The sequence below is a fragment of the Chitinimonas koreensis genome, assembly GCF_014353015.1.
GTDB classification, from domain to species: Bacteria; Pseudomonadota; Gammaproteobacteria; order Burkholderiales; family Chitinimonadaceae; genus Chitinimonas; species Chitinimonas koreensis.
On the sequence record NZ_CP060704.1, the window covers coordinates 3,998,751 to 4,055,720 of the forward strand.

A 56,970-nucleotide genomic window follows, 5' to 3' on the forward strand; every position below is an offset into this window, starting at 1 on the left:
GCCGTGCCGCCAGGAACGCCATCCACAGCACGTCCCACAGCCGACCGGCCTCGTCCTGCACGGTCTGGGCCCGATCATCGTCATCCGTCCAGCTGACGCAGTCGTCCCATACTTCGCACGTCATCGCCACCGGCACCTTGAAGCCCGCTTCGCGGCCGGTTGCGCTGACGTCGACGAGGGTACCGTCTTCGATCAGCTGAGCACGGGTAATACCGTAGACCACTTCACCGAACAGGTCGTCCTGGCCAGGGCCTGGCTGCGCCGGCATCGATGCCGGGGCCGCGACCAGCTGCTTGGCCAGCGCGACCTCCACGCTGTCGCCGGCGTCGTTGAGGATGTCCAGGCCGGAGTCCGGCATATCGCCCGACGTCGACATGGCCACGGCGATTTTTTTCGCCATCAGCTCGAGGCACGCCATCTGGGCCGTGCCCTGGTAGCCCAGGAACTCGACCTTGCAGGCCTGCTTCTGCCCGATCCGCCACGCCCGCTTGGCTGCCTGCATCAGCGTGTACACGTTGTAGCCGGACTGCAGAAAGACGATGGTCGGAAACTCCAGCAGATCCAGGCCGGTTTTGACGAGCTCGGGATTGGTCAGCAGCACGTCGACGTCGCGGTCGACCTGCTCGGCCAACCAGTCCTCGCGCTGTTCCGCCGGCACGGTCGCCTTCAATACCGCCACCTTCAGGCCGGCCCGCTCCAGCAGCCGCTGCAGGCGTACCGTCGTGTCGCGTGTCCCCGTGTAGACCGTGTAGGCCAGCACCCGCCGCCCCAACCGCTTCTCCGCCTGGCAGCGCCGAATCAGCTCGGCCTCCTTGGGCAGCGGCGTCAAATCGTCGGCGATCGCCGGGAGCGAAACCAACACCGACCTGGTGCGGGGATGGCGCACGACCTCCGGACGGAACGCGCAGTCCGGCCAGGCCAGCAGCGCGTTGAGCACGACACCCAACAGCGACTTGTCACCGCGGCGGAGCGCCTGGCGCAGCTCGCCCTGCAGCTTGCCGGCGAGCTCCCGATAGCACCTCGCCTGCGCATCCGACATCGTCACGGGGTCGAACGCTTCGCTATAGGGCGGAAGCACATCACCGACCTGTTTCAGCTTGAGGAAGACGGTGATCGGCAGCACGAAGCGCATGACGCCTTTCGGGCCGAAGCCCGGCGCCTTGGTCGTCCGGTGCTGGATCTTGTTGCCCTTGGCCGTACGGTGCGACTGCTCGCTGCGCTCTCGATAGATGTCCTTGAGCACGCCGTGCTGACGCAGGAAGGCCATGCAGGCCGGCGTCAGCGAACGACGGGCATTATGGCGGAAGCCGTCTTCGATCATCATCCGAGGGTTCAGCCGGTGTAGCAGATAGAACAAGTCGTCCGCGTAGCCCCCCATCAGCGTGCCGGTCAGCAGGAGGGTCTTGCGACACTTCCTGGCCAGCACACCCATGGCCTGCCCCTGCGCCGAACCCTCGTTCTTGTACTCGTGTCCCTCGTCGACGACCAGGCACCCGAAGTAGCCGTGCGGCAGGTAGCGCTTCACGAACTCGGTCGGCTGGTAGCCCCTTGGCCGAAGCAGATCTCGGTGTGGGCGAAGGCGCGTTCCATGCGCGCGGCCTGGCGGTCGCTGAACAACAGGTCGCCGTCGCGATCGAGCATGTTGATGAACTCGAACACGTTGTCTTCCAGCATCGCGGACAACGACTCGGCACCGACCTGTTCGATCAAGCGGCTGGCCGTCTTCTCTCCGATCGTGGGCAGTCGGCGCAAGGCCTTGTCCACCATCGTACGCAGGCGATCGCCGCCGAGCTTTTCATTCACCAGCGACCACAGCGCCTCCTTACAGCCGGGGCACGTACGCCGGTGCTCACCCAGCCAGTCCGTCGCCCGCAGCGGAGACAGCCAGCGCCCCTCCTCGTCCTGCAAGAGGTCGCCGCAACGCGGGCAGGCCGCATATCGGCCAGATACGCGCTCGAGGCCTTCACCGATCGCCAGCGCACGTACCGCGAAAGCCGGCCGCCAGTTGAATCCCATGCGCATGCGGACCCGCCCGAGGATAAAGTATTCGGGCGCCTGCGGCGCGGCGTTGAACTGCCTGAGCTGCAGCAGCTTACGCAGCGTATCCGGACCGTTGAGGATCCAGACCCTGGCATCAGGTACGGTCATGCGGATCTCGCGGCGCCACTTGTACACCAGGTGCGGCGGCGCGATGACCAAGGTGCGCTTGAAGCCGGCATAGTGGAGCAGCACGGCCGTGGCGATACCCATCAGCGTCTTGCCGGTGCCCATTTCGGCGTTGATCACTCCGGCGGGCTGATCGTGCACCGCCAGCAGCTGGTACATCGCCTGAATGACCTTGCGCTGGGCCGGGAACGGTAGGCGGCTCAGGGTATCCAGCGTCGCGTCGACCAAGGGATCCTCGTCGACGAACAACGGCGGGTTCTGGCGCCGTACCGCGTCCAGCAGGGTCGGCTTGAAGTCCTGGATGAATTCGGCCAGGCCCAAGGTACGTTCGTGAGTGGTGTGCATGTTGTGCCTTCGAAAGTGAAGGCGGGCCTCCCCCGACGGGCAGGCCCGCGAGGGTGGATGAAAGGGAATGAAGCCGCGTCAGGTGACCAGGTGTTCGATCAAGCAGTGATCAGTCGGCACGGGTGTGCTGTCGAGTCCGATCACGCCCTGCTTGATCAGCCTCGAGACGCGCTCGGCGAAGTCTTCGGGCAATACCAGGTGCAACGCGGCCAAGCGGCCGAGTGGCGGATAGCTGGTGCGCTTCATCCAGGTCAGGTTGGCAGCCCCGACGGCCTCGAGCACCGGCTGACGCCATTCATCCAGCAATGGCAGCGGAGACAGCTGTTTGATGGTGGCCCACACCGCCGAGGCGACGTCGCGGGCCGTTGGCGCCGGCGCCGGCCAAAGCAGCCAGGCCGAGCGATTGGCCCGATCGAGCTGGGCCAAGCGCGTGTCGTAGAGCCACATGTGGTTCAACTGGCCGAACAACGTCGCCGGCAGCCTGCCCATGTGCTTGTCCTGCCGCTCGGGATTGCCGATCGGCACCTTGACGACCCGGCCGCCGGTCTCCGGCATGGCCGGATCCAGGGTGAGTTCGCCGACACCGCCCTGCGTCGCGGGAAGCGTGAACGCCGCCAGCATCTGCTGCAGCGCGCCGTCGCGGCCGTAGCAGCTCAGGAGCAGCAGCTCGCCGGTCGGAGCGCGCAGACACGCGTCGCAGAACACCTCAGGAAATTCGCGGATCTGGTACGTCATGGCGCCTCCGCGACACTGGCCGCGAGCGGCACGGCGCAACATGCCGCAAGATCGGCAAAGTGAGCAGGCACCTCGGACGGATCGCCCGCCCGATAGTTGTCCCAGTCGAACATCACCACGTCCACTGCTTCATCCACCACATAGTCGCCGACCCCGTCCGCCACCACGATCAGTACCCGCGGTTTAGCCAGCGGCAGCCGGGCGAACCGGCCACTCAGCCAATCGACCAGGTCCGCCCCGTTGACCTCGCTTCCATCGACCAGGCCGGGAAACGCGGCGGCCAACTCGTGCTGCAATGCATCCATATCGCTCTCTCCAAGGATGCGGGCGGCCCGCGGGCCGAAACCCCGCGGGTTGAAAATCAATGCCGCTCAGGCAGCACGTCGTTGCCGCGCCGCCTGCAGCACTTCTACTTTTGCAAGCAGCCAGCTGCCGTCGTCGATCAGGCTGGCGATCACGACCGCCAGTTCGTTGAAGTACACCCCGGTACGGGCCTGTACCTCGTCCAGGCTGCCCGCTTCGATCAGGTACAGGTCGTACCAGTCGGCACCCCGGTTGTAGCGGATGTCGAGATGGCCTCGGTGCTTGGTCGTCTGCACCGAAAAGCGCAGTGCAGGCGCGATCCGACCGAGATCCTTGTCGTCGACGTCGCGATAGTCGACACGAGGGGAATCGCCGCCGGCGTCGAGCAGGAGCTGCGCCAGCGTGCGGTAGCGGTCGGGCGCCGATAGCTGTTCGACTTGCTCGATCAGCGCGAGCAAATGCGGGGACCGCAACGCCGACTTGTCGATCGGCAGCGGTGAAACCCGCTCACCGAGCTTGAAGACATCGAAGACGACGTCGCCGTAACGCTCCTGGATAGGTGCGTCCAGGCGCGTGCCATCAAAGCGCCGGCGCGCATAGGGCGTGATCCGGACCTGATCGCCCAAAGCGGGCTGGAACGCCAGCAACGACCTCGCCGCGACGAAGAACGAGGCGCGGCCGGTCTTCAGCAGCAGCCAATCTTCGCTGAGCTCGACCACCTTGCCCTCTTCCGGCTTGAGATCTACGTGGATACCCAAGGCGTTGCACTGACGGCCCAGGTCGGGGGTATAGCAGGACCGGTCATAGCGTCGTGCGTTGCTCGCCAGATGTTGCCGCACAACGCTGTGCAGCCAGGCCTGAGCGGATTCACGATTGAGGGTCTGAATTTGCATGGGGGCTTCCTTTCGGGTTGAAAGGGATCCCACTTCCCCTGGGAAATGGAATCCCGAGGGGGTAGATGAAAACTGAACTACGAAGCTAGCGAATGGTGACGACGTCGCCGTAGCCAGGGCCTGGCGTGAAATCGAGCGCCACGATGACCGGAACGAACTTGTCGGTCAGCGTGCGGACCTCGACCAGGTCACCGTCGTCGTTCTCCTCGAAGGCCACCTGACTTGTGCGCTCCTTGTAGGTGTCGCCGGTGATGAGGAAGCGACGTCCATCCGGCGCGCTGACCTCTCCGGAGAGCTGGCCAGCGGCAAGCGCGTATGCCAGGTGCCAGTCAGATGGCTCGCAGAGCGGCCGTCGATGAGGAAGCGTCCGCGCGCCGAAGTAGTGGTCGAATTGCGGCCACAGCGTGTGCTGCGCGGTACGGCCGAGCTCGTCGGCGAGTTGACGACCATCGATCCGGATCGCCTGGAAGCGCAAGGCCTCCGCCGGCGCCGGCGGCACCCGATACGGCTGCAGGTGCCAGTTCGTCGGCAGGATCTCGGGCAACTCGCCGCGGCCGATCGCTTCCAGCCGGGCGGCCAGCTTCGTGTCCGGCGAGTCGGATCGGCGCTTGACACCGAACAGCACGATCTGCCGAAAACGCTGCTCTGGCGCGAGGAAGACCTGGACCTGGTGCAGGTGCCGGGCCAACATCGCGGACAGCTCCGCATCGAGCACGTAGTGCGGCACGATGAAGACCAGCACGCCGCCGAAGGCCAGCCACGGCATGGCCATCCGGTAGAACTGCTTCTCGAGCCGCTCCTTCCGGCCACTATGGCCGGTCGACAGCATTGCCCGATCGCTCAGCGCGTCGCCGTAGGGCGGATTGAGAAATAGCAGGCCCACGCTTCGCTGCCCGATCACCACGTCGTTGACGTCGGCGTGGATGACCTGGTCGAGCCAGCCCTTGGCGTGCCACGCGCGCTCGGCATCGTATTCGACGCCCAGCGACATGGGCTCCGCACCGATCGCCTGCAGGTGATGCTTCACCTCGGCCAGCGCGCTACCCTCACCGCAACACGGGTCGAGCAGGCGGACCGGGCCGTCGGCCTCGAGCGCGCCGAGGATGCCGGCGAGCGTCAGGTCATCGGTGGGGAAGTAGCCGTTCTTGATGAAATTGCGCGCGAGGCGCGGAAACATGAGGGCCATGATGCCTCCATAGGAGGCGGGCCCCGAGCGGAGAGCCCGCACGGGTTGAGAGAAGAGACTGAGATGGGTTGGTGAGACGGGTGCTACAGATCGACTACCACGCTGCTGCAGGCGGAGTGGCCTGCGTCTCCGCGCGCCAGCGACTCAAATATGGCACGAGCTCATCCGGCAATTCCGCAGCAAAGGCCTCGTCCAGCGGATAGTGAGGCATCCGCGCGAACACGGCGTCCAAGACGCGCAGCCCTTGGGCATGGTCTTTCGTCCGCTTGAGAACATTGCGCTTGGGCTGCTCCGCCATCCAAAGCTTGTGCAAAGCGAACCACCGCGGGTCCGGGGCAACGATGCGCGCCGGCGATCCGTCCCGACCGCAGACGACCCGGTCGACGAATCTACCGTTGAGCAACCATTCCTGTTCGGGCAACGAAATCGGAACAGGCTTGTCGCCAACGACCAACGAATCCGCCTGGCTGGGCGCGACGAGCAATTCCACCTCGTATGCATTGGCGTTCCGTACCTGAAAGCCTCGCTCTGTATTCACGGTGTAGGTCGAGTCCACAGCGCGCAGCATTTCCCAGATCGGGCTGCCCGACTGGGGCAGCGCAGCCTTGGTCGAGAGGTGAAGCCCGGCGACCCAGGCGACGTCGAAATCTTCGGTCGCATCCAGGCCACGGCCAATCCGGCTTTGCGCCTCGATCTCGTAGGCGGGCATCGCGTTGGTCCCGACCACGATGAGCAGGGTACCGAGCATTCCGCGAGCATCCGACTCCCGCAGGATCGCGGCCGCCGATGAGGAGATCTGACCAAGCCGCAAGGCGCCGTACTGGCGGCCAAGTTCCACCAGCCGCTGCTTGGCGCCGTCACGCCGATCGCGCGCGCCATGCCATGCCTGGTGCCGCTGCTCTGTTTCGGCGTCGCGTGCGCCGAGGCTCTTAGCATTGCCCCGGCTGTCGATGATCTGGTACAGGTAGTCCCGGCCGCTCACCGTCTTCCAATGCAGCGGATAGAGACTGATCGCACGCATCTCGCGCTCGGCTGTGATGAGCGCGTCGTAGAATTGATCCAGGTTGGCAAGCAACCGCCGCTGTTCATCCGTAAAGTCTTGAAACATAAATATTTATCCTGAATTTATCAAATTTGAGGATTTCAGGATAAACCATTTGTTTTCAATGATCTATGAAGTTCGGCAACGGCACCACCAGGTGTTTCTCGTGTCGAATGAAGGCGCCCGGGTTGACCGGGCGCCAGGTTGGAACAACGACCATGGGGCCCACCTACCGTCGGCGGTGTACACCACCTCAATGCGCACCGGATTCGCACTCATCATGATGCACTCCTGTTGCCAAGGCGCCCCAGCAAGCTGGGGCACGGTTGCATCATTGAACGGACAGCGGTGGCCACGTGGTGGCCTTGGCGCGCCCGCCCATCTTCCGGACCCGGTGGGCGATTCTGCCGCCCACGTCGCATAAGTCCCGGTAGAGCTGGCCCGCAAAGCGGCCCAGCCGGTACCAGTCCTGATTACGGCTGATTCGACCACGGGCCTCGAGATAAAGGCCCGGCAGCCGGGATTGCAGCGCCGGGTTCTCCTCGAGGAGCTTCACCACGGAATACGCCGTGCTGAGGTCGCCCAACCGCTGCTGGATACGTTGCAGGCTGGTCGCATCGATCTCCTCGACAGTGATCAGCCGACGGGGTTGCGACTGTTGTTGCGGTTGCTTGGACATGCTTCTCTCCTTCGTTGATGAACTTGAACGTGGAGGAAGCCCTTTGGGGACATTCCCCCAAAGGGTTAGAAAACTCATACAAACATGAAGCCCGCCGTACGACGTTCGTGCTGCCGGCGACGCTCCAGCTCACGCTGAACCAGGGCGATCTCGCACTCGATCCAATGCGGTAGCGCGCCATGGTTTGGAGCACAGGCAATCGTGTCCGCTCGCGCGAATCGCAATTGCATCTCGAGCGCATGGACGGTGATGTCCGAATAGAACGGCAGATCCAGCACATTCACCACGCCAGTGGCCAAGTTCGCCGGCAGGTAGTGGCAATCAAGGCTCGACAGCTCGTAGACCATCGACTGCAGCTGCGCGAACTGCGCAGCCGTCGCTTTGACGTAGAACGTTGTTCCGATGTCTACCCGCGCGAAGCCGCTTCCTCGGCAGACAACTCGAACATCGGGAGCCCGACTTGAACCAGGCTCGATCTGCTGCCGGTGACCCGGCCGTAGTAGTGACCCTCTTCCACATGCATGACTTCGTCCTCCTGATTGTTGATCGACCTACTCCCAGGCCTTGCGGCCCATCCGTTACAGGGACTGACGGATATTCGGCGCCGCGGTGGCGGCCTGTGCGCGGGTACTGCTACGTGCGCGCACCTCACGGTTGGAACCCTTGCCGAAACGAGCCCTCGGGGCTCGCTTGGGCAAGGCCACCAGGGCCTTGCATATCGATCGCTGACGCAAACGGCGCGGCACTTACGGGGCGGCCGCAACCCGGTGGAACGCCGAGCACGACGGCTCGCCACAGCACCCCGACGCGAGGCGCTGTGGCGAACCCGATGCCGGGTCCGAGCAGGTGGATCAGGATTTGGGCTGCCAGGTCTGGTCGACCGGCTGCCAGCGATAGCCGAGATCCTTGAGGAACTGGATCTGGCTGCGGAACAGCGCACGATCGACTGCGGGATCGAGCTTGATCGGATGCCGATCGGTGACCGACTTCGCCTGTTCGGCGCCGAACAACGTGATCAGTCGAGCATCGATGGACACCTCTGTATCCGTCGAATCCGCCGCGATCTCTGCGGTGGGAACAGTCGGCTGCTCGATAGTCGATTTGGACGACGCGGGCGCGGGTGATGGCGACGGAGTGGACTTGGCCGAGTCTTCGATGGGATCGGGTTCCGAGGCCGGCGGCGGTGTTTCCACCTTGCCCTCCTGGACACCGTCGACGTCGATGACCAACTCGTCCAACGTGGCGACGATGTCGATGAACAGCCGGTTCTGAAACGTGTACGTCTTGGGATAGATGCGCGCGATCACAAAGCGACCGGCATAGGTGCCCTGACCGTATTGATCGAGCGTCGAATCCTTGACGACGAACTCGCCGAGTTCCGTGACGAGGTTGCCGACGCAGAATCGGCCGTTCCGGCCACTGCGCTCGATGATGGTCAGGCGACCAGGTAGTGTGACTGGCATTGGGGTCTCCGAAAGATGCGGGAGACCCCAGCGGGGAATCCCGCTGTGGGTGATGACCATCCGCTGACATGGATGGCGAACGACTGGGCGCGTGGCCTATGAGGTAGGCGACAGCGGGATCTCATCCCTCCATCGCGATCTGGCCCGGCCTGGCGGCCTGCTCGTTTCAGGGCTGACGAGCGATTGGTGCCGGAGGATTTCCAGCGGGGTGATACGAACGATCTTGCCTGAACCGACCTAGGCCGCTTCAGGCAAGACCGCTAGGGTCTTGCGGGTTAAACCAAAGGCGTTGACACACTACCGAGCGGTCCCTTGCTCTTTGCTGTCAGCCGGACGATGGCGCGCGTCGTAACGCTTGGCCCAGAACAGGCCACCGATCGCAAGAAGGCCCAATAGAACCGGCGGGCCCGCGAACAGCAGCACAACTTGTACGACTTGGCTCATGGCTTTCTTCCTTCTCCGACCACTACGTCAACCAGTACCGCAACCGCCATGCAAAGCGACCACACGGAAATCGCGGCAATAACCGCAGTGAGGACATCGTCGCCCGACAGCTTCTGGAAGGTCGCGTAAGCACCCGCGGCACCCGCCAAGCTTGCCATTCGAAAGTGCTCCGCCAGCTTACGTCCGGCGTACTTGAAGTTCTCTACCATCTTACTCCCCCGTCAGATTCTTGCGGTGCGGAGCAGTTCGACAAAGGCCCGAACCCACTCTCCGTTCGAGGTCCATCGCACGTGATCGTCTGCGCACCGATAAACGAGTAGCCGTCGACCGGACAACAGATCCCGGACCAGCACCTCGTCGTCGTCGGCAAGAGCGTCTCTCAACTGCGGTGTGACCAGGATCGCCTCGTCGCCAGTGGCACCTCGAACCAGGATGTGGATCTCCGGTTCAACCGCGGCGCGCAAGTTCACGCGGGTCAGTTCCACGGCCAGTTCGAGCTCCGCTTTCTGGTACTCGAGCTCCTTCGCCGACACGTAGCCCAACCGTGCAGCAAGGCGATCTACCCAATACTTCCAATCCATGATGACCTCCCCAAGATGGGCAAAGCCCGACCTGGTAAACCAGGACGGGCTCAGGGTTTGACGGTGCTTAGCGCGTGGCGGCCAATGCGATGGTCTGCGACACGGCGATGCACAGCATGACCAGCTTGAGGTCGGTTACGACGTTGACGAGCGCCTTCATGACTTTCTCCACGTAAGACGTGGGGGCGCCCGCGTGGGGACGTTGCCCCACTGGGTTGATACGGAATTCGACAGGAGCGGGCTCTCAACCGCCCCGATCGGGATGTGCTACGACTTGCACTGCCATTACGCAGCGTTGGCTTTGCTCATTTCAGGCTGCTCGAGCTCGACACGTACGCTGTCCACCTTGGCCCAGCTGATCTTGCACAGCTGACCCTTGATGACCAGTCCCGTCTCGCCCGCATGCTGGCCGCGGGTATACACGAAGCTGCCGGGGTAGACGTTGCTGATCTCGAAGCCGACCATCACGCCCTTGTTGGCCGAAACTGCCGGCCGCAACTGACCGATCTGCGAAGCGACGCAGTCCGCGTTGATCAGATCGAATGCGACGTACTGACGCTCTTCCTCGTCGATCCGGCCGCACAGCGCCGAAATCGAACTCACCTGGATCTTGTTGCCTTCGCGATTCAGATCCGTGACACGGTTGAGATAGCCCAGGCCGCGAACGAGCATGTTTACGTCGTACTTCTCGCGCAGTTCATCCGTCTGGAGGCTGTCGTGCACCTCGTGCGCTAGGACTTTCAGCGCACGAGCCTTGAGGCACAAACGCTCCTCGGTGTTGCCGGACTTGTCGGTGGCGTCGTACTTGTGCACGAACAGGTCACCGATCCGGAGCTGGACGAAGACCTTCTTGTTGCCTTCGCTGACGTCCTTCTCGAATCCAGCGATGAGCTGGACCGCGTCGGCGCCGACGACTTTCAGGTCGATGTAGGTGTAGCTCAACTTGTCGCCATCCGGCCGGAAGGCCAGGATTGCGCACGCGAGGAACCGGTCACCACGCTTGGGCTTGACCCAGCGAACGCGCGAAAGATAGCCGCAGACGACGGCGTGGAGATCGAAATGGGTTTGATCGTTTTGGGACTGTTGCATGGTGCTCTCCTTTGAAAAGACAAAAGGGGAAGCACCTGCCCCGACGGGGAAGGAAACTTCCCCGGATGGGATACGGCTACGAGAGCCGAACGTAGACAGATGACGTAGAACAGTTTGCCAGCCAGGAGGCCGCACGTTTCAGGCAATGACGCGCTTTAGGGCACCGCGCAAGCGGTAAAGGGCACTCCGTACGTGGAGCAGTCGGGCCAAGGGCCAGTGAAGCTGGCTCATGTATAACGCCAGGATTCCGGCGCTGTCAAGACTCTGCCACCTAGCGGACACTGGCGCACCACCGCGCCGGTACTCTAGATCAACCACCTTTGCTACGATGAAAAAAGCCCGGTGATTGCTCACCGGGCTCTGTGTAACTAGGGGCGTAGTGCCGAAGGAATCGGGTGCAAGCACCGTCAACACATCAGGACGTGCCCCTTTAGAACGTGGAAGTTACCTTCCTCACTGATCATCCTACCTCAAAAATGAGCAACGTCAAAGACATAGGTGAGCATATCGTAGCGCGGGTACAAGAGCTCGTCGGTATGCCGACGCCCTGGCACCGCGCACTCTGGAACGTTGGCCTCTGCCTACGCCTGGATGAGCTCCTGGAGGCCTCCGAGTGTCTAGCGCAGGGCATGCTGAGCGAACAGACATTGGAGAGGATGGTCAGCGCATGCAAGCGCGTTGTCGGCGAAGACTTGGCCGTTACTCCTAGCGAAAGATCCGTCATATGCGGGGCACTCAAGTCCATTCCGAGGCATCGTGGTGTAGATTTTCAATGCCTGCGGGATATGCAACGTCGGCTGTCCGATCAGTATCTTTTACGTTTGGCCACAACCTTCAAGGATCGTCCGGCCGTCGATCTCGAGCAGGCGGCATCAGCCATTGCATCGTTCTTGCTCGATGCCTCGCATTCTGAAGAAGCCTTGCATAGCTGGTTCAAGGCTCGTCGCACCGACGTAAGAAATGGGATGTCGCTGTCCGACCTCTGTGAGGCAGCTCACCATGAGCTGGCGGCCACGGGAAATCGCACCTTCCTTGTTCTCGTGGCGTTCGGCCGCGCACCCAAAATGGCAGATGGGTATCCGGCTGAATGGCTCGGTAAAAGTGAAGTTGCGTCGTGGCTGCATGGTAATAAATCCAGTACCACAGGCTTACGAATAGAAGGTGGTCTAGTTCTTACTCTTCAAGCCAAGGACAGCCATGCTGCCGCGAGGCAGGCAATCGCACTTACCGATGGATATGAATCGCGTCACGTTATTGCTACTGGTCACTCGATCGCACCACTGAAGTCGGTCTGGGTAGAAGGCATAGCCGAACCCTTTAGCCATACGTCCCATCAGCGCGGGGTTCGCGTCAAGGTATTGTACCGACACAATCAAATCTTCCAGAGCTCGCAGATGGGCAGCGTTGACGCTGCCATGGAATTGCTTGCACACCTCGAAGGCCAATCACCAGCAGCAGCCGTTGCAGGAGGCTGGGCTGCTATTGAGGCATTACTAGGCGAACCTAATAACCGCTCATCAGCAGCGGAAAATCTCGCATACTTGGTCGCTTGCTCTTTACCCAGAAGCGAACTGACGGCACTTTCTTATACTATCGAGAAATGCTGGAAAGACCAGGCTGAACGGTTCAAAGGCTTGGATGCAAACAAAGACAGAGCGCAAGTCGTTATTTCTTGCCTAATAAATGATCAGGCGCGAGGCTTGCCAAGCCTTAGCGATAATGCCGCCATCTCACGAATGAGAGCGCTGCTAGCTAATCCTAACAAGCGGCTGCATCAGCTACACTCAGATATTTGCGACGCTTTCCTTCGACTTTATCGTCAGCGCAATTTGGTCTTACATGGAGGCATGACCACCAGCGTGAGCCTCGCATCGACGCTACGAACGGTTTCAAAGCTTGCTGGTGCCGGCATTGATCGAGTAGCTCACGCCCACTACGTTCAAGGAATCAAGCCGTTGGAATTGGTCGGTAGAGCCAAAGTTTCGATGTCTTTGGTAGATGGTAGCGATCCGTATGCTTGCATTAGCCTTTTGGAGCGATAAGGCACCGTACTTTCAGAAGCTCCACAAGTATGATGGTAGAGGCGGGCTCAGCATGATATGGCATCTAATTACCTCACCTTGGGTTCCGCATGGCGTCAACCGCCAGCACTATACCTTGCATCCACCAGCGCAATGCACAGATGCGACGCATGGTCTGGGATGATCTGTACGCCGTTAGCGGCGATTGCAGCCTCGTAGGTACAGAAGTGAACGGGTGCGAGTGCAGCGTTGACTGTCATTGATGTCCCCCTTAAATGCGCTAGATTATGGTTGCTAGCTGCGGGTCTTTGTTGGCGCGAGCCTCCCCTCGCGGACATACGAAGTCTTGGAAAAGCCCACTCATTTGAGTGGGCTTTTCTTTATAACTCTATTTTTTTGGGTCACCGCGGTTGCAAGACGAATAGCCTCGACCTTGTAACCCTGATCGGCGAGCAGCGCAGGCAAGCCAGATGGCCCCGCCAAGTGGGCCGCACCAACATTCACCACTGATGGTGCCTCATCAAGGTAGCGTTTAAGCCGTGGTAACCAAGCTACGTTACGGCCAAAAATCATCACATTCGCAAATAGTTCAGCATCATCGCTTGATTCCGAGAGTTCAAACAATGCCTCGAGTATTTCCTCATATTCGCCAGCATTGATTGCGTCAACGGTCTTGCGCCGCGCAATCTCGGCATCGGCCTGAAGTGCGCGCCACACCGTATAGCGATGGATTCGCTCTGGAATCTGGCGACGATGAGCATCAGCCTCCGGCTGCGTCTCCAACGCCAGCACGGGCAACTGGCGCGCCACCGCTGCTTGCGCCAAGACATCATCGCGCGATAGCAAATTGGCTTGCGCGCATGGCCGAGTCGCGATTCCGCTAGCCAATTGGGCGGATTCCATCTTTAGAGCTTCCACAGCCCAACCAACCCCGATGTCCTGACATGCCCCCTTTCGAGGAGCAGCACAATCTCCTCTTTGCTGAGCGCTCTAGCCCACACGGCTAGCGGTAAGCCACTTGCAACCAAATCCAAGCGGACTTTTCCTGGGAAATTGATGGGCGTTATCTTGCGCAGCAGCGCCGTGGCTGGTGCCTCAAGTGTCTCGGGCGTTGCTTGCAAGAAGCTGAATCCTTCGACAATGTATCGTTTCGCGCCATCCATGACCGAAGCTGCGGGTTCGCAGAGACCTCCGAATGGCGAATGCATACCTCCAATTAGCACACTCGCGGTCCCATTGGGTGCAGTCACACGATAGGCTGGTACGCCGGTCCTCTCACAATCGGACGTCGCGGCCGCCGCGGTGCAGCACACGCCGAAGGTCAATACCGCCAAACTCGCCAAACATGAAATCTTCATCTGCCATGCCATCCTGGTCTCGACGCACTCATTGCAATCACTTCATGCGGCATCGCCTCTCACCGCCGTCACTATTCAGGTTCATATCGTGACGGCTTCAGAACTACCAAAGCAATTAATCATTACACTGCAAATGCTCATACTGCGCCCGAAGGTGTGCCACATCGAAATGAAATGCATCCAGTATCGCAATAGCTCTCCTGACCTCGCGCATCTCCATCTCACTCTCTGGCGGCTTACGCCTTAATGATGTGCCATGGCGAACCAACCAGTCCTGTGCCTCAGCTACCGCAACCGGAGTTTGATCCTCGCCCAGCAATTGCGACGCCGTGATATTCGACAAATAAACCGGAGTTAGCTCACCAACCCCTTTCAGCCTCAAAGCTGAGGCAAGATTCACTGCGACCTTTGAATTAAGCTCATCGACAGGGTTGCGCTCAGGCTCACCCAACTTCTCCAAATACTCATCCTTCCGGTCTCTGATCGTTCGTATCTCGCTGGGCAGCCCTATTTCCCGGCACGCCTGGCTTAATAGTCGACCGGCCCAGCCAGCGCTTTTCCCTATCAATTGACCTGCATCCGCCAGCGTCTGGCCTTCCGCGACAGCGCGGAGCACGGTTTTTGCCTCAAAGCTTGATCGCAATTTCTTCCCCTATCTTTTGAATCCGTTATTTGAATCACGCCACGGCCAAGCACCGCCGCTTCTGGAGCAGCAGCCAGTAACGAAGTACATGGCCAATAACTCTTTTTCATGCGCTCCTCCTGATTATTCTAAACGACGAAGGGGGCCTCCTCCTTAGACTCTTCTTGGCCGAATGTGAAAATTTCCCTCTTGCAAAGTTCGAAGCCTCGGGAGTAGGCTTCAGCCGTGTCGATGACGAGCGACACCTCAAGTCGGGTAGTGAAGGCGCTCTCCCCTCACCGCCCCCACGGCTCTCTCACCGTGGCTGACTTTCTCCTCTCGCGCCGCCGGACGCGTCCGGCATTTATCCTCCTCACAAGGCACGCTGTTCGACCTTGTGGCATCCTCCGCGCCAGGCAACCAGAGGCACGGAAATCTCGCGATAGCGGTCGCGTCCGCCCCTGGTCATAAACCTGACGGCGGCCGCGCGTATCCCATGCATGGCTGACGACAACAACGATGCCTGTGGCACGCCCTAAGTGCGGCCGAGGCGCGAGGAGCCATCATGATGAAGCATCTCAAGACCTTTGCCGGTCTGGCCCTGATCCTGACGCTCGGCGCTTGCGGCGGTGGAGGTGGCGGCTCGAGCGGTCCGTCCAACGGCGGAACCCCTCAACCGACCCCGGTCCCCACGCCGACGCCCACACCGGTTCCCAGCTGCAGCAACAATTCCACCAATCCGCCGGCCTGCGACAACTTCCAGGCGACGGTACCGGCTGCGAGCTACACAGCCGGATCCTATGAAGCCAAGGCGTTCGAACAGTTGAATGCGGTACGGAAAGCGATGGGGATCGGGCTTCTGGCGCAGAGCGCCGCACTGGACACCGCAGCGGCCAGTCACCGCGCCTACGGCGTGCAAAACGATGTCTGCAACAACGATCCCGGCGCGATCGACCCCGCAACGGGCTTGATGAAGCACCATTCCGAACAGCCGGGGTTACCCGGCTACACCGGTAGCACACCGATACTGCGTGCCAACGCTGCAGGCTATGGAGGAACAGTGGCCACTGAGGTCGCGACTTGTGCCTCAACTACAGATCCGCGCGCCGACTTGGCATGGTATCTGAGCTCTGTCTACCACCGTTTGCCTTTGCTTGACCCGGGTCTGCGGGACCTCGGGATGAAGATCGTAGTGCCTGCCAGCAACGAGGGAATCGTGACTGGAAACGTCGTGAACTTCGGATATAAGACAACGCAGCAGCCGACTCCAGCTAGCTATCTGGGTACCTATCCGACGGCAGGTCAAAGTGATGTGTCGCTCATATTCGAATATGCGTCCGAAAATCCGAACCCTCTTCCCGACCTGAGTCCTGCGACACAGCGTTTTGTCGGCAATCCCGTCAGCATTCATGCCGAAGTGGGCAAGTTATTGATCGTCGATAGTTTCACCCTTTCGGTAGCGAACAATCCGGTCCCCGTCCGCTTGCTCACGAAGCAATCAGATGTCAATGGACTAGGTGGTCATGTAGCATTTATCGTTCCGCTGGCTCCGCTTATGCCAGGAACGACCTACACGGCGAAATTCACTGGAACGATAGATGGTGCTTCGCGAAGCAAGGAATGGTCGTTCACTACGGTTGCAGCGAGCATGCAGCTGTCCCCGGCTGGCGACCAAACAATAACCTCGATCGAAACGTTGCCGATTCAAATCAAGACGCCAAGTGGCCTCTACACGGCACGCGTCATGGATATTCAACAATCTGCCGACGAACCAATTCCGGCATCAATCGACCGCGAGGCAAGTCGGTTGGTCATCCGCGGTAAAGGCGGCGCGGTCGGCACGACGGTGTTTACCATTCAAGTTAACGACACGGTATATCCCGAGTTCGTGACGACATTCCGAGTGACCGTTACCCCGTAAAGCAGTTGGGCCGGCCTCTAAGGCCGGCCCAAAGTTGACTAACTGCAGCTGCTACTTAGAACCACCCACGACCAATTTCCCTGACCACCCGGTCCTACCGCATAACAGCGTTGAGTCGAACAACGGTCCACATTGGAAAAGGTTTCCGTCCCGGCTGGATACGTACCAGCTCGACCACATGCGTAGCTCGGAAAATTCCCGCACCGATTTGGATAGTCCCGCAGCATCTGGCCTGACATCGGATCGATGGGATAGTCCGCCGTCGTTATACAACCAGGAACCGGAGTTGGTAGCGGGGTTGGAATCGGCGTCGGCGTCGGCGTGGGCACCGGCTGGTTGTTGTTGCAAAGTGGTGGGTTAGTCGCACCGTTTGAGCAGGTTGAGCCCCCTGGAGTGCCGCCAGATGTCGAAATGTTGCACAGGTCCTGATTCGAGCCGATGACTTGCGAGCAATTCACCGTACCCGTCAACCGTGACGCGGAGCCGGCGACCGTGGCCATGTCCGCGCTCGCCGCACTGGCGGCCCGGTTGGCATTGGATGCGGTCCCAGTCAAGTTGCCGGTGACGTTGCCCGTGACGCCCGCGGTGGCCGTCACGCTCGACGCGTTGAGGTCAGTCAACTGCCCGTTGACGTAGGCCATGCGCTGCCCCTGCAGCTGCGTCACCGTGCCCGTAGCGGCCGTCAGGTTGTTGACCGAGCAATCCCCACCCTGTGCGCAATACGCCCCCCAGGTAGACGCGTTGAACGAGGTCTTGGCCAAGACCATCCCCGCCCGCCCAGAGGCGTTCGGGCGCGTCCATGCACCACGTGGACCCGAGATCAGCGCCGGCGTGGCTAACTGCGACACGCCGACGTTACCGGCAAGCCGCGAGTCCACCTCCTCAGCCGCATCGGCCACCTGGACGGCGCGATTGATGTCCGCGGCCGCAGCGCCGTCCGTGGTGACCGCGACCGTCCGCCACACCCTAGACTCCACATCACCCAAGGTGTCGGTCGAGACCTCGAGGCTATAAGACCCTCCGAGGCGCGCGTCGGCAGCAACCTGGTAGCCGGCGCTTCGAAGCTCGGCCAGCGTCGGATGCAGCGGATCGGCGCAGGCCGCCGACCCGCACATCACCATGGCCGTGCCGTCGCCGGCGAGCCGCTTCCGGAGCGGGACGATATTCTTCGCGACGTAGTTCGCGAGCGCCGCTGCCACAGCGCCCTGCTCCTGGCCGGCGAGCTTTGCCTCCCTCGCGCGCTGGTACTGGTTCGCTGCACCAATGGCCATCGGGACGACGACCCCGACCACCACCAGGACCATAATCAGCTCGAACGTCAGTGCGAACCCGAGCATTTTCCTCACGGCTTTCATATCGCCCCTTTCCTGGATGATGAACTCGCGCGTCGATCAGGCGCCGCGGGCGCGGGTCACCAGGATCGTGTTGGTTTTGGTATCGACGCATGCCGTGTTCAGCGCCGTGTTGGTGATCTGCGAGGACACGTCCGCCTTCAGCGCGGTGCCGTTCACCGAGACCAGCAGCGGCGCCTTTCCGAGTGCCGTGGCGAACTGCTGGCAGGCGATACGCGGCAGCGCCGTGGTGCTGAAATCCGTGGTGGTGTTCGTACCGCTCGGCGCGATCGTCACCGCACCACCGAACGCATTCCGGAGGGTCGTGGTGTTGACCTTGTAGGTCGTCGGGACAGCGACGTTGGCGATCGCATCGGCCGCCGAGGCCTGCGCCGTCGACGGGTTGCGGTCGAGCACGGCGCCGTAGGACGTGATCAGCGACTGGAAGTCCTGCAGGTCACTGTTGGCCGTCAGCTTGCTGGGGATGTCGGCGAGCTTCGGGAAGATGAGTGCGATGAGGACGCCGAAGACGACCAGGAAGAAGACCATCTCGATCATGGTCAGGCCGGCCTGCCGGCGCAGCAGCTGGCCGGCGCGGCCCCGAGCGACGACGGTGGCGCGGCGCCGAGCGGTCGGGCGATCGTGGAGGGAAACGTGGTGTTGTTGGACTTGCATGGCAATTCTCCTAGGAGGTTTGGACTACAGCTCAACGCAGGCCGGAACTGGCGGCCAGCAGCTTGTCGAGATCGATGAGCGACACCATCGACCCGAAAATCACAGCGAACAGCACATAGGTGAGAAGGCGGATGACGAGCTCGACGCGACGCGTCGCGGCGTCGACCAGCGCGTAGGTGGTTTCGAAGGTGCCCACCCCGACTTCCCGCAAGAAGGCGTCGAAGCGACCGGCGGCCTCGTGGACGTACATCCGGTCGACCAGCTGATCGGGGATGAAGCCGGTGTCGAACGCGCTGGCCGATTCCTTGCCGTCCTGCACGTCGGCGGCCATGCGCAAGATGTGCTCGCGCTCGTAGTTGCCGGCGGCGCCGGCGGCGATCGCGCGCAGCACCTTCGAGGTCTGGACCTTGTTGGCCAACATCGGCGACAGCAGCAGGAAGAATTCGCCTGCTCGGAACAGCCGGTAGATCGACCACGGGAAGATCCGGTCCATCCTGGCCCGCAGCGGGCCGCGCGCCTCGGCGAAGCTGGCCAGGAAGAGCCTCACCGCTAGCGCGGTCGCGGCGATCGTCAGCAGCGGGTGCGCCCGAAATAGCTGGGCCAGGTGCTGCGCCGTGCTCAGGACGATGTTGGGGTCCAGCGGCATCGCGCTGCTGGTCATCATCGGCACGACATAGCCGCCGAACAGCACGACATAGACGATGAGGAGCGCGACCAGCATGACCGAGGCACCGAGCAGTCGGCTGACGAACAGGGCGCGCAGGCGCTTGGCCTGGCGCATGGCGAAGCGGGCGTTCTCGAGCCCCTTCGCCAGCGCAGCGGCGCTTTCGCCGGTCTCGATATGCAGCAAGTGCGAGGCCGGTACGTAAGGCGCCAGCATCTCGGCGACGCGATCGCCGGCTTTGGAGCGGCGCTCGAGCTCGCGATAGATGCGCGCGATCGCCGCACCGCGGATCTCCGCGCGGTCCGCCCGTGTCCTGAAGTACGCGGCGTCCTGGGTCGACGTGTTGCGCAGCTGCTCGATCCAGTCGGAATAGAAGTCGTCCAGCTGCCCCTGGAACGCGCGCCGGCTCTGCCACATCCGCATCGTGTCGACAGGATCACGCCGGAATACTGTCCAGGCACGGCGCAGCGCACGCAGGCCCAGCCAATCGGTGGGAAGTAGCGCCTGGTTCATGTGCGCACCCCCAGCCGGCGAAGGTAGATGCCGAAATCCTTCATCGTGGACTGGATGGCGCGGACGTCGATCTCGCCGAGTGCCAGACACTTGTAGAGCGCGGCCTCCATCGCCGTCTTGCCGTTCATGTCCGGCGACAGCAGCCCATCCCGCAGGTCGCCGGTCAGCCAGCGGCTCCGCTGGAGCAGGCCGGCGCCGGCGAAGTCGCCCGCCCGCAGCAACTCGAGCAGCTCGTCATCGGGTACCAGCACCTCGGCACAGGCGGTACGTCCGTCGATGCCCCGTGTCCGCCCCCGGCAGTGTTCACATCCATCGAGGTTGCGCACGTAGACGCGGTCGACGTCACCCAGGCGATCGATGAGCGCGAGTTCGTCCTGGTCGAGCGCGAACTTGGCGGGTTGCTTGCAGTGGCGGCACAGCCGCGGCAGCAGCATCTGGTGCGCGAGCACGTTGAATACGTCGGGCGCAGCCAGGTTTTCGATCGGGATGGCGATCGGGTCGAACGACAGCCGGTAGATGCCGTTGATCACGTTGTTTGCGTGGGTCGTGCTCAACGCCAGGTGGCCGGTGATGCAGGCCTGCACGAAGGCATTGGCGGTCGCGCGCGAGCGGATCTCGCCGATCAGCAAATGGTCGGGGTCGCGGCGCATGGCCGACCGAAAGTGCATCTCGAAGGCTTCGTCCTCGCTGACGCCTTCGGGCGGCGTGACCGAGATCTGCCTGACCTTGAACAGGTCGGCTTCTTTCGGGTCTTCGAGACTGATCGACTTTTCGACGTCGACCGCGATGAACGCCATGCACGTGTATGCGGTACGCGTCTTGCCCTGGCCGGTCGGGCCCACCACCAGCACGCCGCCCTCGCCCTGCAGGCAGCCGCGCTCCATCCACTTCGCCTGCTCAGGCAGGTAGCCGAGTTGCTCCAGCTCACCCGCCAGGCTCGGCCCCATGGTGCGCGGGTCGAGCGCGGCCTGCGCGGCGATGCGGATCACCGTGTCGCTGCCCAGCGGCGCAGGATCGGCTGTCGAGCACTCGAAGCGAAGCCGGACCGGGCTCACGGTGCGATCGGCGTGCTCGACGTTGACGCTGATCTGGCAGCTGGCGGTCCGTGCCGAGGCGATTTCCTGGCCCAGCGGCAGGCTGGAATCGCTGGTCGTGCCTGGAACGGCATGCTGATACGCCGAGGCCAGGATGGTGTGCATCTCGCGCGGGGTCCATGTCCCGCGCATCACGCTGAGGTAACCGTCGATCCGCAACAGCACGACCGTGGAGTCGTTGGTGGTCTCGAAATGAATGTCGGAGGCGCCGGATGCATGGGCGGCGCGCACAATGCCTTCGAACTCGCGCCACGCTGCCGCAGTGCGCTCGTTGTCGACGCTGCCCTGATCACCGAGCTCGCGCGGTACCACCCGCCGGATTTCGGACAGCACGTTGCCCGTTGCCGCCCGCCAGGTCACCTCATGGTGTGCCGCTTCGTCGGCATGCAGTGCCGTGAGCGCGGCGATCGACGGGGCATCGCCCAATGCGCTGGCCAAGACCACCAGCAGACGCTGGTTGGACTCCAGGTGGCGCAACATCACCCAGGTGTCGCCCGATCGCTGGGGCAGCCACTCGTAGTGCGTGGCCAGGCGGTCGCCGCCGAGCGCATCGAGATCAGTGACCGCCGCCTCGGCTCGGAAGGCCGTCTTGCCCGTCGCGCGAGGAGGTGCAGCCGGAGACGGCGCAACTGGCAGCCGCTGCGTCAGGCGCGAAATGATCTGTCCGATCCGGCTCATGGCGCGGTCCTGGCGGCCATGGCCTCGGTCTGCGGCGGCGCGTAATGCGCCGCCGGCGAGAAATCGGCCTCCGCATTGCCGTTCTCGGCGCAGATCTGCGGCTCGCGCACGTACTCGACGGCGGGCTTGGTCGGCTTGCTGCCCTTGCGCCCCTTGCCGGCCTTTGCCATGACGGCGCGGTCCAGATCGACACAGAGCCGGTCGAGCAGGATTCGGCTCACCCGGAAATTCCGGAAATAGCGCCCTTCCGTCAGCCGCTTGTAGAGCACGCCGTCGTAATAGAGGCTGACCGCCGCCGATTCGCCCGCGACGCCGACCAGGTAGGTGATCCGCGGCGGCTCGATCGCCAGCGGCGTGGCGCGAGGCGCCTGGCTGCCGGTGGCCGTCTGCACTCCTGCCGGCAACGGCTTGCCGTCGAGCGACAGCAGGCCGCGGCGCGGTACCGGGTCGATGGCTTCGCCGACGCCACTGGGCACCGTCCCGCGTGAGATCTCGGCGGTCTTGGCGCGTTCTTCCGCCACCTCGCGCTCTAGGCGTGCCTTCTTGAGGTCGGCGATGGTGATCGGCTCGGGCGAGGCAGCCCAGGCGGCGGAAGGACCGGGCAAGGAAATGAGGGCAAGCACCAGCATGCTGGCGCGACGCGTCCGGATCATGATTGAGCTCCAGAGGGGATGGGATTGGGTTGAGGCAGCGCAGGCGCGGGCGCCGCCGGCGGCGGTACCAGGATCAAGGCGCCGTCGACCTTGAAGGTTTCCGCACCGCGAACGCCGCTACCGAGACCGATGGACATCGCGCGCACCAGCGCGCCCGGCGGAAGCCCGTCACGCACCAGGTCGACCAGGTGCAGGCCGCCCTCGACGGTCCAGTCGCTGCGCAGCGCTACCGTCGTCGGCGACGCGGGCACGCTGGCGAGCTGCGTCGGCGTGGCCGGCGCACCGGCCGACAGGCCGCCGTCGAGCAGCGAATCGAACGCCGCCACCAGCTGTGGCAGCCGGTCCGCCGGAAAGGCCTTTGCGACAGCGGACCAGGTGGTGCCTGCGGGCAGCCCGGTCGGCCGAGTCGCCAGCGGCTGGCGAAATTGGCGATCGCCGACCGTGCGCAGCTCGAGCAGCTCGCTGATCCCCGGGCCGAGCTGCGGCTCGGCGTCGGCATAGCTGAGCCGCCGGTAGCGGTAGCGACATTCGGCCGGCGCGGCCGTACAGGCGACGTCGGTCAGACGCCAGCCGCCGCTCTGCACCGGAACCACGTCGGTCATGCCCACCACGGTGTCGATGAAAGCGCGGGCGCCCTGGTAGTCCTGCAGCACTTGGGTCAGGCCATCCAGCGCCGCGCGCTCTGGCGAGGCCTGGGCAGCCTGCGCCTGGGCCTGAGCAGCCAGTTCGGCCCGCTGGCGCTCTAGCTCGAGCTCCGCTTGGTGATCGCTCCACCGGATCCAGCCGGCGACACCGAGAACGCCGAGCGCAATGAGCATCGGCGGCTTCAGCAGGCCGCGGCTGACCGCGGGCGCCGTCACCGAATGGAGCGTGGCCGCGCGGATGCGTCGCGGAGTCAGCAGTTGCGCCAGGCGCAGCGAACGCACGGCCGCCGTCGCCGGCAGGCCCAACTGGTCGACGTCGAGCTGACCGTCGAGCCAGATCACCGGCGGCTGCAGCACGCTGACCGGTTGACGCAGCGCAGCGGCCAGGTCATCGATCGCGACGATCTGGTCTGCGTCAAACGCCGGCAGACCGTGGGCCAGTACAGCCAGCCAGGCCTCGCCGCCGTCCAGCACGCGGATCACCACGACCGCGCCGCTATTGAAGGCGTTGGCCACCACAGCCAGTGCCGACACCGCCGCCGTTCCATTTCGCTCCAGTGCCGGCGCGACAGCCTCGAGCTGTGCACCCTTGGCGCCGATACGCACCGCCGGCGCCGAGCTGCTCGCGGCCCCGGTTGCTGGCCGCCGCCACCTGAGCCCATATACCAACCTGACCCGATCGACCTGTTCGACTCGCATCGCCGTGTCCTCAATCGGTCAAGGTGATCGAGGCCAGCACGACGATGGTGTCCTCTTCCTGGACGCGGCTGCTGCTGCCGCCCAAGGCGAGGTGGGTCGAGCTGTTGCCGGTGTTGCGCGACAAGAAGGCGATCGGCACCACCTCGCCGATACGCAGGTTGATCTGCTGGTCGAACGAGGTGCGCGGCACCCGCGGCGACTTGATCTGGACGCCGCTGATCGTGCCCGCGACGGTGAACTGCTTCCCCGAGGAATCGAGCAGGAAGTCCAGGTCCGCCTCGTTGTTGTCACCGATCGACACCACCGACGACAGGCTCAGGCCGGTGGTGATGTCGGCCTGGGTGATGGTGGTCTGGCTGCTCGTGTTGCCCTGCGTGGTGCCGCCCGACTCGACGTAACGCTCGGTCTCGCCCTCGAGCAGATTGACCGGCACGGTATTGCGGAAGCGGGTGCGGTAGGTGACGCGCTCGGCGGTCTTGGCCCAGCCCATCAGCGCGTTGATCCGTGCGGTGCTGCCCATCATGTTGCGGATGCCGTCACCGATCTGGCCAGGCACGGTGGGGGTGGGCACGACGCCGCCGGGCGTCAGCGCGCTGCCGGCCAGCGAGCCGACCTCTTCGCTCAGCACGGAGCTCGGGCTGCTGGTGAACCAGCGCTGCTTGCCGCCGTCCGCCGTGATGATGGTGTCGAGCGCTAGGCCGATCTCGTCCGCCGACCTGCCGGTGATCTTGATGAAGTCGAGCCGGATGACGCCGCGTCGGCCGAGGCGACGCCGAGCCTCGTCGACCACAGTCGCCATCTTGGCCAGCACCGACGGGGTGTCGGTCAGCGTGATGGTGCCCAGCGTCTCGTTGACCACCGCCGGCGGCGCGCCGGCCGAACGCAGCGCGTTGAGGTCGGCCTCGATCGAGCGGTAGTAGTTGACGTTGTCCAGCGCGACCTTGCTGGTGACACCGACCGAGGAGCGAGTCGAGCCACTGCCGCCCTGGCCGGCACCGCTGGACAGCTGGCCGTCGACGGCGAATCCACGGCTCTGGCTCCGGCTGCCGCGCGGTGCATTGAACCCGATGGTGACGGTCTTGAAGCGATAGAAGATCAGCACACCGTCCTGGTACTCCCAGTCGATGCCCAGCCGGCTGGCGACGCGGTCGAGCAGCGGCGGCAGCTTGCCTGACCAACGCACGGTGACATTGCGCTCGTAGTCGTTGGCCAGGTTCGCCACCTGGCCCGGCTGGCTGTTGGCGGCCGCGCCGGCGGCGCCGCCGGATCCGGTACCGGTGTTGCTGTTGAGCGTCGTGCTGCGGATGTAGACCGACGGGTCGATCCGGACCGGCACGTTGATTTCGGCTTGGATGAGGTCGGCCAGCTCCGACAGGTTGATCCGCTCGTCCTGGTACAGCGCGACCAATTTCGCCGCGCCGGCACCGACCTCGCGATCGAACAGCGGCGGCAGCTGCCGGTTGCGGCTCACGGTTTCGACGCGGCGGCCGAAGTAGCTGTCGTCGACCACGACCACGCGCCGGCGATTGGTGCTTTGCTCCGGCGTCGGGAATTGCGCATGGGCGTGGTCCGCGGTCTCGCGCGCGCCTTCCTGGAACTTGGCCAGCTCCGGCGTGGCACAGGCGGACAGCAGGGTCAGCAGGCAGAGGCCGGCGATGCCGCGGCCAATGAGGACTGGGGTGGCTTGCACGGGAGTCATCCTTTACTCGCCCGGAACTGGGCGGGGTTGGCGGCGGTGGTCCCGATCCGCGTGGCGCGGACCTTGGCGACGTAGCCGTTGCTGAGCCCGCGGGTGAGCGAGCCGGTGTTGTAAGCGCTGAAGGCGCCCAGCACGGCGCGATCGTGGTTGCCGTATTGCCGCAGCGCGCGCCGGTAGTCCTGCAGCAGGTGGCGTTCCGCCGCGCGCAGGTTGTCGCAGGGGGTGAACACCTGTTCCCAGCTCAGGCCCATGCGGCGCACGGTGTGGTTGTTGAGCTGGCCGAGGCCGGCGTCGAAGCTGAAGCCGCGCGCATCGAGGCGGCGCGCGGTGGCCACCGCGGCGGCGAGCGATCGAGGCTGGCGCGGCAAGCGCCAGCTGCGATCGTTGATCCCGATCCGGTACACGTAGCGACCGGATTCGTGCGTGACCTGGCGCACCAGCGTGGCCGACTCGATCGACGGCGCGCAGGCCTGGCCCAGGGTGATCAGCGCGGCGACAGTGAGCGATTCCATGGCGGCCTCACTCGTTGCCGGCGACCAGTTGGATGGTCTTGTTGCCGGTGTGGAAAACCGCCTGGATGGTCGAGCGGGGGCCGAGTGCCGCAAGCAGCTGCTCGGTGGCCTCGGTCAGGCTGCCGCAGAATTCGCCCGTCGCCTCGATCAACGGATCGTCCGCGAGCTCGACGAAGACCCGCTGGTAGCCGCCCTGCCCTGCCCAGCGCTCCAACACCGCGCTCAGGTAGCGATCGTCCTGCGCGACCTTCCAGGTGCAGTTCGATGCCGCAGCGGCCGGCCGGCTCTGCCGCTGCGCCTCGCGTGCCAGGCGTTCCTGGTCGAGGCGGGCCAGCTCGCGCCGCAGCGCGTCGGCTTTCAATGCGCTCGCCCGCTCCTCGTCGATGACGCCGGCCGCCGCCAGCGCCTGGATGGCCGCATCGGGCGACACCGCCGGCGCCGGTGCGGCCGGCGAACGGCGGTAGCCGGTGGCGACCTCGATGGTGTCGTCCGGCGACGAGGCGGTCCGTGAAGGCGAACCGGCATCGCGCGGTACCGCCTGCTGGCTCGCGGCCGCCGGTGGCGCGGTGACGGTGCCTGTCACGCGAGTGGCGCCGCGCGCCCTTTCGCCCGTGTAGGCCACATCGGCCCGCCCCGTGCCCACGACGACGGTGAAGCGCTGGGCGAGGCGGGGCAGCACCCAGTACTGGCCGCGCCGCGACGGCTCCACCATCGCGGATCCGGCGGTCTGGTCGACCACGGTCGGCACAGCGTCACCGCGCAGCTGCAGGAAGGTTTGGTTGCCGTCGTCGAACACCTGCGAGACGAGGCGATCGCCGCCGATGCGGTAACGGAAGTCGAATTGGCCGACCTGCTCGAGCGCATGCGCAGCCAGGGTGCAAAGGACGAGGGCGCCGCCGGCGATCGCGCGGTGAATCGGGGTCATAGGGAGTCTCCTGGAGCAACGGGCGCGGGACCGCGCGTGATCTGGGGCGGCAGCTCGAGGTCGCGGGCGACGACGATGACGATGCGATCGCCCTTGCGGCCGGTGAGCGTCGGCTTGATGGATTGATTGCGGCTGAGGATCTGATTGGTGACCGACACCAGGACCTGGCCGGCCGCGGTCTGCAGCGCATTGCCGGAGCCGCCGGTCTGCACCACCACCTGGCCGCCGCTGCCGCTGTCGGAACTGCGCACCAGGCCGGCGATGCCGGCGACCAGGAAGCCGGCGCCGAACTGGCTCCAGAAGTGGTTGTCGACATCGGCCGGCAAGCCGCTGGCGCCGGAGCGGTCGGCCGCCTGCATGGCGCCGAGGTCGATGTGGGCGCCGGACGGGAAATCCATGCGCGAGAAGGCGGCCAGGATGCGTTGCTGGCCGAACACGACTTCGCTGTTGTACGGCCCCTTGGCGAAGGTGCCGCGCGGGATCAGAAGATGGCGCTGGCCGATGCTGTCGTAGACGTCGCGCGAGACCATGCACTCGACGATGCCGGCGAGATCGGAGATCACGTTGCGGGTGAGCTCGCACGGAATGGTCGCGCCCTCGCGAAGCATGTAGGGCGATCGGGCGGCGACCGGCCGCAGCGGCGCCTTGGCGCCGACGCCGTCCTGCTCTTTCAGCCAGGCGCTGTCCCGGTTACCCACCGGCGCCGGCGCCGCACCGCCTCCAGCTTGGTCGCGCAGCGCGGCCTGCATCAGCGTCTGACGCAACTGCGCCATGTCGTCGTTACGGCCCGGCGCGGCGGCACCGGCCGCCGAGGCCTCCGGCGGGAATCGGTCGGACTGCCGCGTCGGCTGCAGGCTACCGCCGGCCGTGTCGTCGTCCCATTCGGTCGCGCCGATGCGATCACGGCGAGCACGGCGGCGCGCTTGGCCAGCGTCGAGCTTGCGGGCCTGATAGCCGTCGATGTCAGTGCCACCTGCAGACGCGCCGGCGCCGGCGCTGCCACCCAGGTCCAGCAGCGCGCGGCGCTGCACCGGATCGATGGCACCGCTGTCGCCGCCGGCCAGATCCGGTGCCGCGGCGGCGCCGCGGTCGCGGCGGGTCATCGCCAGCTTGCGCTCGGCTTCGTCCCGGGCGGCCTGCTGCGCCTGCGCAAGCCGTGCTTCTTCGGCCTGCTTGCGCAACATCGAGGCGATCTGTGCGGGGTCCCCGCTCGCGGCCTTGGCCGCTTCGATGCGCCGCTCCTGCGCGACCGCGACCTGCGGATCCTCGCCATCGCCGAGGCTGCCGTAGATCAGTGCCAGGCCGGCGACCGCGACGGTACCGATCAGCACCAATGTGCGGAGCTTGGCGCGCGACAGCGTCGTCGTCCCGGCCATCAGTTGCCCCTCCGGGTCAGCCGGATCTCGTCGTCGCCGAGCTTGAGCAACAGCTGCTTACGCACGCCGGCGAACCGGTAGTACGGCCCCTCGACGACGTACATGATTAGCTCGCCGCTCCGATCCTTGCCGTCGAGCGACAGCAGGATCGGCGCTTCATCCAGGCCTGCCGGAAACTTGATGCGCGTCGATTGACCGTCGTCGAACACCGCTTCGGGGCGGAACGGCGCATCGCCCTCGATGCGGTAGGCGAAGTGCAGCTTGTCGACGACGACGCGCGCGGTATCCAGCGGCGGGAAGGTCTCGGCCGGCGCCACCGGCACCTGTGCCAGACGTGGCAAAGCGAACCGCTCGGGCTGAGCAGCGACGCGGTGCTGGCTGACCACGTCGCCCGCATCGAGCTCGACCAGGCTGGCGTCCCGGGTCTGCCAGGTCACGCGCTTGAACCATTGCTCCTGGTCGGTCGCGTACAGCGAGATCTCGTACACGCGCCGGTTCGTGCGGATCTTGCCCTCGTTGTCGATGCCGTTTGCCGTGGGCTTGAAGATCAGCATGTCCCGCTCGCGGGTGAGCCGGATCCGCCAGCTGGCGTCGCACTGGCCGAGCGGATCGCCCTCACCTGCCGTATCGGTCTCGCCACCCTTCTCGACGGTCACGCAGCCATCCGAGAAATAGACGCCGGTCACCCGCTCGTCCGGCGCGAACTGCAGGGTCGTCAGCAGGCCGGCGCGGCCGACGATGCGGTAGGTCACGTCGGGGTCGTAGGGGAAGGACACGAGGCGCGGATCGCGGAAGCGGGCTGCCGCGACACCTGGCGTCGCGCCGCCCACCAGGATGGGCGCGGCGGTCTCGGCCGGCGCCGGCGCGGCAGCGACGATCGGCGCGATCGGACGACGGACGACCGGGCGACGGGCCGGGAGCGGCCGGTTGGCCGACGCGGATGGCCGGGCCACGCTGCTCGGCGCGACGGTTGGTCGAGCGATCGGCGCGGCTGCCGCGACGGGCTGGCCGGGCGCAGCCACTTGGGCGAGCCGTGTCGCGCCTGGCGGCGTCATGGATGCCTGTGGCAGGCGTTGCGCCGGGGCGGCACTCGCCGCAGCTTGCGGCGCACGCGGCAGCGGCACAGGCGTGATGGCAGCCGGTCGCGGTGTCGCCGCGGCTGTAGGCCGCGCTGCGGGAATGGCGGCCAGGAGCGCCTGCTCGTCGGGCGTCGCGCACCACGCCGACGGAAGTAGTGCGAGCAGCATGAGCAGCCGCCCCCGATAGATGGTGGTGGCGGCGCTCATTTGGCCTCGTCCGTGAAGGTGAAATGGGTGACCCGCAGGCCGATCGGGTTGACGCGGTCGGCCTCCTCGGCCGACTTCGGTGGGATCAGCACGTATTGGACGGTGACGATGATCACGCGCGTGCCCGCCTTGCTGTCCGTCAGCTTGGCGCGGACGAGCACCATGTCGGTGCCTTTGTCCGAGATCGGGTTGGACGACAGGATCTCGACGTCGCGCGTCCACGTCGGATCGGTGACCCAGCGCGCCGCAGGCTGCTCCGCGAGCAGGAAGCGGGTGAGCTCGCCGACGGCGGCACCGCTGGTCATCGCTGCGGCGGCCCGCAGATCGGCCTCGGTGGTCGCGGCATTGCCAGTCCACACCAGGCGGACCCACCGCCTCGCTTCGTAGGTCTTGTTGATCAGCGCGGGATTGAACTCGCGGGCGGCACGTCGGCTGAGGTAGGTTTCGCCGGTCTCGGGATTGGCTTCAATGAGGAACGGCACGGCCACCGTCGGCTGGGCCATGCGGTACAGCACGACGAGCAGAACGAGCGTGACCAGCCAGTGCAGCAGGTCGGCGAGCTCTCGGCGCTGCAGCTTGAGCAGCGGCCGGCCGAAGGCCTCGAAGTAGCGCACCTGGCTGGAGGCCGGCGCCACGGTCGACGGCAGTTCGACCGCATCGGGTGGTGATTTGCGTTTGAACATGGCGACGCCTTACTTTCGCAGCGATGACATGGGGGAACGGAACCGGAGGGTGGCGGCATTGCCGCTGATCAAGCCTTGGGCGACGCCAGGCGCCTGCCACAACATCACGGCGATCAATCCGAGCAGGAGCAGCAAGGGGCCGCCGCCATCAGGTCGGCTGCGGGACCGAACGCAGACGCCTGCTGGCTGACCTCGAGCGAGAACTTGGCGGCGACGGCCTGCGCGCCCTCGACCATGCCGGCGGCGAGTTGGATCAAGACGGTGGCCACCAGCTTGAGCAGCGCGGCGCCGACGCTGAACCGGATCCAGCCGTCACAGAGGAAGGAGAAGCGCTCGACCAGGACCCAGGGCATCAACAGCGGTCCGAAGATGAGCGCCAGGATCAGGAAGACGTCGGACAGCGTGTAGAGCGCGAGGTAGATCAGCGCGCACACCAGGATCGACAGCGTGATGGCGCCGATGATGAGGATGCGCACCATCATCTGGGTGAGCAGCGTCTGCAGCGCGAAGGGATTGAACGCACTCAGCGTCAGGCCGCCATCGTCGCCACCGGTGAGCTTGCTCATGTCGAGCATCCAGTCCATCGACGACATGGCCCGCACCAGCGCGGTCAGCGCGATGTTGGCCGCGCCACGGGTGTCGGTCCCGGTCAGATGGCCCGCGAGCTGATTGATGCCGTCGACCGCGATGCCCTTGGGACCGTTGGCGGTCATGTAGGCGGTCAGGAAAAACACAACCAGCGAGACGGTGATGACGGTGTTGAGGATGCTCACCGCGAGCGATGGGCCATTGCCTTCCGCGAACCAATCGACCATGTTCCAGAACAGCGCCCACAGCGCGAGCACGCCGGTGAACTGGAAGCCGATCGGGATGGCGCGCGCGATCATCGTGGCGCCCTCGATGGACATGCTGGTCAACGCGGCGTTGATGGTGTCCCAGGCGAGCGTGGCGAGATCCGCGGCCATCACAGCCTCCCCAGCCATGCGGCGATCGCCAGCAGCGGAGGCAACGCCATCAGCGCCAAGAGGCCGGCGACCACCAACCGCGGCTGATCCTGGCTGGTTACCCCCACGGCCCAGGCGAACGCATGGCGAGCCGAAGCGCCGGCGATCGCCGGCGCCGGCAGCCGCTCCCGCTCCTCCCCGTCCAGCTGGCCCCGCACCTCCAGCGCCGCATCCAGCAACGCGGCGTCGTCGTCGGCAAGTCGGCTGACACGATAGGCCAGGCTACGCAGCGGGGGCCTCACTTGAGCACCCCAGGCAGGTCGGAGCGGAAATCGTTGGTGAACTGTTCGTTCGCCTGCCGCTTGGCCTTCATCGCTGCGTATTCGTCGATCCGGCGCTGCGCTTCGGCCTGGCGCGCCTCCTCCTGCAGCTGCAATCCCTCGCTTCGGTCAACCATCGACCGCCGCATCAGGTCGCGAATGCCCGCCAGCTCGCCGGACATCATGTGGCTGTACTGGGCCAGGGTCTGGAGCCCTTCCACGTTGCCGGCGATGCCCGGGATGGTCTGGTACAGATCCTGGTATTCCTGGTTGCGTTGCTCCGCATCGTCGAGCGCCGCGACGTCGTCCTCGAGCTGCTGGGCGAAGATGCCGCCGCGCTGCTTGGCCAGGTCAACCTCCGCCTGGAAGTACTCGCGCGGATCCATGCGCATGCGCTTCATTTCGTCGAGCCGACGCTTGAGCACCTTGCGGGCCTCCTGGCTCGACGATTTCAGGCTCTTGACGCTCTGGTACAGCGCGCGCAGGCCGGCGAGTTGCCGGTTGTAGAACGCGAGGCGCCGCCCAACCTGGGCAGGGTCGAGCTGCTTCAGGTTCGCGATCATCGTCTCGAACTGGCGGATCTGATTGGTGATCTGGGTCACCTCGCTGGACTGCACCAGGATCAGTTCGAGGTTGTTCATGATCTGGGTCCACTCGGTCGCCCACCACGCGGCCTGGGTCGGTGGCGCCAACAGCGCGAACGACAGCAGGACGGCGAGGACGCGCTTAGAACGCTTCATCTGAGGTCTCCTCGGGGACGGGGATGCGAGACATGGCGTCGAGATAGGCCGCTTCCCAACCGGGCTTGCCGTGGCCTTGCTGCCAATGCGCGTCGAAAGTGTTCTGGGCCAGCGCGTCAGAACGGCAGTACGCCAGCGCGAACGCATCGAGGTCGGTGCTGAACAGGCGCGAGATGCCCTCCTGCACCAGCAGGTACTGCTTCTTCGGGATCGCCGTGGCGATCTGCTGGATCTGTTTGGGATTGAGGTTCAGCTCAGTCGCGTAGAGCTGGGCGAGCGACTGCTTGTGCGCGCTCTTGTTGGGCAGATAGAAATAGGTCGCGATGTTGTCGCGCAGCGAGGCCTTGATCTGCGGGCTGTTGACACCATCCTCGGGGCTCTGGACGGTCAGGATCAGGTTGCACAGCTTCTTGCCGAGCCGCTTGAGCAGGCCGTCCATGCGGGCGGCGAACCACGGATGGCGCAGCAGGTCGCCGGCCTCCTCGGCGTAGATGACGGTCGGCACCAGCTCGGTCTGCTGGTTCAGCATGTCCTCGATGCGGTACAGCATCAGGTCGAAGAAGAGCTCGGCCGCCTTGGGCGCGACCAGCACGCCACCCATTTCGATGCAGAGGTTGTCGGCGATGCCGAAGTCGTCCTCGGCGTGATCGAAGATTGCGCCGTAAGCGCCGCCTTCGATCCACGGGCCAGCGCGTCCTTGAGCTTTCCGGGCGGAAGATGGAGCCAGATCGTCTGCAGGCGCCAAAGGCGCCAACTCGCCGCCGGCAATCCAGCGGTCATCTCCATCGCCTCGTGCAGCGACTTCGCATCATCCGCGTCGAAGGCGCTACCGACCGTGCCGGCAAGCTGCTTGATCCATTCCGTCAGGAACAGCCAGTGACGCTTGTCCGCGAGCAACACCAGCGGGTTGATACGGGTTTCCGAATCGCGGGTATTGATCCAGGTCCCGCCGGTCAACAGGGTGGGAATGCGGCAGCTGCGGTCGCGGTCGAAGCGGATCACCCGGACCTTGCCGTAACGTGCAAACAGCACGAGCAGCAGGTTGATCAGCACCGTCTTGCCGCCGCGTGTGGGTCCGACCACCAGCACGTGCCCTTTGTCGAGCGCGTGGAAGTTCACGTTGACCGCGGTGCCATGCTCGGTGAGGAATTGCACCAGGGCCGGGCAGATCCGCTTGAGCTGCTCGGTGAGGTAGCCGTTGATCGAGTCTCCCGGGCGGACGGTGAACACCGGCGCCAGGTGAGCGATATGAGCGCTGGAGAATTCGATCCAACGCACGATCTCGCCCCACTGCCCGGGCAGCGTGCCGGCGTAGGCGCTGACGAGGTGGAAGGTCTCGCGAATCGGCAGCAGGCGTGCGCTGCGCAGCTCGTTTTCGACCAGATCGACGGCGTCCTGCAGTTTTTCCGGGCTGTCTGCATGGACCAGGATGGTGAGGTTCGCCGGGCCGTAGCCGATCGTGTCTTCCTCGATCTCCTTGATGATGCTTTCGACCTCGGCAACCGCCGCAGCCTTGTCGGCGCGCGGTGTGACACCCTCCATGTCCTTCTTCTTGGCGAGCGCGGCCGCGACGTAGGTCAGCGGGTTGAACTTCGTCAGGTCGAAGTAATACTTGCGCGCCTTGAGCAATCGCAGCGCGTCGTCGCGATGCAGCTTCCGCCAGCACAGCGAGAGGGTGAGCTCGACCGGCAAGGTCAGTAGCCGTTCCAGCTTGCGCACGCGAGCGCCGTCTGGCGGGGTCGGCCATTGCTTGATCTGGATCGCCGCCGTGTACTTCGTGCGAAAGCCCCGAATCACCAAATGGTCGCCGCGGGGCTCGATGACCGCGTCGCCCAGCGCCGCGTCCATCAGCACGTTGTTGGGCAAGGCGACCCGGGCCTGGCCGGCGTGCACGATCGACGCGCAGGCGTGCAGGAAAGCGTGCAACGCATCGCCACGCAGCCGCTCGAACTGCATGTCCGGCAAGGCCTGGGTCGTCGTCGCGAGCATTTCCTCGTAGCGCGCGACGGCCAGGTCGAGCTCACCGGCGGTGTAGGCGAAAGCGCTACCCGCAAAGAAGTGCGTGCGGATCGCTTCGAACAATGCCTTCGGCAGGCTATCGCTACGCCTGATGGCATGGGTCAACCGGTCCTGCAGACCCATCTTGTTGGCCAGCGCATTGCCCAGCAGCGACAGGTAATGCCGATTGACGAAGTTCTTTCCGCCGGCAGCCTGCCGCGCCGCCATGTGCGCGTCGAGCTGGGCGGCGATCGGATTGAGGAACTGGCCTGTCGGCCAGTTCGATTCCGCGCGTCGGTGGACGGTCCACCACAGCGTCGGTGGCCACTGCTTGAGGCCGTTCAGCACGCCCTGCAGCTGCTGCGCCCATTGGTTGACTTCGCCGTTCATCAACGCCTCAGCGTCGATGCCGCCGATGGCGTAGCAAGCCAACAGGCCAGAGTCCTTGTTGACGATCAGCTTGTCGTCGTACGCGAACAACCAGGGCGCGAGCTCAGCCGTAGAGCGCCGCTCATCGTCGCCGACGTGGTCGTAGCGAAAACGCTGATCGCGCAGGTTCAGCACAGCGAACCCCGCCCGAGGCCGGAGGGCCGCGCGTTACGGCGCAACTGGTGGTGGGGCCATGGGTCGTAGCAGGCGGCCTGGTGGTAGTAGCGCCACAGCACGCTGGGTAGGCATGGATCGATCCGATAGACCCAGCCGAGCGCCTCGTGGATGAGGCCGAAGAAGGCAATCGCCGCGAAGGAGAACGCGCCGTTCAGCGTGTACGCGATCATGAGCACCATGGCGCACACCATCCACAGCGAGAGCGCGATCTTCCAAGGCACCGAGCGCAAGGCGAGCCGGTTGGCTACCGCGGGCAGGATCGGGATGACGGTCAATTCGACGAACTCGCTCATGGTCGATCGCGCCGATCAGTTGCACATGTAGCTTTGCAGACCCGGGAAGGTCTTCATCCCCAGCGGAACGATGCCGATGAGGCCGACGACGACGATGAAGATGCGTACCACCATCGTTCCGGACTTTTCTCCTTTCTCGCCTTGAAAGACCGAGAACAGGATCATCACCAGCCCGAACAAGCCGAGGAACGCGGCCGCTTCCTTCGACACTTCGGGGAGCAGGTTGCACATCGGCTCCATCAGGCCGAGGACCGCCGCGCTGGCGGGCACGCTCGCGAGGCCGAAGGTCAGGGCAACCACACACAACTTGGCGGTTGTGGAGGGCATGGGACGGGGATTGCACGGTTGCATGAGGCAGCTCCTGGGCATGGGTCAGTAGAAGCGGTGGTAGAGGCGCTGGGTCTGGTAGCGGTCTTGCTCGTCGACGCCGAGTACCGCGAGCACCGAAAGGGGAAATCGCTCGTGCCTGTATCGCGAGGCCTGGATCACGTAGTGGATGGCCGAGCCGATCTTTCGGCGCAGTGCGCCGAGCGGCAGCGTCGACGCCTTGGGGCTCTGGCGCACCAGGTCCTCCAGGCGATACAGGGCCAGCTCGTCGCTGTCGGCATGGATGGAACAGATGCCGCCGGAGTGGCCGGTATTGAGGACATCGAGGTAGTCGTAGGCCGTGCCGTCGCGTACTTCGCCGATCACCGGCTGGTCCGGCCTGAATCGCATCAGCAGCCGCACAGCGTCCTGCATGGAAAAGCCCATGTCGGCGTTGCACTCGAACTGCACAGAGTTCGGATGCACGAGCTCCAGCTCGCGCGTGTCTTCGATGGAGATCAGCCGGCGTTCGCGGCGGATCTGAGAGATAAGCGCGTTGATGAAGGTGGTCTTGCCGGTCGAAGTGCCACCCGACACGAGGACGTTCGCGCCAGAGCGCATGACCCAACCGAGGAAGTCGGCCAGCGCACGCCCACCCTGCGCCACGGCAGCCGGGTCGGGCCGCTCCGCCGCCAGTTCTGCCGGCAGCGGGATACGATTCAGCAGGCCTCGCTCGAGGTAGTCATCGACCGACAGCTGCGTCGGCGAGTGCTTGCGGATGGCGATCGCATCGCCATGCACGGCGAACGGGTGGTGGACGGCGGCAAATCGGTAACCCGGGAGCCGGGCGTCGATGAAGGGCGCGCGGCCTTTGGTGGCCAGGTTCGAAAGCGTGCGCAAGCCGCCGGACAAGTTGCTCGGGCTCAGTTCGACGTCGAGTTGCGTCATTTCGCCGCGCCGCTCGATCCAGACGTTGTCCGGGCTGTTGACCATGATTTCCTGGACGGTCGGATCCGCCATGAAGGGCAATAGCGGCGCCATGTGCTGCTGGAACAGCGCGGTCAACTCTCGCTCGTAGGTAATCACGCGATCACCTCCGAACCATCCGGCTCGCATGACCGCGACCCATTCGCCGGATGCGAATCCGCATGCGGATGCTGGTCTGTGAATGAGCGAACGGCGCGTGCCATGGCCAATCAATTCCGTAGTGAAAAAGTGGCTGCCGCGTAAACGGCAGCCCCAATCGCTTGTTTGCCCTGCAACAAAACGAACTAGGCCCACTTGGAGAAGGGCCAGCTCGTGTCAGCTGCGGAGCGGAATTTATTGGCTGGGCAATAGGAAAGTCACTGCAAAACCCTTTCTGAATGAGAAAGGGTTTATGCGTGACATAAGCAGATCGGGCGTGTAATACTGATAGGTTTTCCGTGCGGAACCGCGATGGCGGCGCCATCGTAAAATCAAAGAGATAGCGCGATCAGGTATTTCGGACGGGCTGGGTTGCGCTGTCCGCATGAGGACAGTGCCGGGCAGAATGGATAAGGGTCCTACCAAAAGGGCCGGCCCTGGAAATCGCTGGTAATTCCCGCGATTTCCAGGGCAAACGGCCTTAATGGAAATGGGGCAAGAGCCTTACGGGACAAGGGGCAGCGGCCTGCTGCGCCCTGGCTGGCTCAGCAGGCCGAAAGGGCCGCAAGGGGAAATGGCGCAATGGCCCGAAACGGAATGGCGTATCGCCGGGCTCTTTAGCGTGCCGCAAATATTCGCGCAAAGTCAATCGAAAACCCTTTCTCATCGCGGAAGGGTTTTCGATTGATATAGCGGGGCCAATTTCGCTAGCCTCGCCCATCCCATTGCGATCTGTAAGTTTCCCGTGGCCCGACTCAAACCCACCGCATCGGCCTGCCGTGCGCCATTGACCAATCAGCTCCTGCGACAACTCGCAGCGCTGAATATGGCCGATTGGTTCATTCCGGCAATGAGCTGGCTGGGGCATTACGACGGCTGGATCAGCTATGCGAATGCCGAACGGTTGCTGCAAATCGATGATGTGCCGCTGCTGCAATTCCAAGTGGGGCTCGAACGACTCGCCGGCCGCACGCGCCGGCCGAACGACAGCGACGTCGCGCATGTCCTGTCGCAGCTGGACTGCCTCACCTGGCGCGCCGCGGCGGACTGCCCCACTTCCGGCCGGGCGGGCGAATGGGACAGCACCCAGGAACCCTTCTCTCGGCTACTGCGGCGCGGCCCCGTGCGAGTCTGGCGCCAGTCGACGCCCTCTCCGCGCCGCGACAGGATCTACAGCTGGCTGCTCGACCGCCATGACGGCCGCGTCCGCATATGCGGACGCACCGAGGAACGGCCGGTATGAGCCTCTGGCTAGCCGGCAGCGTCGTCGTGGTAGGCGCGACCGTATGGTGGTGGCTCGGCCGCCGGCCAGCCGATACGGCTGGCAATGACTCGCTGTCCACACATGCGGACAAGGGCGCCAAACCGCCGACCACAGGCAGGAGCCCATCCGACAGCATCGAGGTGCTGGACGCCGCCGGTCTATGGGCGCTGACCAAGGTCGACGGCCGGGTCGAGCGAATCCGCCAGTCGCTCGGATTCAGCGATCGCAATTGGCAGGACGTGCTGCCGCTGCTGCAAGGCGTGTCCGAGTTCGTGCAGCGCCTGCCAGCGAGCGAATCCCACCACCATGCGCAACCAGGCGGTTTGCTGATCCACATATTCGAGGTCGCGGAACACGCCGTACGGGCCAGCGAGGGACGAGAAATACCACCCGGGCGGTCGCCCGAAGAACGGGCGCAGCTGCGCCACCGGTGGCGCTATGGCGTCCTCGTCGCCGCGCTGCTGCACGACATCGGCAAGCCGTTGACCGATCTCCGCATCGAAATTCCGTCAGCGGATCCGCAGAAGCCGAGGCTCTGGAATCCCCTCGCAGGATCGCTGCTCGAGTGCGGCGCGCCGCACTATCGCGTCAGGTTTGCGCCAAGCAACGAGCGCGATTACGGACTGCATCAGCGGGCCGGCATCATCCTGTTCCAGCGCTTGATCCCGTCCACCGCGCGGCAATGGCTGGCCGAGGATCCGCTGCTGATGGAGACGCTGACTGCGGTACTGGCCGGCGACGCGGATCGGCGCAACAACGTCATGGCCGAGCTCGTCAGTCAGGCCGACTCGAAGTCGGTCGCGGACAACCTGGCTAACGGGTCGCGCCGGCGTTTCGGTAGCGCTAAAGCCGTTCCGCTGATTGAACGGCTGATGAGGGCGCTCCGGACGCAGTTGGCCGACGGTGAGCTCCCGTTGAATCGCGCTGGCGCGGCCGGCTGGGTGCACGACGGCTGCGCTTGGCTCGTCAGCAAGCGCGTCGCAGATGCCTGCCGTGATTGGCTGCAGGCGCAACCCGATGCGGCGTCGCAGAGCGGCATACCTGCGGACAACGAGCGGTTGATGGACTGCTGGCAGGAGTATGGCGCACTGCGTGCCAATCCCGAGACCGGCCAGGCGATCTGGCGCATCGACGTCAAGCACGGCGACTTCCAGGTCCCGCGCCTGACGGTCCTCTGCTTCCCGCTCGACAAGTTGTATGAAAGTCCTGCGCAATATCCAGCTGCGTTCGGAGGCCGGATCACCGTCGGCGCCGGCAAGGCACCAGCCATCGTCGGCGGCGCTGAGCCGGCACCGACCGAAGCCCCGTTGTCCGAGGTCGTTGAGCCGCTGCAGGCCGACGCGCTTCCCCCTGCCGCACGCGATGCGGATCTGGCGCCAGTCGACCGCTTCGCGACCGGGCCGGTCGCTGTCGCCCCTGTGGATGAGGTAGACGACGATCCGTTTTCGTTTACGCCACTACCGCCAACTGAAGTCGCACCATCTCCCACGATCACTGCACAGCCATCGACTGCGCCGTCCTCACGAGCGGCCACGGATGTCGGCACGCCCGACCTTCCCGCACCGCCCCGCGCAATCGTGTCCAGCCACTCACCTGACGGTGAGAATCCCGAGGACGCCCTACTGGCCGCGTTTGGAGTGGGATCTGCCAACGCGCGGCCGCTGCCGCTTCAACCGGCCCGCAGCTCGAGCGAGCCGCCTACCGAGGGTGACCTCGAGCCTGTCGCCGAGCCGCTGCAGGCGTCAGCGGTCCCGCTGTACGCGATGCCGCCGGCGCTGCAGGTGCAGGCGCCAAACGCCACCGTCGTCCCGGCGGTTCCCGCTGCAATCGGTCTCGAGGTCACGGAGAGGCTCGGTATTTCCCGGCGATTGACCTATCAGCTGCTGGCATGGGTCCAGCAGGGCGTCGGCAGCGGCGCGCTCGAGCACAACAGTGCCAAGGCCATCGTGCATTTCGTACCGGAAGGCATGCTGCTGATTTCGCCTGCAGTTTTCCACCGATTCGTGGAAAGCGGTGCCCGCCTCGAGCTGTTGCCCGAGCCCAGCGCTGACGACCAGAAGAAGCACCGAACGCCAGCGCAGATCGTCCAGCGGCATGTATCCAAGAGCCGCCTGATGGCGCCAAACACCGTCATCGACGGCAAAGGTAAGCCTGACACGCGCTGGGTACACAGCTACCGCACTGCCAGCGGCGCGGTCGTCCACGGCTTTGTCCTCCCCAATCCCGAATCGCTCTTCAGCCCTGTCCCAGCCCCGAATCCGCACCTCGCCAAGCTGGTGCAGGCCTCCTCCACTGGAGCATCTCCATGAACGTCACCATGCATTTCAACGCCATCAATATGGACGACTTCACCGACCGCCCGGTCAGTGAAGCCCTGGAGCACCTGGTGGCGCAACGCCAGCCGATCGCCGGGATGGCCACCCTGGACGCCGGCGGCCAGCCCATCGGCGCGCTGGTCCTCATCGTCGGACCGACGACAGGCGAGCATCTGGCTGCGCTCAAGATCGACCTTTCTGCCCCCTCGAAGTCAGCCTGATTACCCATCGTGCTCGACAACCCGTTCCGCCCGCCCTTCGAGTTCTACTCGACCGCGGCCGCCGTGGCCGGTGCAGGCGCCCTGCTGACACATCCCGGATTGGCACCGTCGATACCGTCGCTGATCGGCGCCACTGCAGCGCTGGGCGTCGTCGCGCTGCACCGAGGGAGGCAGGGTTGGCGCATCCACCGCAGCCGCCGCAATCTGCGCCGGCTGTCGTCCTACGTGGTCACCGCCGACGAGATACCACGGGCGCGCCAGCATCTGTTCCTGGGCAAGGGCTTCCGATGGTTACCCCGGCACACCGAGCGGCTGCACCTGGCCCGGCAGCCGGCGTACGACCATCTCAGGCTGGATTCGAAGCTCTACAAGGCGGCGCGCCGAATCGAGCGCGAATCGGACGGCAAGCACTGGCTCTGCAAGTACACGACGCGCCTCGCCTGGTGGAACCCGGTCGCGCCGCTCCCGCCAGTCGGAGGGGACCCGGCGATCCATGGCATCGAGCTCGACGAGGAGGACATCTGGCAAGCGACCGACGAGCGCGTCGGCCACACCCTGGTGCTCGGCACCACCCGCGTCGGTAAGACTCGGCTGGCCGAGCTGCTGATCAGCCAGGACATCGCCCGGGGTGAAATCGTCATCGTCTTCGACCCGAAGGGCGATGCCGATTTGCTCAAGCGGATGTACGCCGAGGCTGTGCGTGCGGGGCGCGAGAAGGACTTCTACATGTTCCATCTCGGCTATCCGGAGCTCTCTGCCCGTTACAACCCCGTGGGGAATTTCGGCAAGATCACCGAGGTCGCGACCCGCACGGCCGGCCCGCTGCCGTCGGAAGGGCAAAGTGCGACCTTCCGGCAATTCGTCTGGCGGTTCGTCAACGTGATGGCCAGAGCGATGGCGCTCCTTGGCCTCAAGCCGAGCTACAAGGCGATCTACCAGCACGCGGTCAACATCGATGCGCTGTGCCTGCAGTACTTCGAATTCTGGCTCGACCGCGATCGCCCGGACTGGCGCAAGGAGCTCGACCAGTTCAACGTCGACGGCAAGACGCTGCAGGAAAAGTGCCGGAAGACAGGCCGCACCGACACCACGGTCAAGCTGCTGATGTACATCCAGGAGCAGGCGCTGCAGGACGACGTCGGGACTGCCCTGATGAGCGTGCTGTCCAACGACAGGACCTACTTCGAAAAGCTGGTGTCCTCGCTCTTCCCGCTCCTCGAGAAGCTGACAACGGGCGACATTGCCGGCCTGCTGTCGCCCGACTACGACGACGCCAGCGACAGCCGACCGATCTTCGACTGGGCCAAGGTGTTCGACCAGAAGGCGATCGTCTACTTCGGCCTCGACGCGCTGACGGACTATGAGGTCGCCGGCGCGGTTGGCAACGCGGCCTTTGCCGATCTCACGTCGCTGGCCGGCAAGATCTACAAGCATGGCCAGGCGTATGGCCAGCGCCAGGCCAACCCGCCTACGAAGGCGGCCATGCACTTCGACGAATTCAATGAGTTGATCGGCGACGAGTTCATCCCGATGGTCAACAAGGCCGGCGGCGCCGGCTTCCAGGTGACCGCGTACACGCAGACCTGGTCGGATGTCGAAGCGAAGATCGGCAACGCCGCGAAGGCCGGCCAGATCGCCGGCAACTTCAACAGCCTGATCATGCTGCGGGTCAAGAACACCGAGACCGCCGAGCTGCTGACCGACCAGCTACCCAAGGTCCGAATCCGGCAGGTGACGCCCGACTCGTCCGCCAACGACATCGGCGATCCGGGGGACGCCACGACCTTCAAGAGCAGCAACAAGGATTCCGTCAGCACGGTCGAGGTCGACATGGTGCAGCCCAGCGACCTGGTGCAGCTGCCGAAGGGTCAAGCGTTCGCGCTCATCAACGGTGGCCAGCTCTACAAGATCCGCATGCCGCTGGCGTCGGCCGCGAACGATCCGGCGATGCCGGCCAACCTGCAGGCGATGGCCAACTCGATGCGCGAGAAGTACAACGCGGCCATCAACGACGACGAGGTCGACGTGCAAGGCCTCGGGGCCGGGTGGTAGGCCATGCCGCGTGCCGCATCGATCCGAGACGAGGTTGTCCAAGGGGCCGCGCTGCTGCCGATGCGCGTGACGCTGCGGGCGATCCTGGTGATCGTCATGCTGTACACCATCGCGCTGATTGGCCAGGTGGGCTATGCCGTCTACCGGCATGGCGACCGCGCGCCGGACCAGATGCGTGAGTTGCTGCTGGATGCGTTCGCACGATCGCGCGAGCCGCACGTTGCGCTGCTGGCCTCCGATGTCCTCTACCGGCCAGTGTTCCATTGGACGAAGGTCGACCAAGCCGTACAGGACGCGATCGACGCCCGGGAGACGAGCGTCTGGCGTGAGGGCAGCCCTGTGGCTGTCACATATCCCTACGCGCTGACGGCAATGTATGCGACCAAGCTCATCGGCGTACGCCTTTCGCATCTTCTTCTCGGCGCCGGCGTCATCCTGGTCCTGGTCGGCGTCTCGCTGGTGGACGGCCTAGTGGCGCGACAGATCCGCAAAGTCAATGTAGAGCGGGAATCGGCGACGATCTTCCATCACGCTCAGCGGCTACGGAAGGCATCAGTACCCTTGGCAGCGCTGGTGTACTGCGGCCTACCCCAGCCACTCGATCCAGCATGGGTCGTGGGGCCGATGGCGGCCACTTTGGTGCTCGGCGTATGGCTGCAGGCGAAATACTTTAAAAAATATCTCTAACGGGGCAAAGTCAGCAATGGTCTTTCTGAATCATGCCAACAATGGCTGCGAGCGCCAGATCATCTTTTTGACGAATCGCCTTCTTCTGAAACACGTCACGCAGAGCAGTCTTTAACGACGAGTGTAGCTTGTCCAGCGTAAAGCTCATCTTCCAAAGGTCCTCTGGACACAAATTTTCAATAACCGAAATGAAAAGTGCACGATCCCCACGCTCTGGTTCGGCGCCCAGTAATAGTTGCTCAAAGCGTACTACATCCACTGGATCCATTTTTTATTACCTCGCTCGCCGCGACATACTCAGTTTAATAAATACCGCTACCAAACATACACTAAAGAACCACGTCAGCTGGCGGACCTAAGTCACCTATTCCAGCTATTTACCACCAGTTATTTGATTTAATAATTTCCTCCACTAACTCCCTACATTTAGGACACGCAACATCAATTTTTCCTGGAAATGGCGGTAAAAGTTCAATTGTAACAGCACCAACGGTACCGGATATATCATCCAGATCCTTTTCCAGCGTAATATCATGCCCATATTCACATTTTGTCGATATTTTCATATTCATGGCTCTTCCCCTCTCCATTGATAGATCCCTTTACGTTGACCAATGTTTACCGAGAAAGTTGCTGAACAAGGAGCCGACGCGACTTCGACAAGCCCACACTGGGTGATCCATACCACCACGTGTACGACGAGCCAAAGAAAAGGCCCGCCACAGTCGGCGGGCCAACACAAGCACATGGGGGTATTTATGGGGGTATCTGAACTTCCAACATTCAGCCACCCCTCCACACAACAAACACCAACTAACTGAATTTAAGCAACATTTACCGTTTCAGCGAGATCCTGATAATCCTTGATCTCGTTGAAGTTCATATAGCGATACACCTCGCCGGCCTTCTGGTTGATCACGCCGATGTCGGCCATGTACTCGTCCTTGGTCGGAATGCGGCCGAGCTTGGAACAGATGGCGGCGAGTTCGGCCGAGCCGAGGTAGACGTTGGAGTTCTTGCCCAGCCGGTTCGGGAAGTTGCGGGTCGAGGTCGACATCACCGTCGCGCCTTCCTTCACCTGCGCCTGGTTGCCCATGCACAGCGAGCAGCCCGGCATCTCCATGCGCGCGCCGGCGGTGCCGAAGGTGCCGTAGTGGCCTTCGGCCGTCAGCTGTTCGGCGTCCATCTTGGTCGGCGGCGCCACCCACAGCTTGACCGGGATGTCGCGCTTGCCTTCGAGCAGCTTCGAGGCGGCGCGGAAGTGGCCGATATTGGTCATGCACGAACCGATGAACACTTCGTCGATGGTCGCGCCGGCCACGTCGGACAGCGTCTTCACGTCGTCCGGATCGTTCGGGCAGGCCACGATCGGCTCGTGGATGTCGGCCAGGTCGATCTCGATCACGGCGGCGTATTCGGCGTCGTCGTCGCCCTTCAGCAGCTCGGGCTTGGCGATCCAGGCTTCCATCGCCTTGATGCGGCGCTCGAGCGTGCGGGCGTCCTGGTAGCCGTTGGCGATCATCGTCTTCATCAGCGTGATGTTCGACGTCATGTATTCGATGATCGGGGCCTTGTCGAGGTGCACCGTGCAGCCGGCGGCCGAGCGTTCGGCCGAGGCGTCGGACAGTTCGAACGCCTGTTCCACCTTCAGGTCCGGCAGGCCTTCGATCTCGAGGATGCGGCCCGAGAACACGTTCTTCTTGCCGGCCTTGGCCACCGTCAGGAGGCCGGCCTTGATCGCGTACAGCGGGATCGCGTTGACCAGGTCGCGCAGCGTCACGCCCGGCTGCATCTTGCCCTTGAAGCGCACCAGCACCGATTCGGGCATGTCCAGCGGCATCACGCCGGTGGCGGCGGCGAAGGCCACCAGGCCGGAACCGGCCGGGAAGGAGATGCCGATCGGGAAGCGGGTGTGCGAGTCGCCGCCGGTGCCGACCGTGTCTGGCAGCAGCAGGCGGTTGAGCCAGGAGTGGATCACGCCGTCGCCCGGACGCAGCGCGACGCCGCCACGGGTGCTGATGAAGGCCGGCAGTTCCTTGTGCATCTTGACGTCGACCGGCTTGGGATAGGCCGCGGTGTGGCAGAACGACTGCATCACCATGTCGGCGCTGAAGCCCAGGCAAGCCAGGTCCTTCAGCTCGTCGCGGGTCATCGGGCCGGTGGTGTCCTGCGAGCCGACGGTGGTCATCTTCGGTTCGCAGTAGGTGCCCGGGCGCACGCCCTGGCCTTCCGGCAGACCGCAGGCGCGGCCGACCATCTTCTGCGCCAGCGAGAAGCCGCGGCCAGAGTCGATCGGCGCCTTGGGCAGGCGGAAGGAGGTAGCGGCCGCCAGGCCCAGCGCTTCGCGCGCCTTGCCGGTCAGGCCGCGGCCGATGATCAGGTTGATGCGGCCGCCGGCGCGCACTTCGTCCAGGATCACGTCGCTCTTGAGCTTGAACTCGGCCACCACTTCGCCGTTCTTCTCGATCTTGCCGGCGTAGGGATAGATGTCGATCACATCGCCCATGTTGAGCTTGGAGACGTCGACCTCGATCGGCAGCGAGCCGGAATCTTCCTGGGTGTTGAAGAAGATCGGAGCGATCTTGCCGCCGAGCGTGACGCCGCCGAAGCGCTTGTTCGGCACGAAGGGGATGTCCTGGCCGGTCGCCCACACCACCGAGTTGGTGGCCGACTTGCGGCTGGAACCGGTGCCGACCACGTCGCCGACGTAGGCGACCAGGTTGCCCTTCTGCTTCAGGTCTTCGATGAACTGCATCGGGCCGCGCTTGCCGTCTTCCTCGGGCGTGATGCCGGGGCGGGCGTTCTTCAGCATGGCCAGGTAGTGCAGCGGGATGTCGGGGCGCGACCAGGCGTCGGGCGCCGGCGACAGGTCGTCGGTATTGGTTTCGCCGGTGACCTTGAACACGGTGACGGTGATCTTCTCGGCCACTTCGGGGCGGCTCTTGAACCACTCGGCGTCGGCCCAGCTCTGCAGCACGGCCTGGGCGTTGGCGTTGCCGCCGTCGGCCAGCGCCTTGACGTCGTGGAAGTAGTCGAACACCAGCAGGGTCTTCTTCAGGCCTTCGGCGGCGATGGTGCCGACTTCGGCGTCGGCCAGGAGGTCGACCAGCGGCTTGACGTTGTAGCCGCCCAGCATGGTGCCGAGCAGCTGGGTGGCCAGCGCGCGGCTGACCAGCGGCGAGGCGACTTCGCCCTCGGCCACGGCGGCCAGGAAGGAGGCCTTGACCTTGGCGGCGTCGTCCACGCCCGGCGGCACGCGATGGGTGATCAGCTCGACCAGGGTCTGTTCCTCGCCGGCCGGCGGGTTCTTCAGCAGTTCGACCAGGGCGGCGACTTGCTGGGCGGTGAGCGGGAGCGGCGGGATGCCCAGGGCGGCGCGCTCGGCGACGTGCTGGCGGTAGGCTTCTAGCATGGCGGGGACCTTTTGCTTGCGGTTGCGATATCGCGTCCCCGGCGGATCGCGGAAGACCACGCGCGCGGGACGGTTTTTCGGGTGGGCGAAGAGTACGCGCAAGCTCCATGCCACACAAACGAGTAATTGCTACACAGCCTGTGAGCTAAACTCACATCATGAATACCAAGCTGCCGCCGCTCAACGCGCTCCGTGCCTTCGAGTCCGCCGCCCGTCTGGAAAGCTTTTCGGCGGCCGCCGGCGAGCTGTTCGTCACCCACGGCGCTGTGAGCAAACAGATTAAGCAGCTCGAGGAATGGCTGGGCGTGAAGCTGTTCGAGCGGCACGGCGGCCGCGTCCGGCTGACCGAGCTCGGCTGGCGCTACCTGGTGCAGGTGCAGGACGGCCTCGACATCATCGCCAATGCCACCGCCCAGCTGCTGCAGCCGGACCGTCAGCGCCGGCTGGTGATCAACTCGACGCCGACGCTGGCGATGCACTGGCTGCTGCCGCAATTGGCCGATTTCCAGCGCGACCATCCCGAGGTCGAGCTCAGGCTGATGACCAGCGACCGCGACATCGGCCGGCTCGACGCGCCGTTCGACCTGGCCATCCGGCGCGGCCCCGGCGACTGGCCCGGCTATATCAGCCAGCCCTTTCTCGACGAGTGGGAGATCCCGCTGTGCAGCCCGGCGCTGCTCGAACGGCTGCCGATCCGCGAGCCGGCCGACCTGGCGCGCCACACGCTGCTGCACGCCGACACCCGGCCGACCGCCTGGCAGCGCTGGCTCACGCTGGCCGGGGTGGCCGAACTCAAGCCGGCCGCCGCCCAGCAGTTCGACCACTTCTACCTTGCGCTCAAGGCCGCCATGGACGGCCTGGGGGTGACGCTGGGGCCGCTGCCGATGATGCAGGCCGAGATCCGTGCCGGCACCCTGGTCGCGCCGCTGGCCGGGCCGCGGGTACCGGTGCGCGGCTATTGCTGGATCGCGCCGCGCGCGCTGATGAACGACCCGGCGATCACGGCGTTCTGCCAATGGCTGGAGCGGCGGGCGGCGGCCTTGAAGCAGGCCTGATGTTTCAACCGGCGCGTCGCTTACTTGTAGGAGCGGCTTCAGCCGCGAATGAAGCCGGCTCGGCTGCGACCATTCGCGGCTGAAGCCGCTCCTACAACCCCTATCGCCCCCGCCGTGCGACTGTAGGTCGGGCTTTATGCCCGACTGCGCTGCCGGCCGACGTCGCCGTCGGGCATAAAGCCCGACCTACATGACGCCTTCGGCCGGGGGCGCGCGACCTCATGCAACGTTCGACGGACATGCTCATGGCCGCACTTGCATCCCGCCCGCCATCGCCCAAGATGAACGCATCCCGACGACCGCCGCGAACCGTCGCGCCGCCGCGAGGTCGGACACTACTGCCATCCCGATCGCGTCCGCCGCCCGGACGGTCCGCCCCAGACCTGCAATAAGAAGGAGCCCGCCATGCCCCACAACCTGTTCAACACGCTCAAGACCCTGGCCCTGCCGACCGGCCGCACGCTGCAGTACTACAGCCTGCCGGCGCTCGAGGCGGCCGGCGTCGGGCCGGTTTCCAAGCTGCCGGTGTCGATCCGGCTGGTGCTCGAATCGGTGCTGCGCAACTGCGACGGCAAGAAGGTGGCCGAGGAACACGTGCGCGAGCTGGCGAACTGGAAGGCCGTCGCGCCGCGCACCGACGAGATTCCCTTCGTGGTCGCCCGCGTGGTGCTGCAGGATTTCACCGGCGTGCCGCTGCTGGCCGACCTCGCCGCCATGCGCAACGTGGCCGACAAGCTCGGCAAGAATCCCAAGACCATCGAGCCCCTGGTGCCGGTCGACCTGGTGGTCGACCACTCGGTGATGATCGACCACTACGGCTCGCCCGACGCGCTGCGGCTCAACATGGAGCTGGAATTCCAGCGCAACGGCGAGCGCTACCAGTTCATGAAGTGGGGCATGCAGGCCTTCGACACCTTCAAGGTGGTGCCGCCCGGCATCGGCATCGTCCACCAGGTCAATCTCGAATACCTGTTCCGCGGCGTGCAGATCCGCCCGATCGCCGACGACGGCGAGATGGTGTTCCCCGACACCCTGGTCGGCACCGACAGCCACACCACCATGATCAACGGGGTCGGCGTGGTCGGCTGGGGCGTCGGCGGCATCGAGGCCGAGGCCGGCATGCTGGGCCAGCCGGTCTACTTCCTCACCCCCGACGTGATCGGGGTCGAGCTCAAGGGCGCGCTGCGCGACGGCATCACCGCCACCGACCTGGTGCTGACGGTGACCGAAATGCTGCGGCGCGAGAAGGTGGTCGGCAAGTTCGTCGAATTCTTCGGCGCCGGCGCCGCCAGCCTCAGCGTGGTCGACCGCGCCACCATCGGCAACATGGCGCCCGAGTACGGCGCCACCATGGGCTTCTTCCCGGTCGACGACAAGACGATCGAATACCTCAAGGGCACCGGCCGCGAAGTCGCCGAGATCGAGGCCTTCGAAGCCTACTTCAAGGCACAGGGCCTGTTCGGCATGCCGACTTCGGGCCAGATCGCCTACACCCGCACGCTGTCGCTCGATCTATCCACCATCGTGCCAAGCCTGGCCGGCCCCAAGCGGCCGCAGGACCGCATCGCCCTGCCGGCCATGCGCGACACCTTCGCCACGCTGTTCTCCAAGCCGATCGAGGAGAACGGCTTCAATCTGCCGGCGGCCGACCTGGCCAAGCGCATCGAGACGCCGCTGCCGGGCATCGACGTCGGCAACGGCGACGTGCTGATCGCCGCCATCACCAGTTGCACCAACACCTCCAACCCCGGCGTGCTGCTGGCGGCCGGCCTGCTGGCCCGCAAAGCGGTGCAGAAGGGCCTCAAGGTCCATCCGCGCATCAAGACCAGCTTCGGCCCCGGCTCGCGGGTGGTGACCGAATACCTGAAGGAGACCGGCCTGCAGCCCTGGCTCGACCAGCTCGGCTTCAACATCGCCGCCTACGGCTGCACCACCTGCATCGGCAACGCCGGCGACCTGGCGCCCGAGATCAACGACGCGATCACCCAGAACGACCTGGTCTGCGCCGCGGTGCTCAGCGGCAACCGCAATTTCGAGGCGCGCATCCACCCCAACCTGCGCGCCAACTTCCTCGCCTCGCCGCCGCTGGTGGTGGCCTTCGCGCTGGCCGGCCGCGCCAACATCGACATGGAGACCGAGCCGCTCGGCATCGGCAGCGACGGCCAGCCGGTGTTCCTGCACGACATCTGGCCCAGCAGCGACGAGGTGCACGCGCTGATGCACTACGCGATGAACCCGGCGGTGTTCCGCCAGCTCTACGGCGACTTCACCCGCGACCACGACCTGTGGAACGCCATCCCGGCGCCGGCCGGCCAGGTCTACACCTGGCCCGAGTCGACCTATATCGCGCGGCCGCCGTTCTTCGACGATTTCCAGATGCAGCCGGGCCAGGTCCACGACATCCGCGGCGCGCGCGCGCTGCTGATCCTCGGCGACTCGGTGACCACCGACCACATCAGCCCGGCCGGCTCGTTCAAGGAGACCACGCCGGCCGGCAAATACCTGCTGGCGCACGGCGTGCAGAAGGTCGACTTCAACAGCTACGGCAGCCGCCGCGGCAACCACGACATCATGATCCGCGGCACCTTCGCCAACGTGCGGGTGAAGAACCTGATGCTGCCGGCGCGCGAGGACGGCAGCCGCATCGAAGGCGGCTTCACCCTGCTCGACGGCGCCCAGACCACGGTCTACGAGGCGGCGATGGAATACATCCGCCGCGGCACGCCGACGGTGGTGTTCGCCGGCGAGGAATACGGCACCGGCTCGAGCCGCGACTGGGCAGCCAAGGGCACCCAGCTGCTGGGCGTGAAGGCCGTGGTCGCGCGCAGCTTCGAGCGCATCCACCGCTCCAATCTGGTCGGCATGGGCGTGCTGCCCCTGCAGTTCAAGGGCGAGGACAGCCACGAGAAGCTCGGCCTCAAGGGCGACGAGACCTTCGATATCGTCGGCGTGACGGCCGATCTGCGACCGCAGCAGGACCTGACGCTGCGCATCACCCGCGCCGACGGCAGCGTGCAGGATGTGACGGTGCTGTGCCGGATCGATACGCCGATCGAGGTGGATTACTACGAGCACGGCGGGATTCTGCCGTTTGTTTTAAGGGAGTTGATGGCGGCGGGGTGAGGTCCTTAGCTCGTTCATCCACTCGATCCGTCTCGCGTGGGCACAAATGCGTGCCCAGCCTACTTGGCTAATCTTGTGGCCCAGCGTCTGGAGCGATGCAATAACCAATCTTCCAGCGTTGGCCACATTTCGGACAGCCCCATTTCGCACCTAACTTGATCTCATGATTTCCGATCACGAAGGTATGAGCGCAACCGCTCGTTGGGCACGACACATCAGTCTCTTGTGGTTCCCATCGCACTTGACGCTCATTAACCAAGAACATGCGATAGAGCGCCCCACACTCAAAACACTTTGTTGACACAGGCTCTTTGTCTATTGGCGCACGCTTCCGCATTGTTTTATGGCAATAAACACAGCTAGTCTGCGACCAAGTAGCGAATCGTATATTGCTGATCCGCGATGCAAGCACTTCCTCCAGCCCTTCAGCAATCTGCAAACAACGAGCGCGAAGCTTGTCGGCATCAAATTTCCGTCCCTCTTGCATTTGCTTCGGGGTCGGCATGTGCAAGTATGAACCCATGGCATCATAATGTTTTTTTATCGTCACCATGTTAAGCACCTTCTCAGTGCCGAGAAATTGCATTTCTTTGGAAAGAACGCCATAAACCTCCTCAACCCCCAAAGCAAGCGACGAGTCCTTGTCGGCGCCGGCATCAATTTCTAACAATAGCTCCATCACCCGCTTTGGCTGCCAAGTCAAATATTCCTCCGGCGAAATCTCATCGGCGTAAATTTGCATACGATCATAGGTCAATGCTTCCATCGCCATACGTAATTGTAGGGCAGCTGAACGTAAGCGTACATCGTCATTTCCCTGCAACTCTTGCTGCGCCTGTTGCAAGGATTTCCTGGCATAACCGCGATAGTCGATTTTCATTAACTTCCCTTCTTCATGAGTCCGCGACCCCCAACCCTCACCACTTGCATCTAATCCCTTACCTAGCTAATTTACAGAATACCGCACCGTTGGCCAGGACTTTGTACGGCAACACACAGCAAATCCCATACAGCCATGTAGTAGCAATCCATTTTCAAATCCGCAGTAACAATAGACAGGGCTAGACTGAATAAAATGAAGCCCATAATTTATCGTGTATTTGTTTGTCTTTATGAAGTGCATCTGCGAGCTACAAGTTCACTCACTCTGTTGCAACTACCAAATCAGAACCGGCTTCATGCGACGGTACTCCACCAGTTTCTGCTCCCTCGAACATTTCTACCATCGTCTGGACCAAAGCTAATGCCGCTGAAACCAGATCAGCACGCAACGTAGGTTCGAGTGGCCGCCCTCCCTCTTCATCGCATTCAATCGATTCGTGCTCAGCGTCGTCGGCCGCCAACAAGGTCAGTACGCCACGAAGTCCACAAGCGGCCTGATAACCAAGCGTAGCTTGATGACCGCGCAGGCGGACCTCGGCGGCGAAGGTTTGCCAATGAGGGTAAAGCGGGTAGTGAGACTGCGACGTGTTCATACCGGCCATCGAAACTCTCCATAAGCTCAACCTATGAGCTGACTAGATCACCTACCCGAACAAATCGGTTCTCAAAAGCTACCTTTTGAACACTTACATGTTCATTATGAACATTCGTGTGTCTGGATGGCAAGCCCGGTTTCACACAACCTGAGGAAGTGAAAAATCAGTCCCCATCTCCCATGCCGCAGGCAAAAGAACCATCCGGAAACGCCTTGGCCAAATTTGCTCAAGCGGTACGCCGCGAGCGCCGGCTACTCGAAATGTCGCAGGAGACGTTGGCCGAAAGGGCCGGTCTCCACCGCAACTTCGTCGGTCGGTTCGAGCGAGGAACGACCAGCATTTCGCTGGATGCCGCAGAGCGACTGGCCCGCGCCCTCGGCTTCGAGCTAAAGGACATGCTGTAACGGGGCATGGCCCTCCCCCCACCTCACACCCCACATGTTCGTCGCCCACCTCCCTCCGGCTACCTGCTCTCAACCCAACTGCTGAACCGCCTGCGCAATCCCGCCGTACCCACCGGCATCATCGTAGCCGCCGGCATGCTCGGCGCCGTCGCGCCCGATTTCGACCTGCTTTACTTCTACCTGGTCGACCAGCGCCAGACCCATCATCACCAATATTTCTCGCACTGGCCGCTATGCTGGATCGCGCTGACGCTGATCGCCGCCGCTGCACTGCGATGGTCGCGCCATGCACTGCCGCTACTGGCCTTCGACCTCGGCGGCCTACTGCACATGGCACTCGACACGCTGGTCGGCGACATCTGGTGGTTCGCCCCGCTGCTCGACCGCCCGTTCGCGCTGTTCAGCGTGCCGGCGCTGTACCAGCCCTGGTGGCTTAATTTCATCCTGCACTGGTCGTTCGCCGTCGAGTTGGCGATCTGTGCTTGGGCGTGGTGGGTCTACCATGCTAGGTCGCGCCCCACACCCTGAGCCATAGCTTGAGTTGAATAGTGATGAAGTCCAACGCTTCTACCGCGGTGACCGTTGAGCCGGCCGGCTTCACCCAGCCAGCCAATGGGGCATGTACTGGCCAGAATAGGGGTAATTGCTAGTTTGAGAGTGGGATAGGGTCATGCGCACGATGACGTGTGGAAGCTCCCAATAACTTCGGAGAGATGATCGACACGGCGAGGCGCGAGCCCGTGACCATCACGCGCCGAGGACTGCCGGTTGCCGTCGTCGTTTCGCCAGAGGACTTGCGCGAGCTGAGCTCGGCGCGAGCATTGGAAGCCTTGAAGCGCTAGAATCCGGCCATCGGCGGCATGGCTGTGCAAATTGGTTGAAATCATTCATCGAAAGCATCGATTGTTATCCAGCGACGATAGCAAGTGCCACACCCCGACAGACTACACTTGGGCAAGGCCTGCCGAGTGCCGTGTAATTCATGTCCATAGCGCTGGGGTTGTGCGCGTCGCGCCCTGCTTGCCTATACTCGATGCGTATTTCAGCTTGGCTGCCAACGGCGGTAGGAAACAGTCTCAGGTTTGTTAGACGGCAGTCATGATTTACGCTGCACCGGGGGCAGTCGTATTCACGTTAGACATCACCTACACGTTTCAGGAGGTACTCTTGGTACTCTCACCGACTTCTGGAAGAAGAACGCACTCCCGAACCGTAGTCCAGGTTACGGGCGAGTTCTGCGCGCAGAATCAGTCCCCGTCCGAAAACGCTGCCAACGCCCGCAGCGCCGTTCTCACATGGCTGAAAGATCGGCAGAGAGTGTTGCTGCCTGATGCCGCATTCAGAGGAGATTCCTTCGAACTTGATGCGTCGGAATCCATGCCTGTTTCGGCAGTGCGCTTTGATAACTACTGGGCCCTCCAGTTCGACAAATTCGACCCAAGCGTACCTGGCCGAATTTGGCGAACTGAAGCAACGGTCGCCAGCACAGATACCAAAGCACTGGGAGGCGTTCGCTTAACGCTTCTCGATTCAATCTCTGGATTTGACTTCAACCCAAGTGTTCCGGCGATCGTAAGCGCGTGGGTAAAGAACCCAGGTCTACGCGAATATGGCACCCAGCTTAGCGAACGACCAATACAAGTCGATGACCTGTCTGCTCTGGAATTAATGTGCGAGCTTCTCCTGAATAACAAGCGCACTCGCCCGGTTGTTGTTTTCAGCGAGGGAAAGGGAATCGATGCACGGGCAAATGCCGCAAGAACGGCAATGCGCCTTGCAGGACTTGCCCACGTCTTCGTGCTCGGCGACAGCCAAGTAGACGAATTGATCGATAGCTTCGGCAGGGAATTCTCGGTCTGGGGTGGTGCTATCCGAACGTACAACGCAGGGTTTGACCCGTTCTCCGATGAGGTTTCAGTTCATCCTATTGCAACTCGAGAGTGGCTGCAGCATCGCTTCCGCAGTCACGATCAGTTCATCGAAGTTCTGTTGAGGTCCTTTACTGCTTTGTCGCTCCGGAGAACATCACCAGACCATGACCTGCCCACCGTCAGAACAGTCAAGCAAGCGAGTTTGAGCTATCAACTCGCCAAGCTCGACAAACCAGTCACAGATGAGCGCTCGGCAATCCTGGAGCAAGAGAACTCTTTGTTGCGACAGCAGATTCAGGAGAAGACTGACGAATTCAATTATGCCGATGCAGAGGTAACTGCTGCGCAAGTCGAAAGAGACCAGTACCGAGCACAAGCAATGGCAATGCGAGCGCTCGTCCAACGACTGGAAGAACAAGTCGGCACCTCTCAAGCGCAACCTACCTATCCCCCGGCACTCGATCAAGTTGATGCGTGGGCACTAGAGCAGTATCCCGGCCGTCTTGTTCTCCTCAATCGAGCGGCCCGATCTGCAAAAAAGAGCCCCTTCAGCGAACCGCAGCTTGTGTATCGCTGCCTTGATCGACTTGCTCGCCAATACGTAGAAGCCCGCCGAACAGGAAGCCCAGTCGATGCACTATTTGAAGACCTTGGGGTGGGACTAGAGAGGACAGGAGACCCTAATCGCCTGTCCCAGTGGAAAGAAAAGTATTTCGTCCCACATCGGGGCACGAATCGATTCCTCGAATGGCATCTAAAGCGCGGGAGTGATCACAACGAAGCGAACACGCTTCGCATCTACTTCTTCTATGACGAGGACGATGAGCAGGTAATCATCGGACACTTGCCTAGCCACCTGACGAACAGCCAAACCTGACCCGCACACCGTGATGTTTAACCCTTCCATCGAGAGGGCGCTTCCCGGCCTACGGCCTCCAAGCGCCTCTCATGTCAAACGTTAGACAACCAGGGCCGTCGTGACCATAGCTAAGCCTCCTCAGTTCGTCCGCATGCGAATCGTTGTCGTTGCTCCTCCACTCGGCGTTCGTTTTGCAGTGCAACGCGGCAAGTCGGAGCTACTTGAGTCCAGGGCAGAGCAGCCGGACGAAGTTTGGTTTGAGTTCGAGCTTCGCTTGGGTGCGCCGTTGGCCGACGGATCAGCCAACTTCCTGGGAGAGTTCGCCCAGGGTGCCCCAACCGACCGATTTGTCTACGTCAACTCCGGCACCCAGGCAGGTCAACCAGAGTCGTGTTGGTCACGCCGCGCAAAGTTGAAGCTGGCCTCCATTCCCAAGCAACTTGTCCAGACCGCCATCTCGTCTGGTGAGGCGATCATTCAGGCCCGCATCGCCGGCACCATGGGCGATGGCGGTCCAATTTGCGCTTCGGTGAAGCCAAGCACTGTCGAGTGGAGCCTTGTTCGCGGTGTCGCCTAACCCCTCCGTCAAGGGGATGCCCACAAGCGGGCTTCGCCCACTTGCGGTCGCTCCTTACTCCGAACGTTAGGTATCGCAAACAGCCCATGTCCCAGCCTTTCCAAGTTCGTCTCATCGAGCGGGATGACTTCACGAAGTGGCGGCCGCTCTGGGAGGGCTATAACGCCTTCTATGGTCGAGCTGGTGCTACCGCCCTACCCGAGAGCATCACTCTTGCCACCTGGGAGCGATTCTTCAATCCAATTGAACCCGTCTTTGCTCTCGTCGCGGCAAGAGAAGAGTCACTGATCGGCATCGCTCACTTCCTGTTCCATCGAAGTACGACAAGAGTCGAGCCAGTTTGCTACCTGCAAGATCTCTTCACAGAGCCGCTGCAGCGTGGCCAAGGCATTGGCAAAGCCCTCATTCAATCGGTCTATGCACAGGCCAGGTCCGCCGGTGCGAGCAGAGTCTATTGGCAAACTCAAGCCTCCAACGAGGCAGGCCGGGCGCTGTACGATCAGGTCGCAAAGCATCTCGGCTTCATCGTCTACAGCCATGAAACAAGCAGCGCCGCCTAACCCCTCCTTCAAGGGAGAGCTGCCTTCGGCAGGCCCCTTACGTCGCACGCCAGGCCATGCCTCCGGTCTTCACCTTGCAGCCCGGTTGGGTGGGCATGTCTTTCGCGCCCACGCGGTCACGACCGCCCGCAGCCACAGTCCCAAGCCGAACATCCGCCCCGCGTGCGCACGAAAACGTGCCCACCCTGCACGGCTACGTCAACGACCATGCCGCCGGCCGCGCAGCACGCGCGCAAATCGTCTAGATTGAGTCGCGATCCGCACCAGGCTTCGCGCGGCCTGCCATGACCGTCGCCCGTCCCATCCGCTCATCCGGAGACCAGCAATGTCCTCCTTCCAGCTGACCGCCGCCCTCGTCGCCGCGCTCGCGCTCAACGCCGCCGCGTTCGCGCTCGACTCCACCCCGGCCGTCAAGGCCACCACCATCCTCAAGGCCAGCCAGAGCTGGGACGGCAAGCCGCTGGCCTATCCGGCGGGCCA

57 protein-coding genes (2 of these 57 running past the window's edge) are annotated in these 56,970 nt (G+C 63.7%); 16 read left to right on the forward strand and 41 right to left on the reverse strand.

Annotated elements, in window-relative coordinates:
• From H9L41_RS26430 to H9L41_RS16785, 14 genes are all read right to left on the reverse strand, one after another.
• A protein-coding gene (locus tag H9L41_RS26430; protein ID WP_444542107.1) for a DUF6573 family protein crosses the window boundary here: on the reverse strand, positions 1-1,525 show its 5' portion. The gene continues 155 nt to the left of window position 1, outside the view; the window shows 1,525 of its 1,680 coding nt (coding positions 1-1,525); its start codon is at positions 1,523-1,525; the stop codon falls past the left edge of the window.
• The gene (locus H9L41_RS26435; protein WP_444542108.1) at positions 1,522-2,511 is read right to left on the reverse strand and encodes an SNF2-related protein; all 990 of its coding nucleotides are present in this window, start codon (positions 2,509-2,511) and stop codon (positions 1,522-1,524) included. The genes H9L41_RS26430 and H9L41_RS26435 overlap by 4 nt, the downstream gene beginning before the upstream one ends.
• Before the next feature lie 78 nt (positions 2,512-2,589).
• The gene (locus tag H9L41_RS16730; RefSeq protein WP_051318694.1) at positions 2,590-3,246 is read right to left on the reverse strand and encodes a hypothetical protein; all 657 of its coding nucleotides are present in this window, start codon (positions 3,244-3,246) and stop codon (positions 2,590-2,592) included.
• On the reverse strand, positions 3,243-3,551 hold the full coding sequence (locus H9L41_RS16735) for a hypothetical protein (RefSeq protein ID WP_028444760.1): 309 nt from the start codon (positions 3,549-3,551) through the stop codon (positions 3,243-3,245). The genes H9L41_RS16730 and H9L41_RS16735 overlap by 4 nt, the downstream gene beginning before the upstream one ends.
• Before the next feature lie 66 nt (positions 3,552-3,617).
• Positions 3,618-4,442: a hypothetical protein gene (locus H9L41_RS16740; RefSeq protein WP_034605913.1), complete on the reverse strand. Its 825-nt coding sequence runs from the start codon at positions 4,440-4,442 to the stop codon at positions 3,618-3,620.
• Positions 4,443-4,527: 85 nt separating this feature from the next.
• Positions 4,528-5,628 carry a DUF6094 domain-containing protein gene (locus tag H9L41_RS16745; RefSeq protein ID WP_028444761.1) on the reverse strand — a complete coding sequence of 367 codons (1,101 nt, stop codon included), beginning with the start codon at positions 5,626-5,628 and terminating at the stop codon, positions 4,528-4,530.
• Positions 5,629-5,722: 94 nt separating this feature from the next.
• On the reverse strand, positions 5,723-6,736 hold the full coding sequence (locus H9L41_RS16750) for a GSU2403 family nucleotidyltransferase fold protein (protein WP_028444762.1): 1,014 nt from the start codon (positions 6,734-6,736) through the stop codon (positions 5,723-5,725).
• A 265-nt stretch (positions 6,737-7,001) separates the two neighbouring features.
• Positions 7,002-7,349, reverse strand: coding sequence for a hypothetical protein (locus tag H9L41_RS16755; RefSeq protein WP_028444763.1), 348 nt, complete (start codon positions 7,347-7,349; stop codon positions 7,002-7,004).
• Positions 7,350-7,423: 74 nt separating this feature from the next.
• Positions 7,424-7,696: a hypothetical protein gene (locus tag H9L41_RS16760; protein ID WP_187523495.1), complete on the reverse strand. Its 273-nt coding sequence runs from the start codon at positions 7,694-7,696 to the stop codon at positions 7,424-7,426.
• 504 nt (positions 7,697-8,200) lie between these two features.
• Positions 8,201-8,812, reverse strand: a complete 612-nt coding sequence (locus H9L41_RS16765; RefSeq protein WP_028444765.1) for a DUF3275 family protein — start codon at positions 8,810-8,812, stop codon at positions 8,201-8,203.
• Between the two features lie 297 nt (positions 8,813-9,109).
• Positions 9,110-9,256: a hypothetical protein gene (locus H9L41_RS16770; protein ID WP_157461834.1), complete on the reverse strand. Its 147-nt coding sequence runs from the start codon at positions 9,254-9,256 to the stop codon at positions 9,110-9,112.
• Positions 9,253-9,465, reverse strand: coding sequence for a hypothetical protein (locus H9L41_RS16775; RefSeq protein ID WP_034605915.1), 213 nt, complete (start codon positions 9,463-9,465; stop codon positions 9,253-9,255). Before H9L41_RS16775 ends, H9L41_RS16770 begins: the two co-directional genes overlap by 4 nt.
• A gap of 12 nt (positions 9,466-9,477) precedes the next feature.
• Positions 9,478-9,837 carry a hypothetical protein gene (locus H9L41_RS16780; RefSeq protein WP_157461835.1) on the reverse strand — a complete coding sequence of 120 codons (360 nt, stop codon included), beginning with the start codon at positions 9,835-9,837 and terminating at the stop codon, positions 9,478-9,480.
• A gap of 285 nt (positions 9,838-10,122) precedes the next feature.
• A complete protein-coding gene (locus H9L41_RS16785; RefSeq protein WP_028444767.1) occupies positions 10,123-10,926 on the reverse strand; it encodes a DUF3577 domain-containing protein in 804 nt (267 codons plus the stop codon).
• 437 nt (positions 10,927-11,363) lie between these two features.
• Between H9L41_RS16785 and H9L41_RS16790 the strand changes: the two genes are divergently transcribed.
• A complete protein-coding gene (locus tag H9L41_RS16790; protein WP_157461836.1) occupies positions 11,364-12,968 on the forward strand; it encodes an integrase in 1,605 nt (534 codons plus the stop codon).
• 339 nt (positions 12,969-13,307) lie between these two features.
• On the opposite strand, the gene H9L41_RS16795 is transcribed toward H9L41_RS16790, so the two are convergent.
• Positions 13,308-13,850, reverse strand: coding sequence for a TraB/GumN family protein (locus H9L41_RS16795; RefSeq protein WP_187523496.1), 543 nt, complete (start codon positions 13,848-13,850; stop codon positions 13,308-13,310).
• Between the two features lie 570 nt (positions 13,851-14,420).
• Positions 14,421-14,921, reverse strand: a complete 501-nt coding sequence (locus H9L41_RS16800) for a hypothetical protein (protein WP_157461837.1) — start codon at positions 14,919-14,921, stop codon at positions 14,421-14,423.
• Positions 14,922-15,492: 571 nt separating this feature from the next.
• Between H9L41_RS16800 and H9L41_RS16805 the strand changes: the two genes are divergently transcribed.
• Positions 15,493-16,848, forward strand: a complete 1,356-nt coding sequence (locus H9L41_RS16805; protein ID WP_157461838.1) for a CAP domain-containing protein — start codon at positions 15,493-15,495, stop codon at positions 16,846-16,848.
• A gap of 38 nt (positions 16,849-16,886) precedes the next feature.
• Here H9L41_RS16805 and H9L41_RS16810 read toward each other — a convergent pair whose 3' ends face one another.
• From H9L41_RS16810 to H9L41_RS16905, 20 genes are all read right to left on the reverse strand, one after another.
• On the reverse strand, positions 16,887-18,203 hold the full coding sequence (locus tag H9L41_RS16810) for a hypothetical protein (protein ID WP_157461839.1): 1,317 nt from the start codon (positions 18,201-18,203) through the stop codon (positions 16,887-16,889).
• Positions 18,204-18,239: 36 nt separating this feature from the next.
• Positions 18,240-18,854, reverse strand: coding sequence for a type 4 pilus major pilin (locus tag H9L41_RS16815; protein ID WP_028444769.1), 615 nt, complete (start codon positions 18,852-18,854; stop codon positions 18,240-18,242).
• A gap of 31 nt (positions 18,855-18,885) precedes the next feature.
• Positions 18,886-20,031, reverse strand: coding sequence for a type II secretion system F family protein (locus H9L41_RS16820; protein WP_157461840.1), 1,146 nt, complete (start codon positions 20,029-20,031; stop codon positions 18,886-18,888).
• Positions 20,028-21,803: a GspE/PulE family protein gene (locus H9L41_RS16825; protein WP_028444771.1), complete on the reverse strand. Its 1,776-nt coding sequence runs from the start codon at positions 21,801-21,803 to the stop codon at positions 20,028-20,030. Before H9L41_RS16825 ends, H9L41_RS16820 begins: the two co-directional genes overlap by 4 nt.
• A complete protein-coding gene (locus tag H9L41_RS16830; protein ID WP_028444772.1) occupies positions 21,800-22,456 on the reverse strand; it encodes a hypothetical protein in 657 nt (218 codons plus the stop codon). The genes H9L41_RS16825 and H9L41_RS16830 overlap by 4 nt, the downstream gene beginning before the upstream one ends.
• A complete protein-coding gene (locus tag H9L41_RS16835) occupies positions 22,453-23,706 on the reverse strand; it encodes a type 4b pilus protein PilO2 (RefSeq protein WP_187523497.1) in 1,254 nt (417 codons plus the stop codon). Before H9L41_RS16835 ends, H9L41_RS16830 begins: the two co-directional genes overlap by 4 nt.
• Before the next feature lie 103 nt (positions 23,707-23,809).
• The gene (locus tag H9L41_RS16840) at positions 23,810-25,489 is read right to left on the reverse strand and encodes a hypothetical protein (protein WP_028444774.1); all 1,680 of its coding nucleotides are present in this window, start codon (positions 25,487-25,489) and stop codon (positions 23,810-23,812) included.
• Positions 25,490-25,494: 5 nt separating this feature from the next.
• Positions 25,495-26,010: a lytic transglycosylase domain-containing protein gene (locus H9L41_RS16845; protein ID WP_051318695.1), complete on the reverse strand. Its 516-nt coding sequence runs from the start codon at positions 26,008-26,010 to the stop codon at positions 25,495-25,497.
• A gap of 7 nt (positions 26,011-26,017) precedes the next feature.
• Positions 26,018-26,935 carry a TcpQ domain-containing protein gene (locus tag H9L41_RS16850; RefSeq protein ID WP_028444775.1) on the reverse strand — a complete coding sequence of 306 codons (918 nt, stop codon included), beginning with the start codon at positions 26,933-26,935 and terminating at the stop codon, positions 26,018-26,020.
• A complete protein-coding gene (locus tag H9L41_RS16855) occupies positions 26,932-28,311 on the reverse strand; it encodes a TraB/TrbI/VirB10 family type IV secretion system protein (RefSeq protein ID WP_028444776.1) in 1,380 nt (459 codons plus the stop codon). The genes H9L41_RS16850 and H9L41_RS16855 overlap by 4 nt, the downstream gene beginning before the upstream one ends.
• Complete coding sequence (locus tag H9L41_RS16860; RefSeq protein WP_157461841.1) at positions 28,311-29,597, reverse strand: TrbG/VirB9 family P-type conjugative transfer protein; 1,287 nt, start codon at positions 29,595-29,597, stop codon at positions 28,311-28,313. Before H9L41_RS16860 ends, H9L41_RS16855 begins: the two co-directional genes overlap by 1 nt.
• Positions 29,594-30,280, reverse strand: a complete 687-nt coding sequence (locus H9L41_RS16865) for a VirB8/TrbF family protein (protein WP_028444778.1) — start codon at positions 30,278-30,280, stop codon at positions 29,594-29,596. Before H9L41_RS16865 ends, H9L41_RS16860 begins: the two co-directional genes overlap by 4 nt.
• A 113-nt stretch (positions 30,281-30,393) precedes the next feature.
• Complete coding sequence (locus tag H9L41_RS16870; protein WP_187523498.1) at positions 30,394-31,245, reverse strand: type IV secretion system protein; 852 nt, start codon at positions 31,243-31,245, stop codon at positions 30,394-30,396.
• The gene (locus tag H9L41_RS16875; RefSeq protein WP_028444780.1) at positions 31,245-31,526 is read right to left on the reverse strand and encodes a hypothetical protein; all 282 of its coding nucleotides are present in this window, start codon (positions 31,524-31,526) and stop codon (positions 31,245-31,247) included. The genes H9L41_RS16870 and H9L41_RS16875 overlap by 1 nt, the downstream gene beginning before the upstream one ends.
• Positions 31,523-32,185, reverse strand: coding sequence for a hypothetical protein (locus H9L41_RS16880; RefSeq protein WP_187523499.1), 663 nt, complete (start codon positions 32,183-32,185; stop codon positions 31,523-31,525). Before H9L41_RS16880 ends, H9L41_RS16875 begins: the two co-directional genes overlap by 4 nt.
• An 85-nt stretch (positions 32,186-32,270) precedes the next feature.
• Entirely contained in the window at positions 32,271-32,876 is a 606-nt protein-coding gene (locus tag H9L41_RS16885; RefSeq protein WP_187523500.1) for a putative type IV secretion/conjugal transfer ATPase, read from the reverse strand.
• Positions 32,834-34,846: a VirB4 family type IV secretion system protein gene (locus H9L41_RS16890; protein WP_187523501.1), complete on the reverse strand. Its 2,013-nt coding sequence runs from the start codon at positions 34,844-34,846 to the stop codon at positions 32,834-32,836. The genes H9L41_RS16885 and H9L41_RS16890 overlap by 43 nt, the downstream gene beginning before the upstream one ends.
• Complete coding sequence (locus tag H9L41_RS16895) at positions 34,840-35,181, reverse strand: hypothetical protein (RefSeq protein ID WP_028444783.1); 342 nt, start codon at positions 35,179-35,181, stop codon at positions 34,840-34,842. The genes H9L41_RS16890 and H9L41_RS16895 overlap by 7 nt, the downstream gene beginning before the upstream one ends.
• A 15-nt stretch (positions 35,182-35,196) precedes the next feature.
• Positions 35,197-35,508 carry a hypothetical protein gene (locus H9L41_RS16900; protein WP_028444784.1) on the reverse strand — a complete coding sequence of 104 codons (312 nt, stop codon included), beginning with the start codon at positions 35,506-35,508 and terminating at the stop codon, positions 35,197-35,199.
• Positions 35,509-35,553: 45 nt separating this feature from the next.
• A complete protein-coding gene (locus H9L41_RS16905) occupies positions 35,554-36,573 on the reverse strand; it encodes a TadA family conjugal transfer-associated ATPase (protein ID WP_028444785.1) in 1,020 nt (339 codons plus the stop codon).
• 784 nt (positions 36,574-37,357) lie between these two features.
• On the opposite strand from H9L41_RS16905, the gene H9L41_RS16910 reads away from it, so the two are divergent.
• Genes H9L41_RS16910 through H9L41_RS16930 form a run of 5 tightly spaced genes read left to right on the forward strand, consistent with a single transcriptional unit; the run spans position 37,358 to position 43,151 of the window.
• A complete protein-coding gene (locus H9L41_RS16910; protein WP_157461844.1) occupies positions 37,358-37,855 on the forward strand; it encodes a hypothetical protein in 498 nt (165 codons plus the stop codon).
• Positions 37,852-40,185 (forward strand): MobH family relaxase, encoded by a 2,334-nt coding sequence (gene mobH, locus H9L41_RS16915; RefSeq protein WP_051318697.1) that lies wholly within the window; start codon positions 37,852-37,854, stop codon positions 40,183-40,185. The genes H9L41_RS16910 and mobH overlap by 4 nt, the downstream gene beginning before the upstream one ends.
• Positions 40,182-40,412: a hypothetical protein gene (locus tag H9L41_RS16920; RefSeq protein WP_028444787.1), complete on the forward strand. Its 231-nt coding sequence runs from the start codon at positions 40,182-40,184 to the stop codon at positions 40,410-40,412. Before mobH ends, H9L41_RS16920 begins: the two co-directional genes overlap by 4 nt.
• A gap of 9 nt (positions 40,413-40,421) precedes the next feature.
• Positions 40,422-42,464 (forward strand): type IV conjugative transfer system coupling protein TraD, encoded by a 2,043-nt coding sequence (traD, locus tag H9L41_RS16925; protein WP_245589160.1) that lies wholly within the window; start codon positions 40,422-40,424, stop codon positions 42,462-42,464.
• Positions 42,465-42,467: 3 nt separating this feature from the next.
• Positions 42,468-43,151 (forward strand): IncC plasmid conjugative DNA transfer DtrJ family protein, encoded by a 684-nt coding sequence (locus H9L41_RS16930; RefSeq protein WP_084299804.1) that lies wholly within the window; start codon positions 42,468-42,470, stop codon positions 43,149-43,151.
• Between the two features lie 10 nt (positions 43,152-43,161).
• On the opposite strand, the gene H9L41_RS16935 is transcribed toward H9L41_RS16930, so the two are convergent.
• The 3 genes from H9L41_RS16935 to acnB all read right to left on the reverse strand — a co-directional run bounded on the left by H9L41_RS16935 (position 43,162) and on the right by acnB (position 46,563).
• A complete protein-coding gene (locus H9L41_RS16935; protein WP_157461845.1) occupies positions 43,162-43,419 on the reverse strand; it encodes a hypothetical protein in 258 nt (85 codons plus the stop codon).
• Positions 43,420-43,528: 109 nt separating this feature from the next.
• Positions 43,529-43,723: a hypothetical protein gene (locus tag H9L41_RS16940; RefSeq protein ID WP_157461846.1), complete on the reverse strand. Its 195-nt coding sequence runs from the start codon at positions 43,721-43,723 to the stop codon at positions 43,529-43,531.
• Positions 43,724-43,974: 251 nt separating this feature from the next.
• Positions 43,975-46,563, reverse strand: a complete 2,589-nt coding sequence (acnB, locus tag H9L41_RS16945; protein WP_028444789.1) for a bifunctional aconitate hydratase 2/2-methylisocitrate dehydratase — start codon at positions 46,561-46,563, stop codon at positions 43,975-43,977.
• A 158-nt stretch (positions 46,564-46,721) separates the two neighbouring features.
• Here acnB and H9L41_RS16950 point away from each other — a divergent pair, with 158 nt between their 5' ends.
• Together H9L41_RS16950 and acnA are read left to right on the forward strand one after the other, a co-directional pair.
• On the forward strand, positions 46,722-47,618 hold the full coding sequence (locus H9L41_RS16950) for a transcriptional regulator GcvA (RefSeq protein ID WP_028444790.1): 897 nt from the start codon (positions 46,722-46,724) through the stop codon (positions 47,616-47,618).
• Between the two features lie 405 nt (positions 47,619-48,023).
• Complete coding sequence (acnA, locus tag H9L41_RS16955; protein ID WP_028444791.1) at positions 48,024-50,741, forward strand: aconitate hydratase AcnA; 2,718 nt, start codon at positions 48,024-48,026, stop codon at positions 50,739-50,741.
• Positions 50,742-50,808: 67 nt separating this feature from the next.
• Here the strand turns inward: acnA and H9L41_RS16960 are convergent, their stop codons facing one another.
• Together H9L41_RS16960 and H9L41_RS16965 are read right to left on the reverse strand one after the other, a co-directional pair.
• Positions 50,809-51,621, reverse strand: coding sequence for a hypothetical protein (locus tag H9L41_RS16960; protein ID WP_157461847.1), 813 nt, complete (start codon positions 51,619-51,621; stop codon positions 50,809-50,811).
• Positions 51,622-51,883: 262 nt separating this feature from the next.
• Positions 51,884-52,225, reverse strand: a complete 342-nt coding sequence (locus H9L41_RS16965; protein ID WP_157461848.1) for a hypothetical protein — start codon at positions 52,223-52,225, stop codon at positions 51,884-51,886.
• A gap of 206 nt (positions 52,226-52,431) precedes the next feature.
• On the opposite strand from H9L41_RS16965, the gene H9L41_RS16970 reads away from it, so the two are divergent.
• From H9L41_RS16970 to H9L41_RS17000, 7 genes are all read left to right on the forward strand, one after another.
• The gene (locus tag H9L41_RS16970; RefSeq protein WP_245589161.1) at positions 52,432-52,623 is read left to right on the forward strand and encodes a helix-turn-helix domain-containing protein; all 192 of its coding nucleotides are present in this window, start codon (positions 52,432-52,434) and stop codon (positions 52,621-52,623) included.
• Positions 52,624-52,758: 135 nt separating this feature from the next.
• Positions 52,759-53,151 carry a metal-dependent hydrolase gene (locus H9L41_RS16975; protein WP_373282041.1) on the forward strand — a complete coding sequence of 131 codons (393 nt, stop codon included), beginning with the start codon at positions 52,759-52,761 and terminating at the stop codon, positions 53,149-53,151.
• Between the two features lie 185 nt (positions 53,152-53,336).
• A complete protein-coding gene (locus H9L41_RS26275; protein ID WP_084299806.1) occupies positions 53,337-53,465 on the forward strand; it encodes a type II toxin-antitoxin system prevent-host-death family antitoxin in 129 nt (42 codons plus the stop codon).
• A 475-nt stretch (positions 53,466-53,940) separates the two neighbouring features.
• Positions 53,941-55,371 carry a hypothetical protein gene (locus H9L41_RS16985; protein WP_157461849.1) on the forward strand — a complete coding sequence of 477 codons (1,431 nt, stop codon included), beginning with the start codon at positions 53,941-53,943 and terminating at the stop codon, positions 55,369-55,371.
• A gap of 133 nt (positions 55,372-55,504) precedes the next feature.
• Complete coding sequence (locus H9L41_RS16990) at positions 55,505-55,930, forward strand: DUF5990 family protein (protein WP_084299808.1); 426 nt, start codon at positions 55,505-55,507, stop codon at positions 55,928-55,930.
• A gap of 86 nt (positions 55,931-56,016) precedes the next feature.
• Entirely contained in the window at positions 56,017-56,490 is a 474-nt protein-coding gene (locus H9L41_RS16995) for a GNAT family N-acetyltransferase (RefSeq protein WP_028444795.1), read from the forward strand.
• 325 nt (positions 56,491-56,815) lie between these two features.
• Positions 56,816-56,970 carry the 5' end (the start) of a cupin domain-containing protein gene (locus H9L41_RS17000; RefSeq protein ID WP_084299810.1) on the forward strand. It continues 283 nt past the right edge of the window, so 155 of the gene's 438 nt are visible here — the first part of the coding sequence; it begins with the start codon at positions 56,816-56,818; the stop codon falls past the right edge of the window.

Coding starts and splice junctions, on each gene's coding strand:
- H9L41_RS16990 (WP_084299808.1), top strand. CDS start 55,505: ATGCGAATCGTTGTCGTTGCTCCTCCACTCGGCGTTCGTTTTGCAGTG.
- H9L41_RS16975 (WP_373282041.1), top strand. CDS start 52,759: ATGCTCGGCGCCGTCGCGCCCGATTTCGACCTGCTTTACTTCTACCTG.
- H9L41_RS16765 (WP_028444765.1), bottom strand. CDS start 8,812: ATGCCAGTCACACTACCTGGTCGCCTGACCATCATCGAGCGCAGTGGC.
- H9L41_RS16750 (WP_028444762.1), bottom strand. CDS start 6,736: ATGTTTCAAGACTTTACGGATGAACAGCGGCGGTTGCTTGCCAACCTG.
- H9L41_RS16745 (WP_028444761.1), bottom strand. CDS start 5,628: ATGGCCCTCATGTTTCCGCGCCTCGCGCGCAATTTCATCAAGAACGGC.
- H9L41_RS16775 (WP_034605915.1), bottom strand. CDS start 9,465: ATGGTAGAGAACTTCAAGTACGCCGGACGTAAGCTGGCGGAGCACTTT.
- H9L41_RS16865 (WP_028444778.1), bottom strand. CDS start 30,280: ATGTTCAAACGCAAATCACCACCCGATGCGGTCGAACTGCCGTCGACC.
- H9L41_RS16780 (WP_157461835.1), bottom strand. CDS start 9,837: ATGGATTGGAAGTATTGGGTAGATCGCCTTGCTGCACGGTTGGGCTAC.
- H9L41_RS16805 (WP_157461838.1), top strand. CDS start 15,493: ATGATGAAGCATCTCAAGACCTTTGCCGGTCTGGCCCTGATCCTGACG.
- H9L41_RS16850 (WP_028444775.1), bottom strand. CDS start 26,935: ATGACCCCGATTCACCGCGCGATCGCCGGCGGCGCCCTCGTCCTTTGC.
- H9L41_RS16895 (WP_028444783.1), bottom strand. CDS start 35,181: ATGAGCGAGTTCGTCGAATTGACCGTCATCCCGATCCTGCCCGCGGTA.
- H9L41_RS16935 (WP_157461845.1), bottom strand. CDS start 43,419: ATGGATCCAGTGGATGTAGTACGCTTTGAGCAACTATTACTGGGCGCC.
- H9L41_RS16965 (WP_157461848.1), bottom strand. CDS start 52,225: ATGGCCGGTATGAACACGTCGCAGTCTCACTACCCGCTTTACCCTCAT.
- H9L41_RS16920 (WP_028444787.1), top strand. CDS start 40,182: ATGAACGTCACCATGCATTTCAACGCCATCAATATGGACGACTTCACC.
- H9L41_RS16995 (WP_028444795.1), top strand. CDS start 56,017: ATGTCCCAGCCTTTCCAAGTTCGTCTCATCGAGCGGGATGACTTCACG.
- H9L41_RS16735 (WP_028444760.1), bottom strand. CDS start 3,551: ATGGATGCATTGCAGCACGAGTTGGCCGCCGCGTTTCCCGGCCTGGTC.
- H9L41_RS16825 (WP_028444771.1), bottom strand. CDS start 21,803: ATGAGCCGGATCGGACAGATCATTTCGCGCCTGACGCAGCGGCTGCCA.
- H9L41_RS16880 (WP_187523499.1), bottom strand. CDS start 32,185: ATGAACAACCTCGAACTGATCCTGGTGCAGTCCAGCGAGGTGACCCAG.
- H9L41_RS16870 (WP_187523498.1), bottom strand. CDS start 31,245: ATGGCCGCGGATCTCGCCACGCTCGCCTGGGACACCATCAACGCCGCG.
- H9L41_RS16950 (WP_028444790.1), top strand. CDS start 46,722: ATGAATACCAAGCTGCCGCCGCTCAACGCGCTCCGTGCCTTCGAGTCC.
- H9L41_RS16940 (WP_157461846.1), bottom strand. CDS start 43,723: ATGAATATGAAAATATCGACAAAATGTGAATATGGGCATGATATTACG.
- H9L41_RS16845 (WP_051318695.1), bottom strand. CDS start 26,010: ATGGAATCGCTCACTGTCGCCGCGCTGATCACCCTGGGCCAGGCCTGC.
- acnB (WP_028444789.1), bottom strand. CDS start 46,563: ATGCTAGAAGCCTACCGCCAGCACGTCGCCGAGCGCGCCGCCCTGGGC.
- H9L41_RS16960 (WP_157461847.1), bottom strand. CDS start 51,621: ATGAAAATCGACTATCGCGGTTATGCCAGGAAATCCTTGCAACAGGCG.
- acnA (WP_028444791.1), top strand. CDS start 48,024: ATGCCCCACAACCTGTTCAACACGCTCAAGACCCTGGCCCTGCCGACC.
- H9L41_RS16760 (WP_187523495.1), bottom strand. CDS start 7,696: ATGGTCTACGAGCTGTCGAGCCTTGATTGCCACTACCTGCCGGCGAAC.
- H9L41_RS16795 (WP_187523496.1), bottom strand. CDS start 13,850: ATGGAATCCGCCCAATTGGCTAGCGGAATCGCGACTCGGCCATGCGCG.
- H9L41_RS16820 (WP_157461840.1), bottom strand. CDS start 20,031: ATGAACCAGGCGCTACTTCCCACCGATTGGCTGGGCCTGCGTGCGCTG.
- H9L41_RS16785 (WP_028444767.1), bottom strand. CDS start 10,926: ATGCAACAGTCCCAAAACGATCAAACCCATTTCGATCTCCACGCCGTC.
- H9L41_RS26275 (WP_084299806.1), top strand. CDS start 53,337: ATGATCGACACGGCGAGGCGCGAGCCCGTGACCATCACGCGCCGAGGA.
- H9L41_RS16770 (WP_157461834.1), bottom strand. CDS start 9,256: ATGAGCCAAGTCGTACAAGTTGTGCTGCTGTTCGCGGGCCCGCCGGTT.
- H9L41_RS16900 (WP_028444784.1), bottom strand. CDS start 35,508: ATGCCCTCCACAACCGCCAAGTTGTGTGTGGTTGCCCTGACCTTCGGC.
- H9L41_RS16830 (WP_028444772.1), bottom strand. CDS start 22,456: ATGATCCGGACGCGTCGCGCCAGCATGCTGGTGCTTGCCCTCATTTCC.
- mobH (WP_051318697.1), top strand. CDS start 37,852: ATGAGCCTCTGGCTAGCCGGCAGCGTCGTCGTGGTAGGCGCGACCGTA.
- H9L41_RS16740 (WP_034605913.1), bottom strand. CDS start 4,442: ATGCAAATTCAGACCCTCAATCGTGAATCCGCTCAGGCCTGGCTGCAC.
- H9L41_RS16855 (WP_028444776.1), bottom strand. CDS start 28,311: ATGGCCGGGACGACGACGCTGTCGCGCGCCAAGCTCCGCACATTGGTG.
- H9L41_RS26435 (WP_444542108.1), bottom strand. CDS start 2,511: ATGCACACCACTCACGAACGTACCTTGGGCCTGGCCGAATTCATCCAG.
- H9L41_RS16730 (WP_051318694.1), bottom strand. CDS start 3,246: ATGACGTACCAGATCCGCGAATTTCCTGAGGTGTTCTGCGACGCGTGT.
- H9L41_RS16755 (WP_028444763.1), bottom strand. CDS start 7,349: ATGTCCAAGCAACCGCAACAACAGTCGCAACCCCGTCGGCTGATCACT.
- H9L41_RS16930 (WP_084299804.1), top strand. CDS start 42,468: ATGCCGCGTGCCGCATCGATCCGAGACGAGGTTGTCCAAGGGGCCGCG.
- H9L41_RS16860 (WP_157461841.1), bottom strand. CDS start 29,597: ATGAGCGCCGCCACCACCATCTATCGGGGGCGGCTGCTCATGCTGCTC.
- H9L41_RS16810 (WP_157461839.1), bottom strand. CDS start 18,203: ATGAAAGCCGTGAGGAAAATGCTCGGGTTCGCACTGACGTTCGAGCTG.
- H9L41_RS16815 (WP_028444769.1), bottom strand. CDS start 18,854: ATGCAAGTCCAACAACACCACGTTTCCCTCCACGATCGCCCGACCGCT.